The sequence below is a fragment of the Arthrospiribacter ruber genome (assembly GCF_019343195.1).
GTDB classification, from domain to species: domain Bacteria; phylum Bacteroidota; class Bacteroidia; order Cytophagales; family Cyclobacteriaceae; genus Arthrospiribacter; species Arthrospiribacter ruber.
On record NZ_RPHB01000007.1, the window covers coordinates 57,672 to 115,342 of the forward strand.

At 40.6% G+C, this 57,671-nt stretch carries 56 protein-coding genes, 2 tRNA genes and 1 pseudogene (2 of these 59 cut by a window edge); 30 read left to right on the top strand and 29 right to left on the bottom strand.

Going from position 1 to position 57,671, the window contains the following annotated elements:
- The 6 genes from EGN73_RS14905 to EGN73_RS14930 form a co-directional block, all read right to left on the bottom strand.
- Positions 1 to 331: the 5' end (the start) of a terminase large subunit gene (locus EGN73_RS14905; protein WP_219291517.1), read on the bottom strand. It extends 1,292 nt beyond the left edge of the window; the window shows 331 of its 1,623 coding nt (coding positions 1-331); it begins with the start codon at positions 329 to 331; its stop codon lies beyond the left edge, outside the window.
- A gap of 4 nt (positions 332 to 335) precedes the next feature.
- The gene (locus EGN73_RS14910) at positions 336 to 818 is read right to left on the bottom strand and encodes a phage terminase small subunit P27 family (RefSeq protein WP_219291520.1); all 483 of its coding nucleotides are present in this window, start codon (positions 816 to 818) and stop codon (positions 336 to 338) included.
- A gap of 320 nt (positions 819 to 1,138) precedes the next feature.
- On the bottom strand, positions 1,139 to 1,624 hold the full coding sequence (locus tag EGN73_RS14915; protein WP_219291522.1) for an RNA polymerase sigma factor: 486 nt from the start codon (positions 1,622 to 1,624) through the stop codon (positions 1,139 to 1,141).
- Positions 1,617 to 2,084 (bottom strand): hypothetical protein, encoded by a 468-nt coding sequence (locus tag EGN73_RS14920; RefSeq protein ID WP_219291525.1) that lies wholly within the window; start codon positions 2,082 to 2,084, stop codon positions 1,617 to 1,619. The genes EGN73_RS14915 and EGN73_RS14920 overlap by 8 nt, the downstream gene beginning before the upstream one ends.
- A gap of 53 nt (positions 2,085 to 2,137) precedes the next feature.
- On the bottom strand, positions 2,138 to 2,335 hold the full coding sequence (locus tag EGN73_RS14925) for a hypothetical protein (RefSeq protein WP_219291526.1): 198 nt from the start codon (positions 2,333 to 2,335) through the stop codon (positions 2,138 to 2,140).
- Positions 2,329 to 2,577, bottom strand: coding sequence for a hypothetical protein (locus EGN73_RS14930; RefSeq protein WP_219291529.1), 249 nt, complete (start codon positions 2,575 to 2,577; stop codon positions 2,329 to 2,331). Before EGN73_RS14930 ends, EGN73_RS14925 begins: the two co-directional genes overlap by 7 nt.
- Before the next feature lie 638 nt (positions 2,578 to 3,215).
- Here EGN73_RS14930 and EGN73_RS14935 point away from each other — a divergent pair.
- The 5 genes from EGN73_RS14935 (at position 3,216) to EGN73_RS14955 (ending at position 7,283) form a co-directional block, all read left to right on the top strand.
- Positions 3,216 to 4,175, top strand: coding sequence for a CPBP family intramembrane glutamic endopeptidase (locus EGN73_RS14935; protein ID WP_219291531.1), 960 nt, complete (start codon positions 3,216 to 3,218; stop codon positions 4,173 to 4,175).
- Entirely contained in the window at positions 4,150 to 4,356 is a 207-nt protein-coding gene (locus tag EGN73_RS14940; RefSeq protein ID WP_219291535.1) for a putative signal transducing protein, read from the top strand. The genes EGN73_RS14935 and EGN73_RS14940 overlap by 26 nt, the downstream gene beginning before the upstream one ends.
- On the top strand, positions 4,340 to 5,197 hold the full coding sequence (locus EGN73_RS14945) for a phosphatidate cytidylyltransferase (protein ID WP_246611600.1): 858 nt from the start codon (positions 4,340 to 4,342) through the stop codon (positions 5,195 to 5,197). The genes EGN73_RS14940 and EGN73_RS14945 overlap by 17 nt, the downstream gene beginning before the upstream one ends.
- Positions 5,198 to 5,270: 73 nt before the next feature.
- Complete coding sequence (locus tag EGN73_RS14950) at positions 5,271 to 6,548, top strand: Glu/Leu/Phe/Val family dehydrogenase (protein WP_219291538.1); 1,278 nt, start codon at positions 5,271 to 5,273, stop codon at positions 6,546 to 6,548.
- Between the two features lie 75 nt (positions 6,549 to 6,623).
- A complete protein-coding gene (locus EGN73_RS14955) occupies positions 6,624 to 7,283 on the top strand; it encodes a phosphatidylserine decarboxylase family protein (protein WP_219291541.1) in 660 nt (219 codons plus the stop codon).
- Between the two features lie 66 nt (positions 7,284 to 7,349).
- On the opposite strand, the gene EGN73_RS14960 is transcribed toward EGN73_RS14955, so the two are convergent.
- The 3 genes from EGN73_RS14960 to EGN73_RS14970 all read right to left on the bottom strand — a co-directional run bounded on the left by EGN73_RS14960 (position 7,350) and on the right by EGN73_RS14970 (position 10,537).
- A complete protein-coding gene (locus tag EGN73_RS14960; RefSeq protein ID WP_219291543.1) occupies positions 7,350 to 7,811 on the bottom strand; it encodes a Clp protease ClpB in 462 nt (153 codons plus the stop codon).
- Between the two features lie 57 nt (positions 7,812 to 7,868).
- Complete coding sequence (locus EGN73_RS14965) at positions 7,869 to 8,240, bottom strand: hypothetical protein (protein ID WP_219291545.1); 372 nt, start codon at positions 8,238 to 8,240, stop codon at positions 7,869 to 7,871.
- Positions 8,241 to 8,356: 116 nt separating this feature from the next.
- On the bottom strand, positions 8,357 to 10,537 hold the full coding sequence (locus tag EGN73_RS14970) for a S9 family peptidase (protein WP_219291547.1): 2,181 nt from the start codon (positions 10,535 to 10,537) through the stop codon (positions 8,357 to 8,359).
- 166 nt (positions 10,538 to 10,703) lie between these two features.
- Between EGN73_RS14970 and EGN73_RS14975 the strand changes: the two genes are divergently transcribed.
- Positions 10,704 to 11,690 carry a D-alanine--D-alanine ligase gene (locus EGN73_RS14975; RefSeq protein ID WP_219291549.1) on the top strand — a complete coding sequence of 329 codons (987 nt, stop codon included), beginning with the start codon at positions 10,704 to 10,706 and terminating at the stop codon, positions 11,688 to 11,690.
- Between the two features lie 79 nt (positions 11,691 to 11,769).
- Here EGN73_RS14975 and EGN73_RS14980 read toward each other — a convergent pair whose 3' ends face one another.
- From EGN73_RS14980 to EGN73_RS14995, 4 genes are all read right to left on the bottom strand, one after another.
- On the bottom strand, positions 11,770 to 12,243 hold the full coding sequence (locus tag EGN73_RS14980) for an META domain-containing protein (protein ID WP_219291550.1): 474 nt from the start codon (positions 12,241 to 12,243) through the stop codon (positions 11,770 to 11,772).
- Between the two features lie 180 nt (positions 12,244 to 12,423).
- Positions 12,424 to 13,677 carry a methionine adenosyltransferase gene (gene metK, locus EGN73_RS14985; RefSeq protein WP_219291553.1) on the bottom strand — a complete coding sequence of 418 codons (1,254 nt, stop codon included), beginning with the start codon at positions 13,675 to 13,677 and terminating at the stop codon, positions 12,424 to 12,426.
- 147 nt (positions 13,678 to 13,824) lie between these two features.
- The gene (locus tag EGN73_RS14990; protein WP_219291556.1) at positions 13,825 to 14,868 is read right to left on the bottom strand and encodes an oxidoreductase; all 1,044 of its coding nucleotides are present in this window, start codon (positions 14,866 to 14,868) and stop codon (positions 13,825 to 13,827) included.
- Positions 14,869 to 14,881: 13 nt separating this feature from the next.
- Positions 14,882 to 15,394 (bottom strand): FKBP-type peptidyl-prolyl cis-trans isomerase, encoded by a 513-nt coding sequence (locus EGN73_RS14995; RefSeq protein WP_219291559.1) that lies wholly within the window; start codon positions 15,392 to 15,394, stop codon positions 14,882 to 14,884.
- 833 nt (positions 15,395 to 16,227) lie between these two features.
- On the opposite strand from EGN73_RS14995, the gene uvrA reads away from it, so the two are divergent.
- From uvrA to rpiB, 5 genes are all read left to right on the top strand, one after another.
- Entirely contained in the window at positions 16,228 to 19,044 is a 2,817-nt protein-coding gene (uvrA, locus tag EGN73_RS15000; RefSeq protein WP_219291561.1) for an excinuclease ABC subunit UvrA, read from the top strand.
- A gap of 14 nt (positions 19,045 to 19,058) precedes the next feature.
- Positions 19,059 to 19,661 (top strand): trimeric intracellular cation channel family protein, encoded by a 603-nt coding sequence (locus tag EGN73_RS15005; protein ID WP_219291564.1) that lies wholly within the window; start codon positions 19,059 to 19,061, stop codon positions 19,659 to 19,661.
- Positions 19,662 to 19,950: 289 nt separating this feature from the next.
- The gene (gene glyA / locus EGN73_RS15010) at positions 19,951 to 21,219 is read left to right on the top strand and encodes a serine hydroxymethyltransferase (RefSeq protein ID WP_219291567.1); all 1,269 of its coding nucleotides are present in this window, start codon (positions 19,951 to 19,953) and stop codon (positions 21,217 to 21,219) included.
- Between the two features lie 15 nt (positions 21,220 to 21,234).
- On the top strand, positions 21,235 to 22,095 hold the full coding sequence (gene tatC / locus EGN73_RS15015) for a twin-arginine translocase subunit TatC (RefSeq protein ID WP_219291569.1): 861 nt from the start codon (positions 21,235 to 21,237) through the stop codon (positions 22,093 to 22,095).
- Entirely contained in the window at positions 22,088 to 22,525 is a 438-nt protein-coding gene (gene rpiB / locus EGN73_RS15020) for a ribose 5-phosphate isomerase B (protein WP_219291571.1), read from the top strand. Before tatC ends, rpiB begins: the two co-directional genes overlap by 8 nt.
- 119 nt (positions 22,526 to 22,644) lie before the next feature.
- On the opposite strand, the gene EGN73_RS15025 is transcribed toward rpiB, so the two are convergent.
- Together EGN73_RS15025 and EGN73_RS15030 are read right to left on the bottom strand one after the other, a co-directional pair.
- On the bottom strand, positions 22,645 to 23,646 hold the full coding sequence (locus tag EGN73_RS15025) for an SH3 domain-containing protein (protein ID WP_219291573.1): 1,002 nt from the start codon (positions 23,644 to 23,646) through the stop codon (positions 22,645 to 22,647).
- A gap of 195 nt (positions 23,647 to 23,841) precedes the next feature.
- A complete protein-coding gene (locus EGN73_RS15030) occupies positions 23,842 to 25,242 on the bottom strand; it encodes a hypothetical protein (RefSeq protein ID WP_246611601.1) in 1,401 nt (466 codons plus the stop codon).
- Positions 25,243 to 25,336: 94 nt separating this feature from the next.
- Here EGN73_RS15030 and rbfA point away from each other — a divergent pair, with 94 nt between their 5' ends.
- Positions 25,337 to 25,717, top strand: coding sequence for a 30S ribosome-binding factor RbfA (gene rbfA / locus EGN73_RS15035; protein ID WP_219291575.1), 381 nt, complete (start codon positions 25,337 to 25,339; stop codon positions 25,715 to 25,717).
- A gap of 11 nt (positions 25,718 to 25,728) precedes the next feature.
- The gene (locus EGN73_RS15040; RefSeq protein WP_219291577.1) at positions 25,729 to 26,955 is read left to right on the top strand and encodes an ABC transporter permease; all 1,227 of its coding nucleotides are present in this window, start codon (positions 25,729 to 25,731) and stop codon (positions 26,953 to 26,955) included.
- Positions 26,956 to 27,356: 401 nt separating this feature from the next.
- Here EGN73_RS15040 and EGN73_RS15045 read toward each other — a convergent pair.
- Positions 27,357 to 27,483: transfer RNA gene (locus tag EGN73_RS15045), tRNA-Asp, on the bottom strand.
- 260 nt (positions 27,484 to 27,743) lie between these two features.
- Positions 27,744 to 28,130 (bottom strand): DUF2784 domain-containing protein, encoded by a 387-nt coding sequence (locus EGN73_RS15050; protein ID WP_246611602.1) that lies wholly within the window; start codon positions 28,128 to 28,130, stop codon positions 27,744 to 27,746.
- Between the two features lie 260 nt (positions 28,131 to 28,390).
- Between EGN73_RS15050 and EGN73_RS15055 the strand changes: the two genes are divergently transcribed.
- Positions 28,391 to 28,987: a hypothetical protein gene (locus tag EGN73_RS15055; RefSeq protein WP_219291580.1), complete on the top strand. Its 597-nt coding sequence runs from the start codon at positions 28,391 to 28,393 to the stop codon at positions 28,985 to 28,987.
- A 47-nt stretch (positions 28,988 to 29,034) separates the two neighbouring features.
- Complete coding sequence (locus EGN73_RS15060; RefSeq protein WP_219291582.1) at positions 29,035 to 29,622, top strand: LOG family protein; 588 nt, start codon at positions 29,035 to 29,037, stop codon at positions 29,620 to 29,622.
- Between the two features lie 9 nt (positions 29,623 to 29,631).
- Here EGN73_RS15060 and EGN73_RS15065 read toward each other — a convergent pair whose 3' ends face one another.
- From EGN73_RS15065 to EGN73_RS15080, 4 genes are all read right to left on the bottom strand, one after another.
- Positions 29,632 to 30,132 (bottom strand): GAF domain-containing protein, encoded by a 501-nt coding sequence (locus EGN73_RS15065; RefSeq protein WP_219291588.1) that lies wholly within the window; start codon positions 30,130 to 30,132, stop codon positions 29,632 to 29,634.
- On the bottom strand, positions 30,133 to 31,167 hold the full coding sequence (gene ribD, locus EGN73_RS15070) for a bifunctional diaminohydroxyphosphoribosylaminopyrimidine deaminase/5-amino-6-(5-phosphoribosylamino)uracil reductase RibD (protein ID WP_219292298.1): 1,035 nt from the start codon (positions 31,165 to 31,167) through the stop codon (positions 30,133 to 30,135). It lies immediately after the preceding gene.
- Between the two features lie 5 nt (positions 31,168 to 31,172).
- A complete protein-coding gene (locus tag EGN73_RS15075) occupies positions 31,173 to 31,961 on the bottom strand; it encodes a DUF4382 domain-containing protein (RefSeq protein ID WP_219291591.1) in 789 nt (262 codons plus the stop codon).
- Positions 31,962 to 32,025: 64 nt separating this feature from the next.
- The gene (locus EGN73_RS15080) at positions 32,026 to 32,835 is read right to left on the bottom strand and encodes a DUF4382 domain-containing protein (RefSeq protein ID WP_246611603.1); all 810 of its coding nucleotides are present in this window, start codon (positions 32,833 to 32,835) and stop codon (positions 32,026 to 32,028) included.
- A 120-nt stretch (positions 32,836 to 32,955) separates the two neighbouring features.
- Between EGN73_RS15080 and dgt the strand changes: the two genes are divergently transcribed.
- Both dgt and EGN73_RS15090 read left to right on the top strand, forming a co-directional pair.
- Positions 32,956 to 34,308, top strand: a complete 1,353-nt coding sequence (gene dgt / locus EGN73_RS15085; protein ID WP_219291594.1) for a dGTP triphosphohydrolase — start codon at positions 32,956 to 32,958, stop codon at positions 34,306 to 34,308.
- Positions 34,309 to 34,390: 82 nt separating this feature from the next.
- Complete coding sequence (locus EGN73_RS15090; RefSeq protein WP_219291597.1) at positions 34,391 to 35,584, top strand: ATP-binding protein; 1,194 nt, start codon at positions 34,391 to 34,393, stop codon at positions 35,582 to 35,584.
- A 36-nt stretch (positions 35,585 to 35,620) separates the two neighbouring features.
- Here the strand turns inward: EGN73_RS15090 and EGN73_RS15095 are convergent, their stop codons facing one another.
- A complete protein-coding gene (locus EGN73_RS15095; protein WP_219291600.1) occupies positions 35,621 to 36,073 on the bottom strand; it encodes a DUF1569 domain-containing protein in 453 nt (150 codons plus the stop codon).
- A gap of 222 nt (positions 36,074 to 36,295) precedes the next feature.
- On the opposite strand from EGN73_RS15095, the gene ileS reads away from it, so the two are divergent.
- The 3 genes from ileS (at position 36,296) to EGN73_RS15110 (ending at position 41,107) form a co-directional block, all read left to right on the top strand.
- Positions 36,296 to 39,676 carry an isoleucine--tRNA ligase gene (gene ileS, locus EGN73_RS15100; RefSeq protein ID WP_219291602.1) on the top strand — a complete coding sequence of 1,127 codons (3,381 nt, stop codon included), beginning with the start codon at positions 36,296 to 36,298 and terminating at the stop codon, positions 39,674 to 39,676.
- A 72-nt stretch (positions 39,677 to 39,748) separates the two neighbouring features.
- Positions 39,749 to 40,417 (top strand): lipoprotein signal peptidase, encoded by a 669-nt coding sequence (locus EGN73_RS15105; protein ID WP_219291605.1) that lies wholly within the window; start codon positions 39,749 to 39,751, stop codon positions 40,415 to 40,417.
- Between the two features lie 93 nt (positions 40,418 to 40,510).
- On the top strand, positions 40,511 to 41,107 hold the full coding sequence (locus tag EGN73_RS15110) for a hypothetical protein (protein WP_219291608.1): 597 nt from the start codon (positions 40,511 to 40,513) through the stop codon (positions 41,105 to 41,107).
- Here the strand turns inward: EGN73_RS15110 and EGN73_RS15115 are convergent.
- The 5 genes and pseudogenes from EGN73_RS15115 to EGN73_RS15135 all read right to left on the bottom strand — a co-directional run.
- A pseudogene (locus tag EGN73_RS15115) lies at positions 41,104 to 41,439 on the bottom strand (potassium channel family protein); the annotation flags it as partial. The gene EGN73_RS15110 and the pseudogene EGN73_RS15115 overlap by 4 nt on opposite strands.
- A gap of 222 nt (positions 41,440 to 41,661) precedes the next feature.
- Positions 41,662 to 42,015, bottom strand: a complete 354-nt coding sequence (locus EGN73_RS15120) for a hypothetical protein (RefSeq protein ID WP_219291614.1) — start codon at positions 42,013 to 42,015, stop codon at positions 41,662 to 41,664.
- A complete protein-coding gene (locus EGN73_RS15125) occupies positions 41,993 to 42,472 on the bottom strand; it encodes a hypothetical protein (protein WP_219291617.1) in 480 nt (159 codons plus the stop codon). The genes EGN73_RS15120 and EGN73_RS15125 overlap by 23 nt, the downstream gene beginning before the upstream one ends.
- Before the next feature lie 143 nt (positions 42,473 to 42,615).
- The gene (locus tag EGN73_RS15130; RefSeq protein WP_219291622.1) at positions 42,616 to 42,807 is read right to left on the bottom strand and encodes a hypothetical protein; all 192 of its coding nucleotides are present in this window, start codon (positions 42,805 to 42,807) and stop codon (positions 42,616 to 42,618) included.
- Positions 42,808 to 42,858: 51 nt separating this feature from the next.
- Positions 42,859 to 43,509, bottom strand: coding sequence for a plasmid pRiA4b ORF-3 family protein (locus EGN73_RS15135; protein WP_219291624.1), 651 nt, complete (start codon positions 43,507 to 43,509; stop codon positions 42,859 to 42,861).
- A gap of 538 nt (positions 43,510 to 44,047) precedes the next feature.
- Between EGN73_RS15135 and EGN73_RS15140 the strand changes: the two genes are divergently transcribed.
- From EGN73_RS15140 to EGN73_RS15155, 4 genes are all read left to right on the top strand, one after another.
- Positions 44,048 to 45,601, top strand: a complete 1,554-nt coding sequence (locus tag EGN73_RS15140; RefSeq protein WP_219291626.1) for a SulP family inorganic anion transporter — start codon at positions 44,048 to 44,050, stop codon at positions 45,599 to 45,601.
- Between the two features lie 485 nt (positions 45,602 to 46,086).
- Entirely contained in the window at positions 46,087 to 46,914 is an 828-nt protein-coding gene (locus EGN73_RS15145) for an AraC family transcriptional regulator (RefSeq protein ID WP_219291628.1), read from the top strand.
- Between the two features lie 258 nt (positions 46,915 to 47,172).
- Positions 47,173 to 48,165 (top strand): transposase, encoded by a 993-nt coding sequence (locus tag EGN73_RS22545; protein WP_246611604.1) that lies wholly within the window; start codon positions 47,173 to 47,175, stop codon positions 48,163 to 48,165.
- 327 nt (positions 48,166 to 48,492) lie between these two features.
- Complete coding sequence (locus tag EGN73_RS15155) at positions 48,493 to 49,833, top strand: hypothetical protein (RefSeq protein WP_219291631.1); 1,341 nt, start codon at positions 48,493 to 48,495, stop codon at positions 49,831 to 49,833.
- Between the two features lie 69 nt (positions 49,834 to 49,902).
- Here the strand turns inward: EGN73_RS15155 and EGN73_RS15160 are convergent, their stop codons facing one another.
- Positions 49,903 to 50,673 (bottom strand): hypothetical protein, encoded by a 771-nt coding sequence (locus EGN73_RS15160; protein ID WP_219291634.1) that lies wholly within the window; start codon positions 50,671 to 50,673, stop codon positions 49,903 to 49,905.
- A gap of 78 nt (positions 50,674 to 50,751) precedes the next feature.
- On the opposite strand from EGN73_RS15160, the gene EGN73_RS15165 reads away from it, so the two are divergent.
- The 6 genes from EGN73_RS15165 to EGN73_RS15190 all read left to right on the top strand — a co-directional run bounded on the left by EGN73_RS15165 (position 50,752) and on the right by EGN73_RS15190 (position 57,568).
- A complete protein-coding gene (locus EGN73_RS15165) occupies positions 50,752 to 51,732 on the top strand; it encodes an isopenicillin N synthase family dioxygenase (RefSeq protein WP_219291636.1) in 981 nt (326 codons plus the stop codon).
- Between the two features lie 3 nt (positions 51,733 to 51,735).
- Positions 51,736 to 52,932, top strand: a complete 1,197-nt coding sequence (gene chrA, locus EGN73_RS15170; protein WP_219291638.1) for a chromate efflux transporter — start codon at positions 51,736 to 51,738, stop codon at positions 52,930 to 52,932.
- Between the two features lie 124 nt (positions 52,933 to 53,056).
- Positions 53,057 to 53,131: transfer RNA gene (locus tag EGN73_RS15175), tRNA-Val, on the top strand.
- A gap of 386 nt (positions 53,132 to 53,517) precedes the next feature.
- Positions 53,518 to 54,522, top strand: coding sequence for an AI-2E family transporter (locus EGN73_RS15180; RefSeq protein ID WP_219291640.1), 1,005 nt, complete (start codon positions 53,518 to 53,520; stop codon positions 54,520 to 54,522).
- A gap of 148 nt (positions 54,523 to 54,670) precedes the next feature.
- Positions 54,671 to 54,880: a hypothetical protein gene (locus EGN73_RS15185; RefSeq protein ID WP_219291643.1), complete on the top strand. Its 210-nt coding sequence runs from the start codon at positions 54,671 to 54,673 to the stop codon at positions 54,878 to 54,880.
- Between the two features lie 183 nt (positions 54,881 to 55,063).
- On the top strand, positions 55,064 to 57,568 hold the full coding sequence (locus tag EGN73_RS15190) for a M14 family zinc carboxypeptidase (RefSeq protein WP_425515033.1): 2,505 nt from the start codon (positions 55,064 to 55,066) through the stop codon (positions 57,566 to 57,568).
- A 97-nt stretch (positions 57,569 to 57,665) separates the two neighbouring features.
- Here the strand turns inward: EGN73_RS15190 and EGN73_RS15195 are convergent, their stop codons facing one another.
- Positions 57,666 to 57,671 carry the final stretch of a dicarboxylate/amino acid:cation symporter gene (locus EGN73_RS15195; RefSeq protein ID WP_219291650.1) on the bottom strand. 1,350 nt of this gene lie beyond the right edge of the window, so the window shows 6 of its 1,356 coding nt (coding positions 1,351-1,356); the start codon falls outside the window, past its right edge; the stop codon is at positions 57,666 to 57,668.

The following is a 57,671-nucleotide window of genomic DNA, read 5'->3' on the forward strand; positions in this document are numbered from 1 at the left end:
TTGCACCAAAATATCCTTCACCTCCTTTTTCACCATCTCCAAGAATCATATACAAGCTTATAGCACTTGACAGGGTTGTTTTACTGTTCTTTCTTGGTAGCATTAAAAAAGCTTCCCTGTACTTCCTAAGTTTATTATCCTTTCTTTTCCACCCAAAAAGATTACTTATAAATTCTTTTTCCCAATCCTGAAGTATATATGGTTTACCAGCTAATTTACCTTTTACATGAGTACAGAAAGATTCAATAAATCTAACAGCCCTATCTGCTGTATATTCATCAAAGTAATATTTGGTTTTATCTATCTTATTAAAATCAATAGTATGTTTCATTATTTTAGTTTAAAAAATCTTCAATCTTCACTTCATCCTGTTTAGGTTCTTCATCTTTTATTACACTTACTTTAGCTCTTTCAGAAGGAGACAAACCAAACTTTGCCATTAAAGAGGAGTAGTTTTTAAAAGCATTATTGGCAATATTAACCCAAGGACTTACCATAGAATAGGTACTGCCATTTTTATTGGTTCCTACTGTCATATACCCTTCAGATTTGATTTTATATTGTGCTTCTATGTATTTTCCATATTCAGAAGAAAGTACTTCCAAAGTATCCAAATCCATATCTGTTAATACTTTGTAATCAGTCAACATTTCAAAATACTTGCTATAAAAGGCTTTAGCATACTTATTTAGGTGTGCTGGAATTTTTAATGAGGATTTATTAACCTTATTAGGCTCAGGTTTATCTGTATTTACTCTATGCTTCCTTAGTGTACCTCTATTAGCTTTTATTTCATCAGGTAATGTATTCCTTCCCATAGTTTTTATTAATAATTAAAAAGTTACCAAAACCCACCACCTAGAAATTTTGGTTGTGTATAAGATTGACTCACCAAAGACGGTTAATCTTTTCTACCTCTAAATTTTTCAGACACCCCTATGGGTTGATTATCAATGGGTTATGATAAAAAATAATTTTAATCCCTTGCTATAACCTCTATTAACTACACCTCGCATGCTATAAAATCTTTCAGCTTCACCAATTGAATTAAACTCTTTAAATATATTACCTACTGCTACATAAAAAAATCCTACCACCTTTCAGCAGTAGGACTTTAAATCACTAAACCATTTTATCTCTATGCAATCCTTTCTTTAATCTCTTTCAATGCCTGATAATTATATTCAATAGCTGTTTTGTACCCAATCTTTAATCTATCAGCAATATACCTGTAATCATAACCTTTAAGTACCAAATAAAACACCCTCCATTTAGTTAGCTTCTTATTCTTGGAATAATAGTTCTCAAATACGTACCTTCTTATTTTGGAAGTAAGTTCCTTATAATCTTCTCTTTCATCAGTATAGGTAACTGTTACATTATATTGTGGAATATCTGTAGCTGTTAAAGTAAAAGTATCTTTATTGAACTGATTGTATAGAGTAGTTGAATAATTCCAGATAATTCCTTTAATGTAGTTCTTCAAACCTTCATCTAATTCATTATCTCCCATACCTTTTTCCAAAATAATATAAACTACTTCCTGTGCTACATCTTCTTTATCCTGTCTGTTTTTAAGTTTCTCAGATTCTTTGTAGATATAATTGATAATTTGATTATTCATTTTCACCTCCTTCCAATGCAGGTTGAACATCAATTATACTTTCTTTATAGGTTCTGTTATTAGCTTGCCATTCAATAATTTCCTCTACTGTTACCAAAACCCCATAGCTTCTACCACCATCACCACCACCAATAGCAATACTTGAAAGCTTACCATTCCCTTGTGTATTAACCTTGTGTTTAATCAGTTTCTTTAAATCTGAAGTCTTAATTATGATGAATATATTATTCTTCATCAAAGCATAAAATTCAGCTTGTGTAACACCTAAACCTGAAAATACATATTTAGGACTTCCATCAGGGTTATTACCCTTTCTTTTGAATACTTCTATGAAGAATCTGTTGTTTTTGTACTTGTCAAACTTTACTTCTAAGTGATTACCTTCCAGTAATTGTCCCAATAAGTTTTCAGCTTGCTTTCCTATTTCTAAATCATATTTAAAATTGTTGTTTGTTTTCATGTTTAAAAGTTTTAAAAAATTAATTATTTATTTACTCGTAAATGTGTGCTTATTTAAATCTTCTCTAATGTATCCCAAGGGTGATATATAAGAGGTGTAAATAAAGGTTTGAAATTGCTATCTACATGACAAAAAATATATTGCATATCTTCTCCACGTTTGTTAAAATCAAGTAAGTAACCAAATGAATGGACACCTTTGTAATCAGTAATTCTGATTATATCCCCTTTACAAAAATCTGAATCTACCATTCCCTTATTGTTTTGAAGTTTTTGAATAGTTTGAAAGAGTTGTTGGTAATATTCATTATATATATTCCAATGAATACATAAAGAAGGATAGCAGGTATAAATGTTATATTCTGAAGCAGAAGTAAACATAATGCTATTGAAGTGAAGTTTGAAATAACCTTTTCCTTAAGGCATGTAGTATCAAGTTTTAATAACTCATACTCTAATCTGTCAATTGTACTTTTTGCTTGTAAATTTTTCATGTGTGCTTTTGTTTTAATGTTAATCTCTTATAATAATATAATTAATATATCCAAAAATAAATAGCATAAATAAGAAAAAAAAATAAACTAATATAAAACAACTAAAAACACCTACTATATATAGCACTTATTTATTTACTGTATTTTGAATAAATTACATAAATCTGAAAAATCAATTATATAAAAGTAAATAGTCAATACTATCCTATATGTGTTACCTTAATAAGGAACACTTATATTATTCAATAAAGGTTATACATTACTGTGTTATTTTACTCTGTAGTATTTATTAAAAAATTAAATCTGCTGTCCAATACAACACATTATTTAAACCTTAAATAAGGCTCTCTAACAGCTTAAAATTCAAAAGAAGACTACTAACCCACAAAAGTAATCAGGGACTTAGATAAGGCTTTATTTAAGCTTAATTTCAAGCTTATTATACTTCTCTGATTTAAGAGGTTTTTTTCCTATTCTATTTAGGTATATTTTTGACTCTGTAAAAAAGCAATCTAAAAAAATTATGAAAATTATTCACCTAGATTATGAATAGATTATATTTAAAAATACAATTTGCAACTATCTGTATTTCAAAATGTTACTACTGAATTCTATTTTTCGTGTAAATTTACCGCAATATGCAGATTTATAAAACCCAAGCCCAGATTGCTGCCCCAAAGTATTGGCTTTTGTCCTTTTTAATCATGTTTTTGATCACTTTGGGTGTGATGGCGCTACTTCAGGGAATATCAGTATTTCTGATCCCCCCTCTTTACGACATCTCCCTGGACGAACTCACTGCCCTACTTACCAACCCTCAAGCATATGAAAAAGGCAGGCAGGCCTTCTTCCTTGTTCAGGGCATAGGTACAGGTTTTGCCTTTTTTGTAGCAGCCTTGCTGATAGCCAAGCTGGTAGATAAGGCAGATTTCGGAATGCAACATCAAATCCACCGGTATAAGTTCAATGGTTTACTGATCATGTTTTTTTTAATGTTTGGAGCCCTTCTTTTCAACAGTCTCCTGATAGAATGGAATATGGGAATCAGCCTGCCGGAATCCTTATCCGAAGTGGAACAATGGATGAGGGCCAAGGAAGATCAGATCATGGAAATGACCCGTTTTCTTACCGATTTCGAAACGACTGGGGAGTTTTTAGCGGGGATCGTCGTAATCGGGCTACTGGCAGGTCTAGGAGAGGAAGTGTTTTTCAGAGGAGTGCTTCAACCCAAAATCCAGATTTATACCGGAAATGCACATGTGGCAGTATGGCTTACAGCTTTTATTTTCTCTGCCATTCACCTTCAATTCTACGGATTTTTACCTAGACTTCTGTTGGGTGCGGTATTTGGTTACCTTTATTTATTCTCCGGCAGTTTGATTTATCCGGTTTTGGCACATATTTTAAACAATACGTTTACTGTTGTCTTGATATATTTAAACAAATTGGGAAAAATAGAATTCGACTTGGAAGAATCAGGCCAGATTCCTGTGCTATTTGCACTTGGAGGCCTTATCTTGATGATCCTGGCATTTGCTGTTTTCAAAGAATCACATAAAAACAACCTACCTGATGACGAGATGGCAAAAAGTATATGAGGACGGTTCTCCGGTGAGGGCTGAAATCGTCAAAGGCGTACTGGAAGAAAACGACATCCCGGCAGTAGTACTAAACAAAAAAGAATCGGTCTATCAGATCCATGGACAATACGAGGTCATGGTACCACAATCTGACGTTTTGATAGCCATAAACATTGTAAAGAATGAGATCACCTTTTAGAATGCGTGACCGCTTCAATATCAACAATTACAGCAACCTTGGCCAAAGGATCATCACAGCCATTATCGGAGCCACCGTGATCATAGCAGGCTCGATTTACAGTCCTTGGATTTACTTTGTGATCTTCGGTTTGATCTTGGGTTTTTCCCAAATGGAATTTTATAAGCTGTCAGGTCTTGACGGAATGTTGCCCCTGAAAAGTTTCGGCACCTTCCTTGGCCTTGTCATTTTCAGTTTGTCATTTTTCATTGAAATAGGACACCTGCCTGACAAATATTACTTCCTGATTTTCCCCCTAGCTTCTTTGATTTTCTTTATCAAGCTATACCGAAAGTCCGATAAAAAGCCTTTTACAGGTGTAGCCTTTACCTTTTTGGGGATTTTCTATGTGGCTGTGCCATTTGCCATGCTCAATGTAGCTGCTTTTGCAGTGGATGAAAGCTTTCACTACGAAATCATCATTGGCTCACTTTTCATCCTTTGGGCCTCGGATACCGGTGCCTATTTTGCAGGCACCAAATTTGGTAAAACTAAGCTGTTTGAGAGGGTTTCACCGAAAAAATCCTGGGAGGGGTTTCTCGGCGGAGCTGCATCTGCCTATTTGATTGGATATGTACTTTCGAGATATTTCAACTCTTTAGCAGAATGGCAGTGGCTTTGCATCGCGACAATAATAATTATTGCCGGCACATACGGAGACCTGATTGAGTCGTTGTTCAAGAGAAGTATTGCTATAAAAGACTCCGGAAAAATCCTTCCGGGTCATGGTGGATTTATGGACCGTTTTGACGGATTGCTATTATCAGCCCCATTTATCGCCACCTTTTTGAAAATCTTTTAAAAATGCCTTATCAGAATTAAAAATCTACTTAATATTGTATCACAATTGAACTATTCAACTAAATAAACCCAATATGGCTTACATTGAACCGGCTCCGATCAAAGACAAAGAAAATCCATTGGAGTCAATGATGGAAAGATTTAACCTGGCAGCTGAAAAACTTGGACTCTCTGACGAGGTCTACAATGTGCTGAAAAATCCCGCCAAACAAGTGATAGTATCCATTCCGGTGACCATGGACAGTGGCAAGATCCAAGTGTTTGAAGGTATCCGAGTGGTACATTCCAATATTCTGGGACCTGCTAAAGGCGGAATCCGCTTTGCCCCAGACGTACATTTGGATGAGGTAAAAGCTCTCGCGGCATGGATGACCTGGAAATGTGCTGTGGTGGACATTCCATACGGAGGAGGTAAAGGCGGTGTCCGCTGCAATCCAAGGGAAATGTCAGCAGGTGAGATCGAACGCTTAATGCGTGGATATACCAAAGCCATGTTGGATGTATTTGGACCTGACAAAGACATTCCTGCTCCGGACATGGGAACGGGACCAAGAGAAATGGCCTGGCTGATGGATGAGTATTCCAGGGCGAAAGGCACGACCATCAATGCTGTGGTGACAGGAAAGCCTCTTGTATTGGGAGGATCTCTGGGCAGAACCGAAGCTACCGGAAGGGGTGTAATGGTAACTGCATTGGCTGCCATGCAAAAGTTGAAAATTAATCCTTTCCAGGCAACCTGTGCCGTTCAGGGATTCGGAAATGTAGGATCCTGGGCAGCTCAGCTTTTGGAAGAAAGAGGACTGAAGATTGTAGCCATTTCGGATATCTCCGGTGCCTATCACAATGAAAATGGCATCAATATCCAAGAAGCTATCTCGTACAGAGATGGTAATAAAGGAACTTTGGAAGGGTTTGACGGAGCAGAGAAACTCTCTGACCCTATGGAGCTGTTGGAACTGGATGTAGATGTGCTTGTACCTGCAGCAGTAGAAGACGTGATCACAGTCAAAAATGTAGATAAAATCAAAGCAAAACTTATCGTAGAAGGTGCCAATGGGCCTACCTCTGCCAAAGCCGATGCCATTATCAATGAAAAAGGCATAATGGCCGTGCCGGATATCCTGGCCAATGCTGGTGGCGTGACCGTTTCATACTTCGAGTGGGTTCAAAACCGTCTCGGTTACAAGTGGACTGCCGAAAGGGTCAACAGAAGGTCAGACAGAATCCTAAAAGATGCTTTTGACCATGTCTATGAGGCTTCACAGAAGTACAGCGTCCCCATGAGGATCGCAGCATACATCGTTGCCATTGACAAAGTAGCCAAAACCTACACATTCAGGGGAGGCTTCTAAACCATCGATATTAATTCTTAGTATATTTGGGGTGTGGGAGCAATTGACTTTCACACCCTTTTAAATTTCTATACCATGACTATTCACAGAGAAGGAAGACAATTATTGTTCTGGCTATTGCTGATATTGACAGGCCTCAATTATGCCTTGTACCATTATTTCCCTGGCAAAGACACCATGCTCAACGTAGTGTTGCTGGCTTCAATTATCCTGTACCTGATCATTCTTCAGTTTTTCAGAAATCCCATCATCAAGCTCCCCAACCAAGAGGGTTTGGTTTTTGCACCGGCTGATGGAAAAGTGGTAGTCATAGAAGAGACAGAGGAGACGGAATACCTCAATGAAAAAAGAAAGCAGATTTCCATTTTTATGTCACCCATCAATGTCCATGTCAATAGATCACCTGTCGCAGGTATAGTGGAATACTTCAAGTATCACCCAGGAAAATACTTGGTCGCCTGGCATCCCAAATCAAGTTTTGAAAACGAAAGGACCACGATGGTGATCCAACAGCCCAATGGCACCAAAATACTGGTGAGACAAATAGCAGGTGCTTTGGCAAGAAGAATCAAGTGGTATGTAGATAAAGGTTCCCCATTGGTTCAGGGAGGTGAGTTCGGGTTTATTAAGTTTGGCTCAAGAGTAGACGTTTTTTTACCCCTGGACGCGGAGGTATTGGTCGACATTGACCAAAAGACCAAAGGTGGAAGAACCCCTATTGCTAAGCTAAGATAATACCCTTTAAAAGAATTAAACAGATCCGACCATAAATGCCATCAGGTTCTTACAGTCGGATCTTTTCTAAGCCCTTTTTTTCCAAAAGAGGTAACCTAAAGCCACCGTACTAAGAAAAAATAAAAAAGTGGTCCATTCATAGGTCCTTTTACCTGAAACTTTTTCCTGAATGTCCTGGTCTTTTTCCTGTAAGGCCCTTTTTAAAAGTCCTATTTCTCTTTCCTGCTTCTGGGAGATAAACTTATAATCGTTTTTCTCATAGGTGATTTCTGTTTTTTCGATTTCACTGAGCATCTTCAGCTCATCCATGATCTGATTGTCCTTTTGGATAATGCGCTCCATCCATTCATTGGTTTCAATCATGTCTTTTTTGGTACGGTTACCGAATATCCCGCTCTTTTTGCTTTCAGAAGCCCTCCATTCCCGGTGCATCTTTTCTCTATCTTCCAAAAGTCTCTCGAGCTTGGCTTGCGCAAAGCCGAAAACAGGAAGGGTAAGCAATAGCAATAAAATCAATCTCGCTTTCATTGTCTTGGCTGTTTTACCCTTCTTTTTATCCAAATAATATGCCGAAAAAGTAGAGGCTCACCTGAATTTCCTTTTCGTTTTTCTTTTAAAAGCTCCTTTGCGCCGTTTATTATTGGTATAAAAATTATAAAGGAAATTGATGGCAAATACTGTAATGGTGAGGGAAATGAACATTTCGGGAAGCATGAGTTTTACCCCGAGAAGAATTAGCAGTGCAGCGATCATCCCGCTTTTGAATGTGGAATGGCTTTCAGGATAAACCCCTCCTATCAGGTACAGGCTAAGACCTTCCAAAATCACCATCAGGATAATAAGGTAGGTCAACATGTCCCTGACTGTGGTGTCGTTGGACCATACGACCCAGGCAAGTCCGGCTACCACAATGATCAAGCTGGCAGACTGCACAGAAGTATTGATTTTTTCTCTCATGTTTAGGTTAGTTTGGAGCAAAATGTTGAATAAGATAGAAAAATTGAACGGAACGGCAAAAAAGGTCTCTTTTCAAAATAAAAAACCTCCGGCTCTTGAAACCGGAGGTGATTTTTTTAAAGTTTCCTCTTGATAAAATCTGTCATGAGAGAATAAAGGTGCCAGGTAGTATTTCCACCGCTGATCCCATGATCTCTGTTGGGATAGAACATGGTCTCAAACTGCTTGTCAGCCCTAATGAGGGCATCAGCCAGGTCCACAGCATTTTGGAAATGAACGTTGTCATCTCCTGTACCATGAACAAGTAAAAGCTCACCTTTCAGTTTGTTGACATGGGTGATGGGACTATTGTCATCATATCCCGCTGCATTCAGCTGCGGAGTCTGAAGGTAGCGTTCGGTATAAATGGTATCGTAATACCTCCATGTAGTAACCGGAGCCACTGATATGGCAGCTTTGAACACATCACTGCCAACCATCAGACCCAGAGAAGACATATACCCACCATAAGACCAGCCCCAGATTCCTATTCTTCCGGAATCCACATAAGGTAGGCTTGCGAGATACTTAGCTCCTGCTATCTGATCTTCAATTTCATACTTACCCAGATTGGCATAAGTCAAGTGCTTGAAATCCCTTCCCCGGGCTCCTGTGCCTCTGTTGTCAATTGAGACTACCAGATAGCCCTCCTGCACCAAGTGCTGATGCCAAAAGTCTCTCGCACCGCCCCAGGAATTGTTTACAGTCTGTGAACCGGGTCCGCCATATACATACATGAGTACCGGGTATTGCTTGCCTTCCTCAAAATCAGATGGCTTTAGCATATATCCATTTAGTACGGTGCCATCTACTGTTTCAAATTCAAAGAACTCCCTTTTGGCCAAAGCATAATTCCTCATCCTGTCCTTCAATGCCTGATTGTCCTCCAGAACTTTTATCTCTTTACCAGAAGCCTCATGCAAAGTGACTTTTAAAGGTGTTTCTGCATTGGTAAAATCCGCTATATAGTATTTCTTGTCCTTAGACATATTGATGCGGTAAGTTCCTTTGTTACCTGCCAGCAGCTTTTTGCCTTTGCCATCAAGGCCGATCACATAAAAATTTCTCTCCATGGGAGATTGCTCCGTAGAGATGAAATAGAGCCTTTTAGCTCTTTCATCCACTGCTACCAAATTGCTCACTTCCCAATTTCCCTTGGTGATCTGACGGATCAGGTTACCTTCATTGTCATGGTGATAAATGTGCTTAAACCCATCCTGCTCGGAAGTACGGATGAATCCTTTTCCATCTTCAAGAAACCTCAGGTCATCATTATAGTTGAGATCCACGTATGTTTCGGATTTTTCCTGAAGCACCAAGTTGCTTGCCCCGGTATTGGTATTGGCATAAAAAAGGTCAAGTTGATTTTGCAACCTGTTTAGTCTGATGTAAGCCAGCTTTTCTGAACTCCCTGTCCAATAAATCCTAGGGAGATAAATGTCTTTTTCATCTCCAGCATCCACGGATACTGTCTGACCGCTATCAAAATCATACACATGGATAGAGACTTCCGCATTTTTCTCTCCGGCTTTTGGGTATTTGAACTTATAATCTTCCGGATATAATTTGCCCCAAACCTGCATATTGAATTCTGGCACTTCCGTTTCATCAAAACGGATGAAAGCAATTTTCTTTCCATCAGGTGACCACTCAAAGGCCCTGGACATGCTAAATTCCTCTTCATAAACCCAATCCGCAGCTCCGTTGATGATTTTGTTGAATTCTCCATCTTCGGTAATTCTGGTCACTTGATTATCCGCCAGACTTACCGCATACAGGTCATTGTCTTTGACGAAAGCTACCTTATCATTCCCCGGTGAAAGCGTAGCATACATGATTTTTTCACCATCCATCAACTTTTGAACCTTACCGCTTTCCATATCCAGCACATGGTTTACTGCCTTGCTGGATCTCCTGTAGATTTTTTCTACTTCTGAGGATAATAGCGCCTTGCTTTCATCCTGATTGAAAGCATAGCTGCTGAAATTCAGGCCAAGCTTAGCCCCATCTATAAGCACTTCCTCTTCCTCCCCTGAGGCCACATTCACTTTCACGACCACTGGACCGGTGACACCACGTCGCAAGGAGCTGTAATATTTCCCATCACGCATCCAATTGATGCCATAGACTGCCTTTTGTGAAAAAACATCTGACTTGAAGACATCTTCCAGGGTCACATGCTTTTGTATTTGGGCGTAAGATTCCCCAAAGGTCAAAAGCAGGGCAAGCATGGCCACTGCCAATCTTAATTGTATCATACTATTGAGTTTAATTCTGTTAGGCGAAGATAAAGAAATTGATAAAAAGCCAAAGACCTAGTTTGACAGGTGGAGAAAAGGAAAAGAAAATAAAGCCGAAATTTTCGTTGAAAAAATTACTGCTGAACTCAAAAACCGCTAATTTTCGGATCAGATCCCAAAGATTATGAAGAAAAAAATAGCCCTAATCACCGGTGGTTATACTGGTGAGCACGTAGTATCTCTTAAAAGTGCTGCAGTCGTAGAAAAAACCATAGACACTAACCTATATGATGTCTTCAAAATCCTCATTTACCCCAATGACTGGCACTTCTTAAGTCCTGTAGGGGACAAAATCCCTGTTGACCTGAATGACTTTTCTATCTTGGTAAATGGTCAAAAAATCACTTTTGACGGAGTATTCAACATATTGCACGGATCCCCAGGTGAAGACGGAAAAATGGCCGGTTATTTCGATATGTTGGGGCTTCCTTACACCACCTGTGATGCTTTGACTTCTGCCATCACGATGAACAAGGGCTACACCAAATCCATAGTGAAAGATATCGATGAACTATATGTGGCACGTTCGCTACAACTCTTCAAAAACTCTGAAGAAAACAGGGAAAAAATTCTGAAAGACCTCCGCCTGCCCTTATTTATCAAACCCAACAGTGGTGGCAGTAGCATTGGGATGAGTAAGGTGAAAGATCCAAATGAACTTAAAGATGCCCTGGACAAAGCCTTCGCCGAAGACAAGCAAGTTTTGGTAGAGGAGTTTGTTTCAGGAAGGGAATTCAGCATCGGAGTCTACCATGCCAAAGGAAAGACAACAGTACTTCCTGCCACAGAGATTGTGAGCAGCAAGGAGTTTTTTGATTTTGAAGCCAAATACTCCCCCGGCGTCACTGAAGAAATCACCCCGGGCAGGATGAGCGAAGAAGAAGTGGCTCGGGTAAACCGGATCATTGAACAGGTATATATCCGTCTGAATTGCAAAGGTGCCGTGAGGATAGATTATTTTCTGGAGCATGAAACAGGCAAATTCTATTTTATAGAAATCAACACAGTCCCCGGCCAAACCGAAACAAGCTTGATTTCACAACAGGTCAGGGCCATTGGTATGGAAGTAAGGGACTTTTACAATGAGTTGATTGAGGAGATGTTTATTTAGAAAAATTCTCCTAATTGGGTACAGGGATACCCAAATTCATTCAATTAATGAGCTTTGAATAATAAAATTTTAGAAAAGGCTAATGCGGAGTGAACAACATAAAATTATCACCTTTATAATATAATTTTAACCCTATTGATGTCAGTTGATAACGGTAAACACGATTCATTCTATCAAAATAATGGGGATCAAAAGTCTCCAGGGCCTCGGTTCCGACTACAAAATTTTCAATTACAATTGCTCCTTGCTCAGAATCAGTCAGTGAATAAATTCCGAAAAAAATATTTGGACAAGTACGTCCCTCAATTTCTCCTTTTTCCAGAATCGACAACCTATAAACACAATTCTCAGTGGTGATAATTGGCAATTGCAAGCGGTTGTTCCCATCGTTACCATAACCTATTAATTCCCATTCTACTTCAGTTAATGATAAAAAGGTATAGGAAGGGTCTGTTTCCAGATCCTTGATCAATATTTCATCATCCGCAATCCCTTGACATGAAATAGCAGCCAAACAAATTAATAAAACCAGTGAAATCAGAAAAGGCTTCATAGAATTACTATAAAAGTAGAATAATTGGGAATTCGATTCAATTTAAAAAAAATCTTAGGTAAAACCAATTGTCACTTCTGAATTGACGCTCCTTCAAGAAAAATTCTACTAAAAAGTAATTCCAAAAAAAGGTCGACTTCTTCGAAATCGACCTCTTTCATCATTTTATTTCCTTGGCTCTTAAAGCCCAAAAGCTTTTTTCACCTTATCCACATAATCCAGTTTTTCCCAGGTAAATAGCTCTACATCAAATGTTAGGGATCTTCCGTCAGGTGTAGTGAAGGTTTTGGTGACTACTTCATTTTCCCTTCCCATGTGCCCATAGGCAGCTGTTTCTTCATAAATCGGATTTCTGAGTTTCAGCCTTTGTTCGATGGCAAATGGACGCATATCAAAAAGCTCTTCGATTTTTTTGGCGATCTCTCCATCATTCATGTTGACTTTGGAAGTACCATAAGTATTGACATAAATACCCATAGGCTTGGCTACGCCAATGGCGTAGGATACCTGCACCAAAACTTCATCTGCCACACCGGCTGCAACCATATTTTTGGCAATATGTCTTGTCGCATAAGCCGCAGATCGGTCTACTTTAGATGGATCTTTTCCGGAAAATGCCCCTCCACCATGTGCTCCTTTTCCTCCGTAAGTGTCCACGATGATTTTTCTGCCTGTCAATCCTGTATCCCCATGAGGTCCGCCGATGACAAACTTCCCGGTAGGATTGATGTGATAGGTAATTTGATCGGTAAACAATTTTTGAATCTCAGGCTTCAGTTGGGCTTTCACCCTAGGGATCAGGATACTGATGATGTCTTCTTTGATCTTGGCCAGCATAGTGGGCTCATCATCAAAGTCATCATGCTGCGTAGACACCACTATGGCATCAATACGCTGAGGTACGTTATCATCCGAATATTCTATGGTCACCTGAGCCTTGGAATCCGGTCTCAAGTATTTGATTTCACTATTTTCTCTCCTTAATGCTGCCAGCTCTTTCAATATCCTATGGGAAAGATCAAGTGCCAAAGGCATGAAGTTTTCCGTTTCTTTGGTAGCATACCCAAACATCATCCCCTGGTCTCCGGCACCTTGCTCCTCAGGATGACTTCTGTCCACTCCTTGGTTGATGTCGGGAGACTGCTCATGAATGGCAGACAATACTCCACAGGAATTACCGTCAAACATGTACTCCCCTTTGGTATATCCTATTCTGTTGATCACATTTCTGGCGATCTGCTGTACGTCCAGATAGGTTTCGGAATTTACTTCACCCGCCAAGATCACCTGCCCGGTAGTCACCAAGGTTTCACAAGCTACTTTGGAACGTGGATCAAATGCCAAAAAGTTATCGATCAGAGCATCTGAAATCTGATCGGCAATTTTATCAGGATGGCCTTCAGAGACAGACTCTGAAGTAAATAAGTATGGCATATATTAATTATTTAATTCGTTTTTTTAACAGGCCGTAAAATTAAGACTTCAAAGGGAAATAAAAAATCCGGCCAGCGTCATTGCCCCAGCTATTTTATGGCCGGAAAATTCCCGGATTCATTTCCTCCGCCAGCAATAATTGCCAGATTATCCTATTGATTTTTTGAATGGAATCCTTCTGCCTTCATGATGGCTTTGAAAAGCCGCCTCAATGATTTCCAAAACGGTAATGGCCTCATCTATGGTCACCCTCAGCGTATGCTTTTGGATGATGGCATCCGCCACATTTTGATAAAAAAGCCTGTAATCTCCTCTTTCGGTTTCAAAAGCCATTGAGGTGTGTTCCAAATGTAATTCTCCCCAGGCTTCGGCATTTTCCAAGCCCCAATTAGGTCCTTCTGGCATTTCCCCTGCTTTAAAAGCCTTTTCCTGAACATCCAGACCAAATTTGATATAGGACCCTTTTTCTCCCAAAAGCAAAAATCTCGGCAAAGGAGCTTTGACCAATACACTGGCTGTCAAACGGGCCTTTACATTGCCAAACATCAGGGAAATATCGAAGAAATCGTCCGCCACCGCGCCGGATCTTTGGCTTAGAATTTCGGCGTACACCCAATCCGGTTTCCCAAAAAGCATTACAGCCTGATCAATGAGGTGCGTTCCCAGGTCATAGGTTATCCCATTGCCAGGCACGTCCTTTTCCCTCCAATTGTCGGCCAAAGCTGGCCTAAACCTGTCAAAGTGGGATTCGAAATGAACTATTCTGCCCAGACTCTCTTCAGCAAGCAACCTTTGTATGGTCCTGATATCACCATCCCATCTCCTGTTTTGAAAAACTGAAAGAACAAGCCCCCTTTCCTCTGCAATTTTTTTCAATTCCCTTGCTTCCCGGGCATGTATGGTAACAGGCTTGTCTACCACTACATGCTTACCTGCTTCCAGTGCCATCTTGGCCTGAGGGAAGTGAAATTCATTGGGCGTCACTATCACAATAAGGTCCGCATCACCTGCCTCCAGCAAATCTTCCAGGCTTCGGTAAATGGTTATGTCTGGATATTTCTCCTTGGATTTCTCTTGATTTCGCTCCACTACCGCCACCAAATCAAGGTTTGGACAGACGGTGATCAATGGTGCATGCATCTTTTCTCCCACTGAGCCATAACCCACCAGGGCAGTTCTTATTTTTTGCATCTTATCAGAATTTTCAATGATGATGTCCTCCAGGACCATGAACATGGCCATGTTCTATTTCTTCGGGATCTGCATCCCGGATAGAAACAATTTCTCCCTTAAAAAGCAGGTCAAACCCGGCTAAAGGCGGATTGAAGTCCATGTGTACACCTTTATAGTCAATTTTCAATATTTCTCCACGGAATTGATTCCCCTGATCGTCCTGCATGGGAATTACATTCCCTACCTTGAGCATCTCTTTTTGTTTTTTGCCATCTTCTTTGAAATTTGACTTGGGAAGAATGACTTTTTTACTTTCATCATAATCTCCGTAGCCATTTTCAAAGTCTATGAAAACTTCAAAGGTATCTCCCACCTCCTTGTCTTCGAGGGCTTTTTCCAGTAGGGGAAAAACACTTCCCGCGCCAAAAAGGAAGAAAAACGGCTCTGACTTTTCGACTTTTTCAAAAAATTCCATTCCGGATTCCCCGTCATCCACATGCAGCTCATAGGCAAGCCCTATAACTTTATTTTTGGTAATCTTCATAGTAATGATTGTTGACTTTCTTTTTCAAAGAAAATAAAAACCTTTGGGAAAATGGATTTTTGACGGTGCAATTGATAAAAATAAAATAGGAATACCCGGATCTTTGCACGTTGAACTTTAAGAACCAAACCCTCTACTTTACTTCTAACTGTAAATTGAAACTTTGGAGGGTGGGAAGAATTTCGACCGGGCCAGCGCAGGCCTTGAGCGTGGATAGAGCCTGTCCCGATTTTTTTCGGGAATTCGAAATTCTTGATTTTTTGGCTACTTTTTCATCAAAGCCTGTCCCGAAAATCGGGAGAAAAAGTAGCTTTATAATCAACTTTTGATTAGAATTTAGCAAAAAGAACTGGTTCAAAACGATAATTGGCTACGTGCAATTAAGCAGATACTCCTAAAATATAGATATACTAAATGATACCACTAACCAATTTAAATAAGGACCTAAATTAACCCGATACTAATAGAAATTGGCTAAATATCAACAATTTACTCTGTTGTGAAGATTTTTTGGTCAGACCAAACCGGTTCCTTCAATCAAGGATGTAAATACTCCAGCACAATGCTACCTTAGCGCAAGTCTTCAGACTTGTGCTTCCTATCTTGATGTCTCTGGACTTCTTGTTCTAGTTTCCTACCAATATTCAATCCGTTTTTTTGAAATGTTAATTAGGTCCAAGTCTGAAGACTTTGAACCAGGGACACAGTAAACTCGAACTAGGGATATTGATAAACTTGTACCATGTCTACGACAGACCTGAACCAAGGAGGTATACGCTAAAACTTCCCAACAAATTATCAAATGAAATGTTGATTGGGTAACTTTGCCATTTATGAGTGAACGCGCAGCCACAATTTCCGAATCCATAGATCAGCTTGATCCCAAGGAATATATCATTATCAAAAATGCCCGGGTCAATAACCTCAAAAACCTCAGTGTAGCCATACCCAGAAACAAACTGGTGGTCATCACAGGGCTATCAGGTTCGGGAAAATCGTCCCTTGCATTCGACACCTTGTTTGCCGAAGGACAACGCATGTACGTGGAAAGCCTCAGTTCCTACGCCAGACAGTTTTTGGGCCGAATGGAAAAGCCGGAAGTGGAATATATCAAAGGAGTCTCCCCTGCTATCGCCATTCAGCAAAAGGTATCCACCAAAAATCCCCGGTCGACGGTAGGAACCACCACAGAAATATATGATTACCTCAAGCTTCTTTTTTCAAGAATAGGAAAAACCATCTCCCCCATCAGTGGAGAGGAAGTGAAGCACCATACCGTCACCGATGTGGTGGACTACATCCATTCTTTTGAGGAGGGAGACAGGGTGATGATTTCCTGTCCGCTTCATTTACAAAATGACCGAAACAGAAAACAAGAGCTTGACCTTTTACTTCAAAAAGGTTTTACGAGGGTGCTGGTAAATGCTGAGGTGTACTTTGTGGAAGATCTGGTAAATGAAAAAACCCTGCCCAAAGGCGAATATGAAATTCTCATTGACCGTGCCACGGTCCAAAAGGAAGATGAAGACAATCAGTTCAGGATATCGGATTCGGTACAGACTGCCTTTTTTGAGGGGCATGGAGAATGTACCGTGCTCATTCCTGACAAAACCAAGAGAACCTTTTCGGACCGTTTTGAGCTTGATGGAATGAGTTTCGAACTTCCATCAGTCAACTTTTTCAGCTTCAACAATCCCTATGGCGCATGTAAAACCTGTGAAGGATTCGGATCGGTTTTGGGCATTGATCCCGACCTCGTAATCCCTGATAAAAGCCTTTCTGTCTACGAAGGCGCCATTGCTCCGTGGAGAGGAGAAACTACCGGAAAATGGCTGGAACCTTTAGTCAAGAAAGGAATTTATTTTGACTTCCCTATTCACAGAGCTTATGAGGACCTATCAGAAAAAGAAAAAGCATTGCTATGGACTGGAAATGAATACTTCAAAGGACTGAATGATTTCTTTGCGGATATAGAATCCAAAACGCACAAGATCCAATACAGGGTCATGCTGTCCAGATTCAGGGGAAGGACAACCTGCCCTGACTGTAAAGGTACTCGGCTTCGAAAAGACGCTTCTTATGTAAAAATAGCAGAGAAATCAATTACCGATATCGTCCTGATGCCCATAGGGAAAGCCTTGGACTTTTTTCAGCAGATCAAACTTTCCGAGGGAGAGCTTAAGGTGGCCAACCGTCTTTTGAAAGAAATCCTTAACCGGCTGGAATACATTGACAAGGTGGGCCTGGGATACCTGACACTCAACAGACTCACCTCCACATTATCAGGCGGGGAGTTTCAAAGGATCAAATTGGCCACATCATTGGGTTCTGCCCTGGTGGGTTCCATGTATATTTTGGACGAACCCAGTATCGGACTTCACCCCCGTGACTCTGAAAGACTGATAGAGGTATTGAAAACCCTAAGAGATCTCGGCAACACCGTAATTGTGGTAGAGCATGAAGAAAAAATCATGAAGGCAGCCGATCAGATCATCGATATTGGACCTGATGCGGGTGTTTTGGGCGGAGAGCTGGTATTTCAGGGAGACTTGAATGAATTGATTATTCATGGAAAAAGCCATACTGCACGGTACCTCAAAGGAGAAGAAAAAATCCAGGTAAAAGAGAGGAACAGAAAATGGAAAGACTACATAATGGTCAAGGGTGCCAGAGAAAACAACCTGAAAAACCTATCTGTGAAATTTCCTCTTCATACGCTTACCGTGGTGACAGGAGTCAGCGGCTCCGGTAAATCCACCTTGATCAAAAAAGTACTTTATCCTGCTTTGGGAAAGACTTTGGGCACGGTGATAGACGAGAGCGGCAAATTTGATAAAATTGAGGGGGACTATAAATCGGTAAGTCAGGTGGAGTTTGTGGACCAAAATCCCATCGGTAAATCTTCCAGGTCCAATCCTGTCACCTATGTCAAAGCTTATGACGCCATAAGGTCGCTGTATTCGGATCAAGGGCTTGCAAAACAAAGGGGGTACAAACCGGCATTTTTCAGCTTCAACGTAGATGGAGGAAGGTGTGAATCCTGTCAGGGAGAGGGCACAGTAACGGTAGAGATGCAGTTTATGGCCGATATTCACCTGACCTGCGAATCCTGTAAAGGGAAGCGCTTCAAAAATGAGATCCTGGATGTAAAGTATAAGGACAAGGACATTTCCGACATTTTGGACATGACCATCGATGAAGCCATGGACTTTTTCGAAGGCAAGACCCAGATCATCAATAAGCTTCAGCCCCTTCAGGAGGTAGGGCTCGGTTACATTGGCATGGGCCAATCTTCCAATACCCTTTCTGGCGGAGAAGCCCAAAGGGTCAAATTGGCTTCCTTTTTAGGAAAAGGAGGAACCAAAGCAAGCGACCATATCCTATTTATATTTGATGAACCTACCACAGGACTTCATTTTCATGATATCCGTAAACTTCTGCACAGCATCAATGCACTTATCGAGCAGGGACATTCTGTGATCATCATAGAGCACAATACAGAAGTCATCAAAGCAGCCGACTGGGTAATTGACCTTGGCCCTGAGGGAGGAGAAAGCGGAGGAAATATTACCTTTGAGGGAACACCGGAAGCATTGATGGAGGTGCAGGACAATCATACTGCCAAATACCTCAAAGAAAGCTTCCAATAAACCTTTATGCTATAATGGATATCCAATACCCACTCGAACTGGTCGGTACTTTTGTTTTCGCAATTTCCGGAGCCTTGGCGGTGAGGGATAGAGAACATGACCTATTTGGAGCTGGGTTTACCGGGTTTATCACAGCAATAGGAGGAGGTAGCTTGAGGGATATTTTACTGGGAGCCTATCCACTGGTATGGATCGGTGATGTCAATTTCCTCTATGCCATATTTGCTGGCATCCTTCTGGCTTTCATTTTCCCTTCCGCTTTATTGAAACTCCGAAAGACCATGTTTCTTTTCGACACTTTGGGAATTGGTTTTTTTACTGTTTTGGGGGTAGAAAAAGCCATGAGTCTCGGAGTAAGGCCTGAGATCGCTGCCATTATGGGAATGTTTTCGGCAGTCATGGGAGGGGTGATCAGGGACACTCTGACCAATGAAATCCCCATTCTTTTCCGTAAGGAAATTTATGCTTCAGCCTGCTTGGCAGGTGCCATTCTATACCTGGTTCTGAACTATTTTGGATTGGCCAGAGACTACAACATGTTGATTTCTATATCCACTGTGATCAGCATACGTCTGATTGCAGTCCGGTACAAGCTCAGTCTGCCCCGCTTGGATTAAGCCAGTTTTTGAATTCTTTGGAATATTTGGATGGAAAATGAGATAAGCATTTTATTCAGTCTTCTTGGTTCAAATTGGTTTTTATAGCTTGTAAATTGAGCCCAACATGATTGAATTTAAAGAGTACCTCCTTTTGCCAATTAATCAATTGGATAATCCATTGTTTAAAACTAATTTTGAGCACCTAATAAAATCCGAAATGAAATCGCGCAAATGGCCAATCTCACTAGCCGTGATAATGATCTGAGATGCGAGATTCCATGTGGCCACTGAAGAACAATAAAAACACATGAAAAGAGACCAAGTCATTTTTGACCTTATAGCCAAAGAAGAAAACCGTCAAAAAACAGGAATTGAGCTGATCGCTTCAGAGAATTTCACCAGCAAGCAGGTAATGGAAGCAGCAGGATCGGTACTGACCAACAAGTATGCTGAAGGATTACCTAATAAGAGGTATTACGGAGGTTGTGAAGTAGTAGATGAAATCGAGCAATTGGCGATAGATAGGGCAAAAGAGCTTTTCGGTGCAAACTGGGCCAATGTGCAGCCACATTCAGGTGCCCAGGCCAATGCAGCAGTATTCCTTGCCTGCCTCAATGCAGGAGACCCTATTCTAGGTTTTGACCTTTCTCATGGAGGACACCTTACACATGGTAGCCCGGTGAATTTTTCCGGAAAACTTTACCAACCGCATTTTTACGGTGTGGAAGAAGAAACAGGTCTCATCGATTATGATAAAGTAGAAGCAAAAGCACTTGAAGTAAAACCTAAGCTATTGATTTGTGGTGCATCGGCATACAGCAGAGATTGGGATTATGAAAGGCTTAGAGATATTGCAGATCAGGTTGGTGCCATTTTATTGGCCGATATCTCCCACCCTTCCGGTCTAATTGCAAAAGGTCTTTTGAACGACCCATTGGAATATTGTCATGTTGTGACCACTACTACTCACAAAACTTTGAGAGGACCTAGAGGTGGCTTGATTTTGATGAGAGAAGATTTTGACAATCCTTTCGGTCTGAAAACTCCAAAAGGAGAACTGAGAAAGATGTCCTCGCTATTGGATTCAGGAGTATTCCCAGGAACTCAGGGAGGTCCTTTGGAACATATCATCGCAGCAAAAGCTGTAGCCTTTCAAGAAGCACTATCCGATGAATACATGGAATATGTGCTCCAAGTGAAAAAGAACGCTTCTGTCATGGCAGAAGAGTTTGTGAGCCTGGGCTATAAACTGATTTCCGGCGGGACAGACAATCACCTCATGCTGATTGACCTTAGAAACAAAGACATTACCGGTAAACTCGCAGAGGAAACACTCGGTAAAGTTGACATTACCATCAACAAAAACATGGTTCCTTTCGACACAAGATCTCCTTTTGTCACCTCAGGTATGAGGGTAGGTACAGCCGCAGTCACCACAAGAGGATTGAATGAAGTAGACATGAAAAAAATTGTCGGCTTTATAGACAAAGCCCTGAGCAACCATGACAATGAATCCACACTTGCCGAAATCAAAAAAGAGGTAAATGACTGGATGGTTCAATTTCCATTGTATTAAAAATATCCCTAAAGCGTGGCCTTAGATCAGTATAGAGAAGAAGAGGAAGAAGAGGGCATGTCCTTTTTGGACCATTTGGAGCAATTGCGTTGGCATCTTCTGCGCTCCGTGGCAGCCGTATTGATATTTACAGTAGCGGCATTCCTAGCCAAAAGCATCGTGTTTGGAAAGGTAATCTTAGGTCCTTCCCGGGTAGACTTTGTCACTTATAGGTTGTTGTGTCAGATTGCTGATGCACTTTCCACACCTGTATTGTGCATAGATACTTTGCCCTTTACCATTCAAAGTAGACAGATGACCGGGCAATTTTCCATGCACCTGACATCCTCTATGGTGGTGGGATTGATTGCTGCTTTCCCCTACCTCTTTTATGAAGTTTGGAAATTCATCAGCCCTGGACTTTATTCCAAAGAACGGCAGGCGGCACGTGGTGCTGTTTTCTTTGTCAGTCTACTGTTTTTCATGGGTGCATCCTTTGGCTATTTTATATTGGCACCCCTTTCTATCAACTTCCTTTCCAATTACCAGCTGGACCCAAGCATTCTGAATGAATTTGATATTACTTCTTATGTGACTACCTTGTCCATGTTGGTTTTGGCATCTGCCATTATGTTCCAGCTTCCTGTGGTCATTTATTTCCTGTCTATGTCAGGTCTGGTGACCGCAGCGATGCTGAAAGCTTACAGGAGGCATGCCATTGTTTCGATCCTTATCCTGGCTGCTGTCATTACCCCGCCGGATGTCATTTCGCAGGTTCTAATTGCTATGCCAATATTGGTACTGTATGAGGCCGGAATACAGATCGCAAAAAGACTGGAACGAAAAAAAGAAAAACAAGAATTGGAGGACAGACTTAAATACCAAGACGATGAGTAAGAAAATTGCTGTAGGTGGCGACCATGCCGGATTTGATTACAAAGTTAAATTGATCCAAAAACTGGAATCCGAAGGTTACGAAGTCACTGACTTTGGACCTTTCACTGATGATTCTGTAGACTATCCCGATCATGTGCATCCACTTTGTGAAGCCATAGAAAAAGGAGAGCAAGAAAAAGGAATTTTGATCTGTGGTTCGGGAAATGGTGTAGCCATCACAGCCAATAAACATCAGGGTATACGTGCAGCACTTTGCTGGAATGAAGAGCTTGCTGCTTTATCCAGACAACACAATGATGCCAATGTGCTTGCACTTCCGGCAAGATTTGTCCCATATCATTTGGCAGAAGATATGTCAATGATCTTCCTCGAAACAGATTTTGAAGGAGGACGCCACATGAACCGGGTAGAAAAAATCGCTTGTAAATAATAAAATCCGGGAGGTACCTCTCCCGGATTTTTTATAGCCACTTTTTAACAAGATGAACTGATCGGGGATAATAAAACCTCAAATACTTCCCATTTCCCAAAGTACTCATATCCCCAACCTTATAAATCTACTTTCTGAAAATCCAGATAATCTTTGCTGAGCCATTTTTCTTCAAAGCCGATCTTGCACCAACCTCCATTTTCTTCCAAAATAAACACCTCTTCCCCTCTAGGCAGATTTCCTTCTACCGCAAACTCGGTTCCTGGACCTGACCTTACTCTTAAAACATTGGCATTGACTGTTGCTCTTTTAACTTCCCGTGTATACCTCTCAGAAACCCAGTGCTCCTGGGAATTGGATATTTTCAACCAGCCATCCGTCTTACCATATACCCTTAGAATGGACCCAAGTTCAGCAGCATCCCTTCCAATCACCAAAGGTGCTCTACCATGGGGCTGTGACCTGATGTTGAGTCTATTGGCGGTGACAATGACATATTTGATAAAAGGGTTTTTGGTTTTCACCACATCAAAATCCCCTAACTGTTGTCTGATTAAAGGCAAGAAATGCTCTTCACAATCTTCCACCTTATTCCCTCCAAAAAAATCCGTCCCAGGACAGGATTTGTTATTCCTGCTTCCGTTATTTCTATGTCCCGTACCCAATTCAAACCAATGGTGATAAATGATTGCATTGTGGTTCACCGGGAGATTAAACCTCCTGCACAGGGCCGCTGTCATCCTGATGATCGCTTCCTTCTGCTCCTCCATCATGGTATCGCCGCCTTTATCAAAATTACCTACATGCTCTAAGCAAACCGAGTTGGCATTGTGTCCAGTGATGCAGGCAGGAACCCGCTCGAGTGGTCTTCCAGAGACAATCATTCCATCGGGAAATACAGAAAAATGTTGCCCAATGTCCGCCCAGCCATTGACCCCAACATGGTGGTTTTTCATGGCCAGTTGCCTTTCGAAATGATTCGATCCATTGAAATGGGAATAATTCGGTATCCAGGTGTGATGCTGCTGCACATTGAGAATAGTCCTGGCTACCCGCTGCTGCCCAAGCCATTGCTCAAATTCATCAATTTTCATTTTGACAAAGCCAAATCTGGTTTCCATGTGATGTTTGTTTTTGAGTTAAAAATCTGACCAAATGTGTTGGCAAGGACAGTTTTTATCTGCTTTTGAAAACATTCATAGTACCGCTGTAAAACCGGAAATAAAAAGGCAGTCCATAACCGGACTTAAATTAAACATATGCACCTCAATTTCAAAGTGATATGCAATTTTCATCATACCCCAAGTCAACAAAAATCAATCTTCCAGAAAATAAAATTTACCCGATTTCCGGTATTTTTCCTGAAGCAGGGGGATTCTCTGTACCAGATTCCTGAAAACCCCATCCTCATCAATCACCACTTCAGGTTTTTCCTCCAGAAAATTTTTGTAGGCATCTGCCATGTCTTTGAAATCTTCAAAATCAGAAAGTACTTCTCTGGATATATAATAATTCAGGTATGGGGTTACCTGAGTCGCATTTTTATAAAACCCTAAATCATTCCCCAATACCAACACCCTTTTATTCTTACTGATTTCATGTTCCTGCTTGTAAATTACTGCATACTCTTGCAGTTCATTTCTTTCACTTTTGACGTACCACCAAGCGTATCCTATCAGCGGAATTCCCAAAACAAACACATAAGCCAAAATCCTGTTCACAAAGCCTCTTTTGGCCACAATAAAAAACATGGAAATAAAATAAGCCATGGAAGGAATAAGGATCAGAAGCTGATAGGGAGTCCTTCTGTTGATCAGAAATACTGAAGAAGCGGCAAATACCAAGTAAATCATCATCAATTGCAGTTGCTTCTGCTGATTGACCGTCAAAGACTTAAAAAGTGAACTGAGAAAAATTCCGATAACCGTAAAAAACAATGGTGTCACATACAGCAGTAGCATATCCCTGAAACCTACATGGACATACACTTCACCCAATCTGCCTGTCAATATGTATTCGATAACGAATTCCGGCAATGCATCTATCCAGAAATAATACAAAGCACAAATCCCAATGGGTATGGTATAGCCTATCAGCGAAAGTAAAAGCTGTCTAAAACTAAACCCGCTCACTACAATACCTGCCAATATGAGATAAGGGAAAAAGATCACCAACGGAAAATGGAAACATAATGCAATTCCAGCGTAAAGACCCACCAATAGAACCGAATCTGAGCCTTCCTTTTGGAGCACTGTCTGGGCAAACAACTGTCCCAATGCAAACACAATGAAAGTACTCCCCAGCAAAGCAGGGGACAGGGTAACCAGGTCAAAAGAACAATAAAACAAGATCATGACCACAAATGCCGGAATGTAGGTATTCTCGTCGTAAGACTTATACCGCATGAAAAGGCCATTTAGATAGGCCATCTGGACAAACACAACCAATCCTGCCAGAATCTTGTACACAATTACAGACCTGCCAAAAACAAGATGAAGCAACCAATAAACCCCTCCTGCCAATGGGCCGGTGTCGTCCAGAATGTCTTTATACATATGCTTACCCTCGGCCATCCTTTCCCCTAGAAGCATCCAGACCATCTCAGGTTGTAACAGAGGCATGTCCAGCAACCAGATATAAATACCACTCATCAAAACCATCAAAGCCAATAGGGCCAAAAGGCGAAAAGGATCGTTTATTCTAAAAAAGCTTATCAAAATCTATTTGTGGATGAGTGGTGGTACAATCAGAACTCCCGAAATTAAAGGTTAGTCATTTAATTCACTAAATTTGTTCCAATTTTAATCTGATATGGAAAGTAAAAGACAACAGAAATACAGCAAGCTGATCCAAAAGGAACTTGGAGAGATTTTTCAGAAAGAAGCCAAGCACCTGATAGGCAGTGCCTTTATCACGGTAGCAAGGGTTTTGGTAAGCCCTGATCTCGGTCTGGCAAAAGTATACCTCAGTTTTCTGATGGAAAAAGACAAACCTGTATTTGAAAAGCTGAACGACAAGAAAAGCGAGCTGCGCAAACATTTGGGAAACAGAATCGGAAAAAGTGTCCGTATAGTTCCGGAAATCGCATTATTTATGGATGACTCTGCCTCCTATGCCCAGCACATGGATGCCGTTATCTCCAAATTAGACATCCCTGAGTCTTCTGAAGAAGACGAAGAGGAAGAAGATTAACCTGCCATCTTTTGAACGTATCCTATTTTATAGCCTCTAGGTATTTCCGTAGCAAAAAGAAACGGAATTTCATCACCATCCTTTCCAGAATTTCTATGATTGGAGTGGCAGTGGGTACTATGGCCCTGGTCGTAGTGCTTTCTGTATTCAATGGTCTGGAAGATCTGGTAAGAGGCCTATATGCCTCCTTTGATGCTGAGCTGAAGGTAGAACCTGCACTGGGCAAGTCATTTGAAGCTGATCCGAAATGGATTGAAGGGATACGAAAGGTAGAAGGTGTGGCATTGTTGACCGAAGTGATAGAAGACAATGCATTGTTCAGGTATCGGGACAACCAACACCTTGCTAAAATAAAAGGCGTATCAGAAGCCTATCTGGAAGATCCTGACAGGTTTGCCGAAGGCTATGTATGGGGCAATCTTGATCTTGGAACAGATGTACAGCCTAAAGCTATCATTGGAAGGGGGGTTGGCTTTTTCCTGTCTGTGGATTTGGACAATGATTTTGAACTGCTTCAGGTATATTATCCCAAAGCCCCAAGGAGTGCCGGGTCTATTGACCCAAACCAACTCTACAACAGGGATATCATCAAACCTGCGGCATTTTTCAGCATTGAAAAGGACTTTGACGACAACTACATCATTGCCCCCATTGCTTTTGTCAGCAAGCTACTCAATTACGGACAGAAAAGAACCTCACTGGAAATCAAAGTGGCGGATGGGTACCGGATTCAAGGAGTGAAAAATAAACTTAGGGAGCATTTAGGTGAGGATTTTTTGGTCAAAGACACCGACGAACAACACGCAGGTATACTCAGGACCATCAAGATTGAAAAACTTTTTGTCTTCATTACCTTAAGTTTTATACTGGCTATTGCTTCATTTAACATTTTCTTTTCATTGAGTATGATGGCGATAGAAAAGAAAAAAGATACTGCCATTCTGTTTGCCATGGGTGCAAGAGAAAAGCTTGTCAAACAGATCTATATCAAACAAGGTGCGATCATCGCCCTGTCCGGGGCATTAATAGGACTGATGGCAGGCTTTGCCATAGTTTGGGTTCAGGACAATTTCGGCCTGGTTTCGCTGGGAATCAGTTCCTCCGTCATTGACAGCTATCCTGTGAAAATTGTCTGGACAGATTTTTTATGGACAAGCTTGGCAGTGATCACCATTACATTTTTGGCATCTTATAGACCTGCGCTTATCGCTTCCAAAGTAAAATCTACGGACCTTTGATGGACTTAAGTTTAAATTCAATCTTAGCAGTATGAATAATTTATAATTGAAATTTTTCTTAAAAAAACCGGTCCGCTGATCACAGTCAATAGACTACAGAAGAAGTGAAAATATTGCTGGCATTACCTTAAGTTCTTGATCATTGAAAACTGGATAATCATAAAAGTAAAAAAGCCGTGAATACACTTCACAGCTTTAGTCAATTAACAATAAACCCAAAATAACCAGCTGTAGGAGAAGGATTCGAACCTCCACGGAGAAGTTAGGCAAAAATACGAGCTCGCTATTCGCTTTATCCTTTGGTCTCCACCCCCGAGACAGGAGGGCTTGTCTGCCAATTTCAACATCCTACAGTATAAATTTTTCAAACTTTGCCAACAGTCGTTTACTGTTAGTAATTTTGGCTGTAGGAGAAGGATTCGAACCTCCAAAGGGCAGTTAGGTAAAATACGAGCTCGCTATTTACTTTATTCCGAAATCCCCACCCCCGAGACAGGAGGGCATGTTTGCCAATTTCATCATCCTACAATTCTGTGTTTCAATAAGACCTTTTGTCTTTGTTGATGATTCAAAGTTAATAAAACATCTTACTATTTAAAATTATTTCAATGAATTAGCCGTTTTTTTACATTATATTTAATTTTCAAATTATTTCATTATCAAATCGTTAAAAGTTAAGCTAAAATCAAAGTGGGTTTTAAGGATTTAAAAATTATTAGGCAGGAATCGGTTTAAGACATGGTATTTTCTACTAAAAAAAGTCGACAGGACAGTTATAAATGATAGATTTAGCCTCTTTTCTTTCTGAAAAAATTCAAATAAACAGATAATACCAAAGCCAGTAGGGAAAATACCAACGTCAATGTATCTACTACATTCTCGGGAAGATGAATTCCAAAAACCCTTTGGAGCAAAAAACTGATGTAAGAATTGGGAAGGTCAGACTCACCCAGCTGTCGCAAAATCTCAAAGTGCCAATCTGTCAATGGACAATACCCCAAACCATACCATATTCCCAGAATACCCCATGAGGCAAATGTAATCCCAATGGTAAACAGGTGCCATCTTAGTAATGGTTTGTATATCCATGCAAATAGGTTGAACAGAATCAACGCAGTATGAAAAGTAAGGAAGAAGTAATCTCCGACTTTCAATAACAATTCATTTCCCTCCATCATCCATTTTTTTTGTCTCACCTGATAATAACAAGATATCCCCGATTTTGCAAAAATTGAAATGAATAGAAACTAAAGACTTATTGGAAAAGTAATATTTTTACCTCATATACCTGAGTCTTTGAACAAAAAATATATTTTTCTCCGGTTATTTTTTGATAATTTACTAATAAACAGGCATATTTATTGCTAACCCTACAAAATCAGGATAAAAACTGAAAAAAAACTTCATTAAATAGTACAAAATACACCAATCTCTAATGAAAAAAGCCACAATTATCGGACTACTCACTTTTTTTGCATTTACTACTTATGTAGTTGGCCAACAGGAAGAGCCCGCTCCCTCTTTGAATTCAGGAACCATCTCAAGCCAGTTTGACTATATCAACTCTGTTTCAAATAATTTTCAGGAATATAAAGTGGTCAAGCGCACCAATTTGGATAAGATCAGAAAAAACGTAACCGATTCCCTTAATGTCTTCAAGGATCAACTGGTCACTGTGAAAAAAGACCTAAAAGAAAGACAGGAACAAATTGCCGGTCTGGAAGCACAAATGTCCGAATTGCAAGATCAACTTACTTTAGCTGTTTCTGAAAGGGACAGCTTTGAATTTTTGGGTATGCCCATCCATAAATCTGCCTATAGCAGCATCATGTGGACAATAGTCCTGATATTGACCGGTGCACTTCTATTTTTCCTGTTCCAGTACAGTCAGAGTCACAAAGTAATCTCCAAAGCAAGGAAAGACCTTGAAGATACAATGGAAGAGTTTGAGCAGCACAGGAAAAACACCTTGGAAAGAGAAAGAAAACTAAAACGAGAATTGGTAGACGCCATGAACAAAAGACCTGTTTAAGACAGGTTTTTTTATGTCTTTCCTGAATCAGTTTTTTATATTTCGGGATGAAAAAACTAACTGTTTACTGCGGATCCAATAAAGGGAAAGATAAAAAATATGCTTCAGCCGCACTCAAGCTGGCTGAAGAGATGGCAAAAAGAGAACTTGACCTGGTATATGGTGCAGGTAATGTTGGACTTATGGGAGTGATAGCAGACCAAATGCTGCAATCAGGAAGGAAGGTTTTTGGCATCATTCCCCAGAAATTAGTAGACATAGAAGTAGCACATACGGGCTGCACAGAACTTACTGTGGTGGAAACCATGAGGGATAGGAAGTGGCTGATGGCAGAAAGGGGAGATGGTTTTATCGCCATGCCCGGAGGGATTGGTACTTTTGAGGAGCTTTTTGAAATCATGACCCTCAATCAGCTAGCCTATATCAGCAAGCCTTTGGCCCTCTACAATGTCAATGGCTATTATGACAAACTGATAGATTTTTTAAATCATTCTGTAAATGAAGGTTTTCTCCATCAGTCCCAGTTGCAGGTATTGATCATTTCTGATGACCCAGTACAGCTTTTGGACAAAATGGAGGCATTTCAGCCCAAAAAGATGGACAAAAAGGAAATTGACAAATGGGAAGTGAAATAGTCCTGATGATCAGGGTGTAAAATCAGGTGCACAGTGCCGGTCAAGCATGTTCATCATTTTTTCAAGGTAAACCTGATCTTCTTGGTCAAAATCGTCAAGCTGATCGCTGTCGACATCCAACACTATCCATACTTCATCCTTAAAAAAACCGGGAACAACAATCTCTGATTTAGAAGCCGAACTACAGGCAATATGACCTGGGAAAGCTTCTACATCGGGGACAAGTTGGGTAAACCCCTTCTCCCAAGCGGTTCCGCATACGCCCTTTCCTTTACGGATTCTTGTACAGGCTAGAGGACCTTGAAAAGGTCCCAATACCAACTCGCTGCCCTTCACCAAGTAAAATCCTACCCAAAAAAAACCAAACCCTTCCTTCAAGACTGCGGCAACATTAGCAAGGTTGGCATAAGTATCTTTCTCACTCGATATCAAAGCTTCAATCTGAGGCAAGATGGCTTCGTACTTTTCTGATTTTGTAGCTGCTTCGGGGATATATATGGATTCTGCCATTTACTTTTCTGTATGATTTTTAAAGATTTTCAAATGGTCTCCCTGCATGCTGATTTGATCAAAAGACCTTCCTTTCATTTGAGGAGCATGGATTCCTGTACCAAAACAAACATTTGAAGTAAAAACCCTCGCTTCGTCCCAAAGGTTCTTTGAAATGAGCTTATTTAATATTTTGGCACCCCCTTCTATGATGATGCTCTGGATTTTTTTTGAATAAAGATCCTGAAGTACATCCTCCAGGTCAAAACCATCTTTCAATTTTATAAATGAAAGGTTTTCTTGATCCGACCGGTCAGATTGATGGTAGCAAAGCGTAGGTATTTTTTGGTCAAATAAATGCAAATCATTGGGCAAACTGAGGTTTCTGTCTATCAGCACTCGGATAGGGTTTTTTCCGGTCCACTCTCTTACATCCAACCTGGGATTGTCATATTTTGCCGTAAGGGTACCCACCATGATGGCATCTTCCTCGCTTCTCCATTTGTGCACCAATTGTCTGCTGTAAGGATTGCTGATCCACTTACTGTCATAATTCTCTCTTGCCACAAAACCATCTTGGGTTTCTGCCCATTTCAGGATGATAAATGGTCGCTTTTTTTGAATGAAAGTAAAAAAGCGCTTATTGAGCTCAATTGCTTCTTTTTCCATAATCCCCTGCACCACCTCCACGCCAGCATCACGGAGTTTCTGAATTCCCCTTCCGCCAACCAATGGATTGGAATCTACAGCAGCTATGATTACCTTTTTTACTTTTCTTTCTATCAAAAGGTCTGCACAAGGAGGTGTCTTCCCCCAGTGTGAACAGGGCTCCAAGGTTACATATACAGTAGATTTGGAAAGAAGCTCTTTGTTTTTGACAGAGGCAATGGCATTGGGTTCTGCATGCGGGCCTCCATACTTCATGTGGTATCCCTCCCCAATTATTCTGTCCTGATGTACCACTACACAGCCTACCATAGGATTAGGACTAACAGAACCTCTGCCCAGTTCAGCCAGGTCCAAAGCCCTCCTCATGTATTGTACATCTTTGTCCATCATGCTTATTCTCCTCTAGGTCTCAAAGTAACATTACCCACCTGAGTGGTCTGCCTGGGCCCTACGTTAACATTATTCAAAGTATCTGAAAAAAAATCCGGATTCAATGGTTGAATGATAAGTCTATAGTTTCCACTTAACCCTCTAAGACGAAAGTCGCCGGAATTGGCAACTACACCGGTGGAAGCGACAGTATCCCTACCTTGAACTGCATAAAGCACAGCTCTTTGATTTTGCGGTCTGATAGACCCTGAAATACTCCCTGTATTAAGAGATGAAAAGGCCCTTAGTCTAGGGACTAATTCAAGATTGTCACCATCCCCTTCAAAAATAGAGCGGTACACTTCAAAATCAATGAACACATCCAAGGACAATCCCGGCTCCATGGAAAGGCTGAAACTGACAGATGGGGAATTGTCAGCAAGATTAAGGTTTGTCCTTTCTTCACCCCTTTTAATAAAATTATCAGCGCCGAGCTTCAAAGTAAGTCCTGTGATATTGCCTGCAGGCAGTTCTCCCCTACCGACCAAATATTGACTCTCACCTACAAGTGCTGCAACATTTACTTTTTTGTCAACCACTTCATTAGGGAAAAATTTTGGATCTGCATTATCCTGCCCCCTTGTCCCTGTTGCCTGTACTTCTACACCCAACACTTCTACCCAGACTTCATCAAAATCTCCTGGAGCATCTATCAAAAATACATTTACCAAAGCTGTGGTTCTTTCTGTCTGATCCGTACAGGAGATAATAAGACAGCAAATCAAAATCAGAGAAATTCCTAGTTTATTCACATGACAAATTTAAAAAAGAATATGAAAAACAAAGCCACCCAAAGTGGATGGCTTTAAAATTTCATTATTCAGTCTCTAAAGTAACCGTGTCCAATGTCAGGGATTCGCCATCCCCTAAATTCACTCCTTCTATAGTCACAGGTAGATAAGGCTCTTTTGGCTCAATTACAATATTGTAAGTTCCGGCAGGAATTCCCCTCAACCTGTAAAATCCATTTTCATCTGTAAAAGTTGAGAAGCTGTCTCCATTTCTCACAGCCGTGACCCTTGGCTCAGCTTCTACAGGAAGAATGGTACCTTGAATGGAGGAAGCTGTTTCTGCCACAACTCTCAGAACCGGCTTCAAAATATAATTACCACTGTTACCAGCCCTAACGATAGACCTGCCGGCATCGAAATCTATGACCAAGTCATATTCCCTACCAGCTTCAAATTCTTTATTTACCTGCAGCTTCAAACCACTTTGCTGTGCGCTCGGCGTCTTGAGGTCTATTCTGTTGCCATCTTTGACCAGATAATTGTCATCTCCCAAGATCAATCTGATTTGAGAAACCCTTCCTGCAGGAACTTCTACACTTCCTAAATGAGCATCATTATTACCCACAAGTGAAAGAAGATTGATTTTTCTGTCATTGGACTCATGGGGAATCGAAATCCAGGCAGACCCTGAATTTTCGTCTCTGTCGCTTGGCAATATCCTCACTTCCAAAACTTCGACCCAGACCTCATCATATTCTGCCGGAGCATCTACCAGCAGTACATTAACTTTAGCGTTTCCTTCTGAAATGGTATTGTAATTTTCCTGCTGATCACAGGAACTAAGCCCTGAAAATGCCAGACATGCCAGCATCATGATAAATAATGTGTTTTTCATCTTTTTAATAATTTGGTGTTTGACAGCTAAAATCTTTTCAAGTAAAGTGCCAAAAATTATTCTCGGTATATTTTCCCCCTATTTCTGGACCTATGACCATTAGCTTTAGTATTTTTGGGCATGATGAATTGGCAAAAACTTTTGACCGGAGGAAGATTTGAGCACAAAGACGGTTCGATCGCAACGGAAACCCAAAATAGGAGTGAGTTTGAAAGGGACTATGATCGGGTAATTTTCTCAGCCCCATTCCGTAACCTTCAGGATAAGACACAGGTTTTTCCCCTACCAGAGCATGATTTTGTACATACCCGACTGACCCACAGTCTAGAAGTATCCAGTGTGGGCAGGTCATTGGGAAAAGCCGCAGGTGATTTTTTATTGTCAAAATACCCTGAACTACACCAATCCGGGATTTCGGCATCTGACTTGGGAGCTATAGTGGCTGCGGCGGCGCTTTCCCATGACATAGGCAATCCACCTTTTGGGCATGCAGGAGAAGAGGCCATTTCGGATTTTTTCAAACACCATCCTTACGGTTACATCTGGCAACCTTTTGTAAGCCATCAGGAATGGGAGGACCTTTGCCAATTCGAAGGAAATGCCCAAGGGTTCAGAATGCTGGTATCCCAACACAATGGACTTAAGCTTACATTTGCTACCCTTGCAGCTTTTACGAAGTATCCAAGGCCCTCATACATTTTTGAGAAAGATTCCAATAGAAGAAGCCACAAAAAATTCGGATTTTTCATTGACCAAAAGAAAGATTTCGAGATGCTGGCTAGCACCTTGGGCTTAGAAAAATCAAGTCCTGAATGCTACTTCAGGCATCCTTTGGCATTTTTGGTAGAAGCAGCTGATGATATTTGCTACAGTATAATTGACTTGGAAGATGGGGCAACACTCGGACTGGTCAGCTTTGAGGAAAGTGTGGATCTGTTGGGGGAAATCCTTGGTCAGAGATACCAGCCGGATAAACTGAAAAAATATGCTACTCCTACGCAAAAACTCGCTGTACTAAGGGCCATGGCTATAGGCCAACTCATAGAAGAAACTGTGGAAGCTTTTTGCCAAAGTGAGGAACAGATGTTGAGCGGAGAATTTGACCAGGCTTTGACAGAGATAATTCCATCAGCCAAAGCCCTAGGAAAAATATCCAGGCTATCGGTACAAAAAATCTATAGGTCCAAGCCCGTTTTGGAAAAAGAAGCCGCAGGATATCAGGTTTTGGAGGGACTCTTGGAGGTATTTTCCAAAGCGCTCAACCATAAGTTTTATCAGACCGAGATGTATGCCGGAAAAGACAAAAGCATTCTCCGTCTACTTCCTGAGGGATTTCCAATGGAGGGTTGGGGCAATTCTCAGAATGCATACCCCATGCTGCGGGCTTTGGTTGATTTCATATCTGGAATGACGGACAAGCATGCACTTTCTCTTTACAGGAAAGTAAAAGGAATAGCTCTTCCGGGAGTTTGACAATTACTAAGGTAATTAAAAAGCTGATTTTTGCTATTTTACTTAGCATTTTTTCTTATTTTTGCTAAATAAAATAGCAGAAATGGAAGCCTTGAATCAAAAATCTAAGTTGATAATTGGCTCTACCAACTTAAAAACAATCAGAAATAAATATGAAGAAATCGATTGGGAAAGTAGGTTGGTCGGGATTTTAGGGGCTAGAGGTACGGGAAAATCAACCTTAGTATTGCAATATCTCCGAAAAACCTATGGTTTGAGTGATCAAGCTGCATATTGGTCTTTGGATGATATTTATTTTGGCAATCATACTTTAATAGAAACAATAGAAAGTTTTTATTTTTCTGGAGGTAGATTTTTGGTGTTGGATGAAGTACACAAATATCCCACTTGGGCCAGAGAGCTGAAAAATGCCTACGACTTTTATAAAAAATTGAAAATAGTCTTTACTGGTTCATCCGTAATTGACATGCTAAGACTGGACGTTGATCTAAGCAGAAGAGCCATCCTTTATAATTTAAGTGGTCTTTCCTTTAGGGAATATTTGAACTTTACAAATAACCTAGAGCTACCTCTGTTTTCCCTTGGGGAAATCCTTTCCGGGCATATAGATTTGGCCAACATGGTCTTGTCTAAGATCAATCCACTGACCGAATTTAATAATTATCTCAAGTTCGGGTATTATCCATTTTTTCTGGAAGGGACAAAAACTTATCACTTGAGAATTGAGCAAATCATCCGTTTGATAATAGAAACAGAGCTTCAATTTATCGAGGGAATGGATATTCATAAGACAAAAAAAATACATCAATTATTGGGCTTAATTGCCCAAAGTGTTCCTTTCAAACCCAATGTGGCTAAGTTGAGTGAAAAGATTGGGATTCACAGAAATACGCTAACTACATACCTTCACTATTTAGAAAAAGCGAAAATCATCAACAGTCTTTTTGCAAAGGGTAAAAGCACGAGTATCCTTCAAAAACCTGATAAGATTTTTTTAGAAAACACCAATATCAGTTATGCCTTGGCAGGTGCGAATCTAGATGTTGGTAATCTTCGAGAGACATTCTTTTATTCTCAAGTAGCCGAAAAACATCAATTAAGTCTTCCGGATAAAGGAGATTTCTTAGTTGATGACAAGTATATTTTCGAAGTGGGAGGGAAAAACAAATCAAATTTTCAAATTAAGGATGAACAAGGCTCTTATTTAGCAATCGCCGATTTACAATTCGGTACTTCCAATAGAATCCCGCTTTGGCTGTTTGGATTTGTAAGGTGATTTGCTGCATCACAATAAAAAACCCATTCATCCCCCCTAAAGCCCAAACTGTCTAAGGTGATGATCGGCATGCCTCCAGACAAATATTCCCCATTCCTTATGATTGAGCGGGCCAAAACGAGGATGAAAACCAGCCAACTTTTGATCCAATTTGGCATATTTCCCTATAATATGTATGTATTTGGATTTTTCTTCTTCAAACAAACTTATGTCCACTTTGTCTTTCATGTCAAATCGCCCGGGGCCTTTTGCTCCTTTTGGAAATTCCTTCATCCAATATATGAAGTACAATTTTGTCAACCATTTTTTAAAACCTCCCCCCTTTTCGGCTTTTGGGGCTTTGAGAATTGACTGATGAGCAAGGTTACAATGCGCCAACATTTCAGTAGCAGTCATCCTTCCCCAGTTGGCCTGATCGCTTGCACTGAGCTTTTCCACTCTGGAAATGACTTCATCTACAGCATTTTGATCAAATATGGATTTGTTCATAGGTATTGATTTACTTAAACTTAATCAATAAAATGCATGCAGTAATGCTTTGGTATCAATTTTCTGTTTCTCTACCTCTATTCCTCCAAAATATCTTAACTTTGCGCCTGCTTACTTTTTAGGCATGGCCAGAAATTCTGAAAATTGAATGACATGGCTTCCTTAGGGTAAGTCAAATATCCAGACAGATCACTACAGGTAAAAAAAACACCAAGGAATACTGTGAAAAAATATCAGGAGTACAAGCAGGTTAATTATCCCCAAATAGGAGAAGATATCCTGCAATTTTGGAAAGAAAAAGACATTTTCAGCAAATCAGTAGATAACAGAACAGGAGCCGAAACCTTCACCTTTTTTGAAGGCCCTCCCTCTGCCAATGGCACACCGGGAATCCACCATGTGATGGCCCGTACGCTCAAGGATATTTTCTGTAGGTACAAAACCCTTAAGGGATTCCAGGTCAAAAGAAAAGGTGGATGGGATACCCATGGCCTTCCGGTAGAGCTTCAGGTTGAAAAAGAGCTTAACATCACCAAAGAGGACATAGGCAAAACCATCTCAGTAGAAGAGTACAATAAAAAATGTAGGGAAACAGTCATGCGTTTCAAAAACGAGTGGGATGACCTTACGGAAAAAATAGGCTACTGGGTGGATTTGGATGATCCTTACATCACTTTTGACGCCAAATACATAGAATCTCTTTGGCACCTTTTGAAAAGGCTTTACGAAAAAGACCTATTGTACAAAGGATACACCATACAGCCATACTCTCCTGCTGCCGGCACGGGCTTGAGTTCTCATGAACTCAATCAGCCTGGTTGTTACAGAGATGTAAAAGACACCTCAATCACGGCGCAGTTTAAGCTGAAAGATCATGAGAATACTTATATCCTTGCATGGACAACCACTCCCTGGACACTTCCGTCCAACTCTGCCTTGGCCATAGGAGAAAATCTGGACTATGTCAAAGTCCGGACCTTTAATCCCTACACATTTGATCCGATGATAGCCATTTTGGCAAAAGCCAGAATGGGCTCTTATTTCAACCCCAAAGCCAAGGATATTTCGCTGGAAGACTTTAAACCAGGAGATAAGTTGATTCCTTTCGAAATCATCGAAGAATTCAAGGGAAAAGACATGTTGGGCTGGGAATACGAGCAGCTTTTTCCGATAGCTGGCATAGCATTGCCACATCCGGCATTTACAGTGGTGTCAGGAGACTATGTGACTACAGAAGACGGTACCGGTATAGTCCACCTTGCCAAAGCATTTGGTGCGGATGACTTTAGGACACTTGTCCAAAACAATGTTCCCGGTGTTTTTGTACAGGATGAGCAAGGCAATGACATCCCAGTAGTAGACAGGCAAGGCAAGTTTTTGCCCGTAGTGGGAGAATATCTTGCTTCAAAAATGGAAGAACATGGCATTCAGGCGCACAAAACCTTTGGTGCGGATGACTTCTATGTAAAAAACTATACCAATGATGATGAAAATGCCGCTGACTACAAGAACACGGATATCATCATTTCCATTATCCTGAAAAATGAAAATAAGGCTTTCAAGGTTGAAAAATACGAGCACAGCTATCCACACTGCTGGAGAACGGACAAGCCTATTCTTTACTATCCCCTTGAAAGCTGGTTTATCAAAACTACCGCCTACAAGGACAGGTTGGTAGAACTGAACAAGACCATCAACTGGAAGCCGGAGGCGACAGGCACCGGCCGCTTTGGCAACTGGCTTGAAAACCTGGTGGACTGGAACCTAAGCCGCTCAAGATTCTGGGGAACCCCACTTCCTATCTGGAGGACTGAGGATGGTACAGAAGAGAAATGTATTGGTTCGGTAGCAGAACTTCAGGAAGAAATCCAAAAATCCATTGCGCATGGTTTCATGGAAAAATCACCTTGGGAAGGCAAGGAAATGGACTTGCACCGACCTTATGTGGATGATGTGGTCTTGGTCTCTTCCAAAGGAGAAAAAATGAAAAGAGAGTCCGACCTGATAGACGTATGGTTTGATTCAGGAGCTATGCCTTATGCGCAATGGCACTATCCATTTGAAAACGAAGACATTTTTAAAGCCAATTATCCTGCAGACTACATCGCAGAAGGAGTAGATCAGACCCGTGGCTGGTTCTTTACCTTGCATGCTATAGCAGGAATGCTGTTTGATTCAGTAGCATTCAAAAATGTGATTGCCAATGGGCTTGTTCTGGACAAAAACGGCAACAAAATGTCCAAACGACTGGGCAATGCCATTGATCCATTCAAGACCTTGAAAGAATACGGTCCTGATGCATTGAGGTGGTACATGCTGAGCAATGCCAACCCTTGGGACAACCTGAAATTCAACCTTGAGGGTGTAGCCGACGTGCAAAGAAGGTTTTTTGGTACATTGCAAAACACCTATAATTTCTTTGCACTTTATGCCAACTTGGATCAATTTGCATACGACAAATCCAATGTGATTCCTGTAGGCCAAAGGGCTGAACTTGATCAGTGGATCATATCCAAGCTACAGTCACTTATTGCAGAAGTAGAATCCTCTATGGACAATTACGATGCCACCAAAGCCACACGTGCCATCATGAACTTTACCGTGGATCAGTTGTCCAATTGGTACGTGAGATTGGCAAGGAAAAGGTTTTGGAGAGGAGATATCAATGCGGATAAGCAGGCTGCTTATGAGACTTTGTACGAATGTCTTTTCAGTCTTACCCAGCTGATGTCCTCATTTGCTCCATTCTATGCAGAGTGGTTATATAAAAACCTGACAGCTTCCAATGCTGATGCGCTTGATTCCATTCACCTTACCGACTGGCAGTCTGCGGACAGCAATCTGATCAATAAGGATTTGGAAGAAAGTATGGATCTGGCACAGAGAACATCTTCTTTGGTGCACTCCTTGAGAAAGAACCCCAAAATCGGCATCAAAGTAAGACAGCCCTTGCAAAGAATCATGATCCCGGTACTTTCGGAGAAGACCAAGTCCCAAATTCAGCATGTAGAGGAATTGATAAAGTCTGAAGTAAATATCAAGGAAGTCGAATACATCGATGATACTTCTGGCATTTTGGTGAAAAGCGTCAAGCCAAATTTGCCTGTGCTTGGCAAAAAACTGGGACCCAAAATGAGATTTGTAGTTGCCTCCATCAAAAACTGGGGACAATCAGAAATAGCCGAAATAGAAAAAGAAGGCAAAATAGCTGTAGAGGCGGATGGGGAATCTATAGAACTTCTATTGGAAGAAGTACTGATCAGCTCAGAAGACATCCCCGGATGGTCAGTAGCGACAGAGGGTGGACTTACGGTCGCTTTGGACATTACACTTACCGAGGAGCTGAAGCAGGAAGGGATTGCGAGGGATTTGGTCAATAGAGTCCAAAACCAAAGGAAAGACATGGGCTTGGAGGTTCAGGACAAAATCAAAATTGAAGTAGCCAAACACTCAGATCTGACCGATGCAGCCATGAAAAACTTTGCGTCCTATATCCAAACCGAAACCCAAGCACTTTCGTTGGAGCTTAAAGATTCTGTTCAGGATGGAACGGTTTTGGACATGGATGAATTTGAATTAACAGTAAGGATCACAAAGGCCTGATGTAAAATAATACAGCCACAGATTGGGGATTAGCTAAAAATTCCTTAAATCTGTGGCTTTGAATTGATATAAATGAAGTATTTCAAATATTTTGGGATTGCTCTTTTGGTTATTCTGATCGATCAGGCAGTCAAGCTAATGGTTCATTATCAGATGGACTTCGGAACTCCCGGTCAGATCAAGGTGATCGGAGACTGGTTTAAGCTACACTATACGACCAACCCTGGCATGGCATTCGGCATGCAGCTTGGTTCTGAATATGGCAAACTCATTCTGACTTCATTCAGATTGGTGGCAATGTTCGGTATTGGTTATTACCTGTACTACATCATCAAAAAGAAGATGCATCCCGCCTACATTGTCTGTATTTCTATGATATTGGGTGGTGCTATAGGTAATCTGATTGACAGTATTTTTTACGGTGTTTGGCTCAACAATGCGCCTTATAACGCCCCTAGCCCTTGGTTTCATGGTCAGGTAATCGACATGTTTTATATTGATATCTGGGAAGGGTATCTTCCGGAATGGATGCCTTTCTTCGGTGGTAGTTATACAGCACTTTGGCCTATTTTCAATATTGCCGATGCCTCTATCTTTGTCGGAGTGGCCATTATCCTGATTTTCCAGAATAAATTTTTTAAGGAAAACGAAGAAAAGAAAACTATAGAGGAAGAAGAAGTAGATGAAATCCAAAAGCAATTTATAGAGGGTGAAGAAAAAACCTCTACCAGTAACCAATGATTTAAAGGCTCTAGTAGCCTTTTTTTATGCTTGTTAGGGCGATTGATAAACCGCTTTAATATTGTTAACTTTAGTCCAAATAGGGACTTGGCTATGAAATCAATTGCTGTTTTTGGGATTTTGCTATTTTTATCCGCTTGCGGGGCGATCGATGAACCTCCCTACAATGAGGAAATAACAGAAGATATTTCTCCAAGAAAAAACAGGGATATCTGTCAATTTGATCTTTCTGATAAAGATGGGGATTTTGATTTGTTTGGAAAATGGGAATTTGTTGCTTTTCAGAATATCCAGGATAAAAAGCTAGATCAACTTACCTGCATGGCAAGATGGGCTGAATTTGCTTTAGCTGGAGAAGATTATGAGAATGTTTATAAGATCACCCTTGACATTTTGGAACCTCATGTAAATACTGAAGATAAATCTAAGTTTGATTTTAATATCAGAACATTTTCTTTTGAATACTCAGGTCAAATTGAGCTTTCAGATGAGACGCTCTTATTTTTGATCGATTCGGCTTCAACAAAATATAGCCCAAGCTCGGCTTCAACTACATTACCTGCTCACGAGTTTGAAGCAAAGTTTTTAAAAAGTTTAAAAGCAGCCAAAGTTTATCATTTGGAGAATAACAAATTATACTTTTATGGGAGTGGTAAGGAAAGGATGACATTCCTTGCTTTGGAAGATTAAAGGCTTTCCCCACAAAATTTGCAAAATGCAGCATCCAGGTCAAGCCCTTTACTCTTACAGTTTCGGCAGGTTTTTCCCTGCTTCTTTTTACTCTTGGAATTCGCTAAAGTAAGTTCCGAAGTGACTATCCCAGTTGGTACAGCGATAATGGCATAACCCAAAAGCATGATGACAGAAGCCAAAAATTTCCCATAAGGAGTAATAGGTGAAATGTCTCCGTATCCCACAGTAGTCAAGGTCACGATGGCCCAGTACATGGACATACCTATGCTGGTAAAGCCATTTTCAGGCCCCTCAACAAGAAACATTAAAGTACCTGCAATCAAGATTAGAATCGCCAAATCAAAATATTTGGAAGCCTTGTCATCATGTTCGAAAACGATATGGGCAAGTCGGGACTTGGAGGGGAAAATAGGCATCGTGGTTAAAAGAAATAGGTAAAGTGTCAATATAACAAAAATGGTTGACCAAACGACTGTAGAAGACTAAGACACCTGTCAGGTTTTCAAAACCTGACAGGTCTGACACTAGATCAATGGGCCAAAAAATTCTAATCAGGCAGCTTTACTAAGATTCCTAGCTTGGCCGTTAGTTAGCTCAATTTCTGATTCACTTCTGTGAATTTCTGCATGTTCAGGTTGGTTAGGTAATGATTTACCAATTGGATATGTATTAAACTCCCTGCATTCAGCTACTGAAATGGAAACTACCGCTCTTACAGAAAACCGATTTCTTAATTCCTTAACAACCACATCGCTTGTTCTCCTTGCATCCCGATCAACTGACACACCTCTTGAATCTTTAAATGCAGCTGAGGAAGGGCGCTTTATCTCCGATTTCCACCAATTGGGAAACGGTTTGATTGCCCTATATAAAATTTCATCATCAAACAGGTATGGTGAAAGCATGAAAATCTTCAATTAGTTTAAAAATTTCTTCCTCCAAAACCTCTCTTTCTTCATCCTTACCATCATACTGAATCAGGGCTACAATCTTTTCTTCAAAAATCTCAAATTCAAGATATTCATTTCCGATTTCATACTCCAGCTGAATGCTATTTCTCCCTGTTGGAAAGATATCAGGCTGATAAGTAAGCTCACGTACAATTATAAAAACTTTTTGAATCAATGATTCAGAAAACGGCATAGACCCTTTACCATTCCAATCTACTGGCAGCTTTCTCAAAGTCCGTAACGTTTGAAGGTTTTTTAACAAAGGGTCTTCATATCTCTTTACCAAATCTTTAGTAAAATGATTTTCAGGAGTGACTGGTCTGCTATCGTCTAAGGCCCAGCCAATGGAACTTGTACCTAGATCAAGACTAAGTGTCCTAGTGCTCGTATTTTCAAATATTTGATTATTCATTCTTCAAAAAGTTTTGTTCGAAAGTTTTAAGATGCTCTCCCAACCATCTATGAATTTTCTTTGGCATGTTGGTAATCCATGATAATACCATTTTCTACGACCCTAACCAGACTTTGTTCATGATCAGAGGGCTTTCTTTCCTCCTAAATCTCCCGTATTCGCTTCCCTTCTTGGATCTCAAAAGTCTGTGAGTTTGGCAAAGCTACTCTTTCCAAATAAAAATTGACCATAAACTCACCTTGTGGCCCAATCCCTCCAAAGGCACCATTAACGTATTTTGGGTTATAGTCTTCTTTGAATATGTATTTGGAAATTATCTTTTTATTTTTTTCCATTTTAAACAAAATTGAATTTCAATTTATGCAAGAAAATTGAATTTTAAAACACTACTCATCCCCCTCTTCATCAATCCAGCCATTCCAAAGTACATCCAGATTGTCATTGATTTCATCTAAATCTACTTTTTCGAAATCAATTTTTTTCTTTCCTTTGATTCCCAGCCACTCTCTGTATTCTTTATATTCGGGATGCTTGGGTTCATTAATTGCTTCTTCCAGATTCGCAAAGCCCCAAGGTCCTCCACAATCCTCCGGAGGACAAAGTCCTTTTGCCTCAGTACAAAAAGGTGTGTCACCAAAAGTATCAGCCAAGTCTTTTTTAGTGACTTTCTGAATAGAAATCTTATGCCACCAGTCATCTCCAAAGTCATACCAGTACCAGAAGGTTTTTCCATCTGTATACGCTAAAAATTCCATAAGTGAGATTTCATCAGCATTAAATTCATCGCCATGAAGACCGCCCCAAAATTCATCTTTTTCTACCTCCCTCTGAACCATAATTTTCGACCTTCCCTTCTTATCACTGAATTGATATAAGTGAGCATTTTCCCAACCCATGGCTACCTGTATCACCAAGTGAAGTTCATCCATCTGTATGTCCGAAGGTACCAGCACTTTCCTGTAGATTGGAAAGGGCATATTTTCCAAGTTGATCTTCAGCTTGAGGGGAATTTGGTGAAGAGGGATTATTTTTGTCATGATTAAACACATTTATTTATGCATATGCGAAATGATGCTAGCAGGTTAATTAATAACTACTTTTTGATTCACTTCGATACTAATTGATATTTAGATATTAGTAGATATTGATCAAATACAAGCATTAATTTGAAATTACTGGCAAACAAGCGTATAATCACATATTTATTTCAATATTCCATAAATATCAAAAAGGATCTTCAGAATACCTTGTCGGGCTGAGCTTTTCTTCCTTTACCCTAAAGCCATAAAATCAACATTCTATCAAAGCAAACTGACACTCTAAATTCATAATTAAATTACAAGACAATCGAATTTTAGGTTTTTAACCTGTTTTTCAAAATGAAAATATAAAAAAGAATGAATAAAATTCTGTTTCATGAGTTAAACAGGTAAACTTGCGACTTGTAAAAAAAATCCCTATCCACACCTGTCCCCTCTATCTGAATCGATTTTTTTGAATCCCTTAATAATCAAAATACAGCCAAAAAAGCTACTTCTTCTATAGTGGACTAATTTAAATACTTATTCTAAAATTATGACTCAGCTATTTTACAGCCTATTTAAACCAACACAGGCAAATTTGAAAGACGAAGTTTTGTCCGGTTTGACTGTTGCTTTGGCCTTGGTACCGGAAGCAGTTGCCTTTTCTTTGATCGCGGGTGTGAGTCCTCTAATAGGCCTTTATACAGCATTTATCATTGGATTGATCACCTCTATCCTAGGAGGTAGGCCTGGAATGATATCTGGCGCAACAGGTGCGATTGCAGTGGTGGTGGTAGCTTTGGTGGTTTCCCATGGAGTGGAATACCTTTTTGCAGCTGTAGTATTGATGGGTTTGATACAAATTGCTGTGGGCCTGCTCAAATTGGGAAAACTGATCCGTTTGGTACCACATCCCGTCATGTTTGGTTTTGTCAATGGATTGGCAATCGTGATAGGAATGGCACAATTTGAGCAGTTTAAGTTCACAACACCAGAAGGCACAAGCCAATGGATGAGCGGTAGTCCGCTATACCTGATGATAGGACTAGTAGCGTTGACTATGGCAATCATCAAGTTTTTCCCAAAACTGACTACAGCTGTCCCCTCCGCATTGGTTGCTATTTTGACCCTATCTGCAATAGTGATATTGGGAGGAATCGACACCAGGACAGTGGGTGATCTGGCATCCATTAGTGGTGGACTTCCCGAATTTCATATTCCGATGGTACCGTTAAACTGGGAAACCTTTATGGTCATTCTTCCTTATTCCGCCATCATGGCAGGGGTAGGATTGATTGAGAGTTTGCTGACATTGACTTTGATTGACGAAATCACCGAAACCAGAGGACATGGCAATAAGGAATGTGTGGCTCAGGGAGTGGCCAACTTGACTACCGGTTTCTTTGGTGGTATGGGAGGCTGTGCTATGATCGGGCAGTCCTTAATTAATGTCAATGCAGGCGGCCGAAACAGGATTTCAGGCATAGTGGCATCGGTAGGTCTGCTGATTTTTATCCTTTTTCTTTCCAGCTATATTGAAATGATTCCAATGGCAGCATTGGTAGGACTTATGTTTATGGTGGCCATCGGCACTTTTGAATGGGCTTCTTTGAAAGTATTTAGAAAAGTACCTTTCCACGATGTTTTGGTGATGGTGACGGTTACTTTAGTGACGGTGTTTCTGCATAATTTGGCTTTGGCCGTATTGATCGGTGTCATTATTTCGGCCCTAGTATTTGCATGGCAAAATGCAAAGATGATCAGAACCAGAAAGCATGTGGATGAAAACGGAGTGAAACATTACGAAGTCTTTGGTCCCTTATTTTTTGCATCAGCAATGACTTTTGGACAAAAATTTGACCCGATCAACGATCCTGACGAAATCATCATTGACTTTGCAGAAAGTAGGATTGTGGACCATTCCGGAATTGATGCCATCCATAAAGTCACTGAACGATACCACAAATTAGGCAAAACGGTATATATCCGTCACTTAAACAGCTCTAGCCGTGTATTATTAAACAAAGCAGAAAAAATCATTAATGTGAATTATACAGATGATGATCCAAGTTTTAAGATTGTTTTGGATGAAAAACTCACAAATTAATTTAATTGTCAGCAATGCTAGCAGCTTTAATTTTTGGTTTTATTCTCTAATAATCCGACACCAATCCTTGTTGGAAATTGACTTTGGAGAACAATATTTTTTTTGAAATAATGGATAAACTGGATTTCAGATTTACAATAAAAATTAAAGACACAAAAAGCCCTAAGAAAATCTGGCCAAATACAAAAACCCAAACAGCCACAAAGGAATTGACTTCCCTATAGGGTATTCTATATCATCTTTGACAATCCAGCCTTGGGTTGAATCAGAGATTTGATTACGAGACTTGCTTTTCCCTCCAATTTCAAATAGGTGTTTTCCAATTTATGCACATTTACTTGTGCAAAAGCACTGTGTTTTTGTACTTCTACAAGTGCATATTTTTTAAATTAGAATTTGTTAGATACAGACTCATCACGCCCACTAACCATTACTCAAGTTGCTGGTTTTGAATTCGCTTAAAATTGTCCAATTTGTGATCCAACATGATACCTGCATCCTCCATATCCACCAAAAGCAAGCTTGAATCCCAAGAGCTATTAAAAATCTCCCGCTTCAAGCCTTTGATCAAAAAGACCATACCCCATAAACATGAGGGATATTTTGAGCTTATTTATATCGCCGAAGGAGAAGGGTTTCATTGGATAGAGACTGAAAATTTTCAAATACAAACGCCTGATTTTTACTTTTTGAAACCTGGGCAGTTACACTTCTGGCAGTTTACGGCCATTCCCAAAGGCTATGTGATGATGTTCAAGGAGGAGTTTATCGATGCAGTCAAGGAGGTCAAAATCCTTCAGCAAATGCAGCAAATGGGAGAGCTGACCAGGATCTCCAATTGGCAAGATCCTATGGTAAGGCATATATTTGAAGACATCCTTCAGGTCTACAAATCAGACACAAAAAACACAGAAGATGTGATCAAAGGTTATCTCAGGGTTCTTTTTGCCAAAATTTCGGAACACACTGCTGATAAAACAACCAGCATTGAAAATCCACTTTGTGATCGGTTTTTGAGTTTGCTTTCACAGCAGAGTCCAATCCTCCATAAAGTAGTTGATTATGCAACCATACTACAGACAACTCCCCAAAACCTAAATCAAGCCTGTAAGAAAAAAACAGGGAAAACAGCCTCCGATCACATCAATTCCCAACTGATTCTGGAAGCCAAAAGGAATATCCTCCATACCGACCAAAACATCAACCAAATCGCTGATCTGCTCCAATTCAACGATGCCTCCTACTTCGTCAAGTTTTTTAAAAAGCATACCGGCGAAACCCCTCATCAGTTTAGGGGAAGGTATTTTGGGTAAAAAAGATAGTTTCTCGCAACGACCGCAACGGTAACGCAACGATCGCAGCGATCGCAGCGAAGAAAAACATAAAAGTAAAACCCACGTTGCGATCGCTGCGAATATCTTTGCGCTCGCTGCGTGAAAAATTAAAAACCGAGGTGCTAAATGACCTCAAAGGTTAGCGATCACCCGACCTTTGGGGTTTCCAAAAACCCCGAAGGTCTTTTAGTTTTGAGAAGATTTGAATAAATTACTGTCCATTAAACTTTTATCAATATGACAGATATTTTTGAACCTGAAGGAATTTACCACATCTACAATAGGGCTATTGGAGATGAAAAACTATTCAAATCAGATGATAACTATTTTTATTTCTTGGAGAAATTCAACACCTATTTGGGAAATAAAGTAGTAACTTTAGGTTATTGTTTGATCCCAAACCACTACCATTTCTTAGTAAAAGTCAATTCTGACATCTCTGATGAACAACTTGTAAAAGCATTTTCCGACTTTCAGAATTCTTACTCCAAGAGCTATAATAAAGTCTTTTCAAGAAACGGATCACTCTTTCAAAGAAAGTTCAAGCGAAAAAAAATCAAGTCCGAAGAATACCTTACTCGAATAATCATTTATATCCATCAAAACCCTGTAAAGCACCAGTTGACCAAAAGCCCTTTTGATTGGAGATTTTCATCTTTTGCACAAGTTAAAAAAGGCGATCAATTACTAGGTGTCCAATCAGTTTTTGTCAAAAGCTTCCCTAAGGACAGTTACACCTACGATACCAGGATATATAATATTGATTTTTCTGTCTTTCATATATTCATGGTCAATGATGGTCTCGGTCTAGGGTATTTTAACAATATAAATATATCAGGATCAAACGCAACTAGTAAAGACTCAGGTGTCCGTAGTCAAGTGCACAGCAACATAAACATAATGGGACATCTTGGTCCAATGGTTCGATATGCTATACCTATAAGTCCTACGAGCTACGTTTTTCCTCAGTTTTTAACAGGTTTGGGTCGGAATTGGTCAAATTATAGAGGATCGGGATATTATAATGGCACCAGAAAGTCTGTAAATGGATCTTCTATAACAGAGCTTCAATTTGGAATGGCAAATTTTGTAAATCAAAAGGTGGCATTTGAGACAAAAGTTGGATATGGTTGGGCCAAAACAAAAGAAAACGGTGAAAAAAATTCCCTTAAAGCTCTAGGAGCAAGCTTTGGTGCAGTATTGTACTTCGAAAGAAAATCAAAAATTTAGCTTTTAGCCCAAACAGAACCCAATATTTGAAGTGGTAATTAAAGAATATGTGTATCCGCCTCAAAGCCATATTTTAAATAAATTCTATTTTGGGAAGATATTCAGTCAATACCAGGCCGATACCTGCCGGCCTGACTGGTAGTTTTGCATATTTTTCTTCTTGATTCCAATCTGGTGCGAAGGACAATTTGTTTACTCATTAATTTTCCCCATAAAAAAACAATTATCAAGTTTAAAAAGATTTAATTAGTTTAAAGAATTATTTTTCTGTACCTTCCCAAGGTTAATTTCTTGAAATTTGTAGTTTCAATTCAAACCATTAGGAAAGTGAAAAGTAAATTTACAAAATCATTCATTTTAGGGATACTTGTTTGTATCGTTGCATGCCAGGTCGAGGAAAGTCCTTCAATAGAAGAAACAGACGATCCTGAAATTGTCGTTCAGACTGATCCACTTTATTTTTCAACCAATCCCCAGTCATCCACTGTTGTCAATTTTCTATTCCCCCAGTTACCTGAAAATAATCAGGACCAAAGCCGGATGTATTTACTCAATCAGGCAGGTGATACCCTTGCAACATGTGCTTTGGTAGATTGGCCTCCCCGAGCAAGAGATGAATTTGCTACGATAGAATATTCCTTTGATCCAGAAGAAAATTATCAACTATGGTTAGACCTAGCTGTTGAAGGAAATAAAATACACCGGTACCAAATTCCAGACTACAGTCATACTTTTGAAAATCAATTAAAATCTGAATCTATTGCTAAGTTTGACATTATCCAGAATTTTGACTTTACGCCTGATAGAAACTATTTGTTTTTAAACAACTATAAATCAAACTCCCAAAATCTTGTAAGGATAGACCTCAATACTGGGGAAACTAAAGCAATAGGAGGTATTAATTCAAGTATATTTCGGGCAATTGATGAGGAAAACCTGCTCTATATAGAAAGTGGCTATCCTACATCCGAAATATTCAGATTTGATGTAAGCACGCAAAGTTCAACTTCATTTGGATACACAAGACAAAATGGAGGTGACCTATCTGCAGTGATTAAAAATCACGTAGTGTACTCCAACCCCATCGAAGACGATTTGAGAACTTTAACTATAGTTAATCTGGAAACAGAACAAAAGTCTATTATAGAAGATTTTAGTTTTGGGAACAGGTTGAGACCCTATATTCTAGGTCAAATGGTCTTTGGAAATTCCGTTCTAGAGCCTGAATCAGCCACTTTGAGTGAGGAACTGACTCCTTTTGTAGGCACTTCACTGTTACAATACTTAGCCGATGAAGATTTGGTCTTTTTCAACAAAGGAGAGTTAGTTGAAGGGGATAATGAGGAAGGACTTAGAAGCTTTGGGGTTCAAAAATCCAATGGCCTGCTTGTATATGAGTCTGAACCAAAGAAATTAGGTGAGGTTAACCATATCCTTCCTTCTGAAACCCAACTTTCAAACAATAATTTGCTGATTTACCTCCAACACAGCCATAATCAATTTGAGCACCGAATAAGTGGTTTTTATGAATTAAACCTTACTGATGGTACGATGAGACTAGTTGCCTCAGAACCCAAGTTCTCACCGGCGATAAGTGGAATTATCCAATTGTCAAGCAATAGCTGGTTGACAATTTATGGGGATGAAATTGTCCTAATGAGCTTATAGGGGTATTTATGGCTATTTGGAGGCTACTAAAAAATCAAGGAATTTTGACTCCACAGCCAACAAACGATTTCACTCAACAAAAACGGTCTTTTTCACACTCGAAAAAGGACCATCTAACTCTTTGCCATCCCTTCTCAGCAGATTTAAAGTCAGGAGATATTCCCCTTTCGGCAAATTGGCTACCCTCACAGGAGTCACTTCCTGTATTTCATATTGGTATTCATTAAGACTGATCTGTATTTTCAGCCTATCAAGATCAATGTCTCCACCCATCAATAAAAAGTCAATCGTCAACTCCTCTCCTTCTTTAAATTTATCATTGTTGTGCGGTACATTCAAAGCCAGGTAAGGTTCTGCCTGATATGGAAATGCGCGTGTTTCCCCTACCATGAAATCCCTGTCCACGGAATTCCCAAACTCTTTTAATGCCAAGCCTTCCTCATCTACCAAGTATGCCACTACCCTGTAGGTGCCTTCATTGAGCTCCCGCTGAAAAATCGGAGAATTATAACCCACCGGATCTCCTGAGTTCAGAATCATCTTCAACTGAAAGCCTCCCATACCTGACTCAAAGGGGTAGTTTTTGATATTGAATTCAAATGGAACCCGACCAGGCCTGAATTTTTGATTACCCAGAGGAGAATACATTTCTATCACGGCATCAGGGTAGTCGTTTTTTTCTTCATAGAAATAAAAACTGATTTCCGGTTTTTCGATAGCAAGACTATCTTCTGAAGGTTCGTTTAGGATCACCATTTCTTCCTTTTTCTCACGAGGTGATTCACAGGAGAATGCCAACATGCAGGCAGCTATCAGACCGAGAAGGGTTTGTTTTTTCATGGATTCTAAGGCTAGGGGGCTAAATTATTTAATTTTAGGCGAAAATGGCGTACCTTTCGGGGTAAAATAAACCAAAGTATGACAGAGATTTTATACGATGAGGTCCCTTCACTGGATTTGGCGGACTTCACCTCAGGAGACGCAGCCAAAAAAGCAGCTTTTGTCAAAAAGCTGGGAGATGCTTATCAAAACATTGGCTTTGTAGCTATCAAAAACCACGGCCTTAGTAAGGATTTGCAGGACAGGCTATATGCCGTGATCAAAAAATTCTTTGGTCTCGAAGATGACATCAAGACCAAGTATGAAAAGCCCGAGATCGGCTTTCAGAGAGGCTACACAGGTAAAGGAAAAGAACACGCAAAAGGTAGAAATACCGGAGACCTAAAAGAATTTTACCATGTAGGTCAGGAACTTTCAAATATTCCGGACAATGATCCGATCAAATCTGAGTACCCGGCCAATGTGTGGCCTGAGGAAATACCGGAATTTAAAGAAATCGCCCTCGATATTTACAGGACTTTGGAAAATGCGGGCAAAAACATGCTCAAGGCCATTGCTTTGCACCTGGAACTGGAGGAGGACTATTTTGAAGATAAAGTAGCACATGGGAACTCCATTTTGAGACAAATCCATTATTTCCCAATTGAAAACCCTGATGAAGTACCTGCCGATGCAGTACGCGCAGCAGAACATGGAGATATCAACCTGATCACTTTGCTGATGGGCGCTTCTGCGGATGGTCTTCAAGTATTGAGAAGAGATGGAAAATGGATTCCTATTACCGCACTTCCTGATCAACTGGTTGTCAATGTTGGGGACATGCTTGAAAGGTTGACCAATAAAAAACTGAAGTCAACCATTCACCGGGTAGTCAATCCTCCCCGTGAATTGATGAATACCAGCAGGTATTCAATTCCGTTTTTTATGCATCCTAGATCCGAAATGGACCTTACTTGCCTCGAGAGCTGCGTAGATGCTGACAATCCTAAGCAATTTGAAGATGCTACCGCCGGGGAATTTCTGGAAGAAAGGCTTCGCGAACTTGGGTTGAAAAAGTAAGCCGTGTCGGTAAAAAGCGTACGATATTATATCTATCTCAAAGACGTACTGCTTCTTTCAGTAACTGCATTTGGAGGCCCACAGGCTTTTCTCGCCATGGTATTGGATATCATGGTGAGAAAGCGGGCCTACATCTCCGAAGAAGAACTCTGGGAACTTAATGCCCTTTGTCAGGTATTGCCCGGGCCGACCTCTACGCAGACCATTTCTGCTATAGGATACAGAATCGGAGGCCCCAACCTTGCCTATCTTTCACTTTTTGTATGGATTTTGCCTGCGACTCTATTGATGATATCTGCGGCATTTTTGATAGATTTTTTACAGGAAAACACTCCCGGAGCACTTAATTTCGCAAAGTTTATCCAGCCCATGGCGATAGGTTTTATCATTTATGCCGCACAGAAGACTATTTTCAAAATGGTGAGGACTCCGGAAGCCACCATGCTGATGATGTTTTCTGCCTTTATCTCCTTTTTTTACAATTCCCCCTACGTTTTCCCCTTGCTGTTGGTAGTAGGGGGTGTAACGACCTCCTTGAAATTCCGTTCCCAACCTGTGGAAGAGGGCGATAAAAAACTTGTGATATCCTGGTCCAACTTCTTTCTTTGGGCGGGAGTCTTGGTATTTGCAGCCCTTTTGGGAGCCCTGACCAAAAACCAATCTGTCTTACTTTTCGAGAACTTCTACCGAAACGGATCCTTGATTTTTGGCGGTGGGCAGGTGTTGGTACCATACTTATACACAGAATTTGTAGAGTTCAAAAAATTCCTCAGTTCACAGGAATTCCTGACAGGCTATGGTATCTCCCAAGGTATCCCAGGTCCCACATTCAGCATCAGTTCTTATGTGGGTGCATTATCCATGAGAGAATACGGGATCCCAGGTTTACTTACAGGCGGATTTATTGCCGCGGCAGGAATATTCCTTCCCGGTACATTTTTGATATTCTTTGTGATCAGATTTTGGGATCAGCTCAAAAAATATAGACCTGTTCGGGCTGCCTTGGAAGGAATCAATGCAGTGAGTTGCGGGATGCTGATTGCGGCTGCTTACCTGCTTTTTGAACCTTTGGACAATAACCTTTTCAATGTCATGGCCATTTTTGGCACTTATTTGTTACTTCAATTCAGCAAACTGAGTTCACCTGTCATTATCATTATCGGGGTTCTTGCCGGAATTGGGTATAATTGGGTATTTTGAAAGTATTCCCACTGAGAATATACAAAAATCATTTTATCAAAAAAAAGTCCTTTTAAAATCCGAAAGCATTTGTCATTTTAGCAGCCTGAAAGGGACGTTTTCGAAGCGTTGCAGTATTTCTATTGGAACTTTAGCTCAGTTGGTTTAGAGCGCTGCCTTGACAGGGCAGAGGTCGTGGGTTCGAATCCCTCAAGTTCCACTTTTTTAGTTTCCCCTCTCATAAGTCCATCCCTCCATTGGATTTGATATAAGAGAAAGCGATAGGTACAGGTCATACAAAATATACTAAAAAACCTTAAAGTTTGAATCCTCGAAATTCTATTCAGAGCTGCTTAACTTAAACCACTCCATGGCATAAAATTATGCTTCCAGTATGATTATTGCACAAATGTGAGTAAACTGTTGCCAAGAGGCGAGTAATCTTTCTCAATTTAAGATATTTGGGAGCCCAAAATTGGGCATTATAAATATCCTTATTGGTTGACCAGTATAATACGTCAAATCCGTCTTTTGCTTTACAAAGCACATACGGCGGCATTTTTAAAACCTTTTGAAAAACAATTCATGACCGACATCAAAACCCTCATGCAAAAAACCCTCGCCATTACTTTTGTTGTGGCCCTTTTTGTTTCAGTACTTTATATTCTTACCGCCTCATTCACTATTTTATTACTCGGGTTTGGTGGTATTCTTTTCTCCTTATTTTTTGAATCCATAGCAGGTAAAATCAATCAATGGACCGGTTGGAACAGAGCCATTTCCTTAAGTTTATCAATAATTTTTATCATTTTGTTCTATTCCGGAATATCTTTTCTGATAGGCAATCAGGTAGCCCAGCAATATGATGAACTGGAAGAAAAGCTGCCTGAGATGGTGGAAACCTTCAAATCACAGATTGAGGATACGGCTATAGGAGAAAGGTTAGTGAAAAAACTGGATGACATGGAGTCCTCAGATTTTGACCTTTTTGACAATGCAGAAATGCTGTTCAAATCCACCTTCGGGTTTTTGGGTGATATATATGCCCTCTTATTTTTTGGAATATTCATTTTGGTCAATCCAGCAATGTATGTGAAAGGTTTTGCAGCTTTGACTCCCAAATCTGAAAGAAAGCACACGGTTGAATTTTTGAATGAGACGGGTGAAAACCTTAAGATTTGGCTGAGGGCCATTGTCTTGGAAATGATCTTTGTCTTTATCCTTACGGCCATTGGACTATTGATCTTGGGAATAGACCTATGGTTAATTTTGGCCATCATAGCGGGCTTTCTGACTTTTATTCCAAACATCGGTCCTGCTCTGGCTATTATACCGGCATTTTTGGTAGGACTATTGAGTGGTTTGCAGACAGCATTGATAGTAGTGGCCCTGTATTTGGTAGTGCAAGCAGTGGAAACGGGGATTTTTGGCCCCTTTATCAGGCAAAAATTACTCTCTCTACCACCTGCTTTGGTTTTGCTGTTCCAGTTGATTATGGGAGTTTTTACCGGAGGCTGGGGTGTTTTGCTGGCCACTCCATTGCTGGTCGTAGTGATCAATGTGGTGCAGGAATATTACATCAAAGGGGCTTTGGAAGAAGGGGCTCAATAGCAATCCTATGAAAACCAGGCATAGAATGGCAGGGATTTTGGGACGAGTTAACCATCATTGGTATCATTAATCAGGCTATAACGTAACCCTGACGATCGATATCAGTTCAATAGTATAGCATTGTAGAACTTTTAAACAGAAAATCATCATGGATTTAACTAGAAAAGCTAAAGAAGAAATAGATGCGAGACTCGACAAGATCGAAAATTTTATCGCTAAAAACGGAATTGGGTCGAAGTATCTTCAAAAAGCAAAAAAAACGCATAGAGATGTAAATCTTGCCCTGGCAGCTAGCGGGCTGGTGGCGATTGTAGGGATAGCCCTCTGGTACAAGTTTAAAGGAAAAAAAGAAGAGTAGATTTAGGCTTTTTCTTTAGACATTAACAAATTTTGCCCGGCACTTTGCTGGGCATTTTTTTTACACGCAAGCCAATTTTGTCCCTTCCCTTTACCTTCTGCTGATATTCTCTTGCCACCTTCTTCATTTACTTCTATCTTGGAAGATTATTAAAGAACGTATATGAGAAAAATTTACCTCTTCATGATAGCTGTACTATGCGCAAGTACGGCTATTGCGCAAAAAAGCCCGGAAGAATTCCTTGGCTATAAGCTGGGCGATCGGTTTACACCCCATCACAAAGTGGTGGCATATTTTGAGCATCTTGCAGCAAGCCTTCCCAATGTAAAGTTGGAGCACTATGGTGAGACCTATGAACACAGACCTCTTTTCGTGGCCATCATTTCTTCTGAGGAGAACATGCAAAACCTGGAAAATATACGCATGGACAATCTCAGACGAACCGGGATGGAGCAAGGCAATCCTACTTCCAAGGTCGCCATCAACTGGATGCAATACAATGTGCATGGAAATGAGGCTGTAGCTACTGAAGCAGCAATTATGACATTTTGGGAAATGGCAGACCCTTCCAATGCCCAAGCAAAGGAGTGGTTGAAAAACCAGGTGCTGATCATAGACCCATGCGCCAATCCTGATGGAAAGGACCGCTACACCATATGGTACAACCAAAAGCAAAACAACAGGCTACAGCCTGATCCGCAATCAGCTGAACACATCGAACCTTGGCCCGGGGGAAGACCTAACCATTACATGCTTGACCTCAATAGGGACTGGGCCTGGCAGACCCAAAAGGAATCTGAGCAAAGGATCGACCTGTACCACCAATGGATGCCCCATTTGTTTGTGGACTATCATGAGCAGGGGATCAACGAGCCCTTTTATTTTGCTCCTGCAGCCAAGCCTCTACACGAATTGATTTCTCCTTTCCAGTATGAATTTCAGGAAATTTACGGTAGAAATACCGCGGAAAAATTCGACGAACAGGGTTGGTTTTACTTCACCAAAGAAAGGTTTGACCTACTTTACCCTGCTTATGGAGACACTTGGCCAACTTACAATGGTGCCATAGGAATGACCATAGAAAAAGGCGGTTCAGGAAGAGCAGGGCTCGGTATGTTGGACGCCATGGGTGATACTGTGACACTCAGAGAAAGAATCGAGCATCAGCATGTAGCAGGTATTTCTGCCATCGAAGTCACTTCCCAAAATGCGGAAAAACTCGCAGATGAATTTGCAAAATACTTCAAAAATAACAGCTCCAACCCCACTGCAAAATACAAAAGCTTTGTCATCAAAGGAGACCAACATCCTGAACGGGTAAAAGCATTGCTCAGCTTGCTTGACAAGAATAAAATCCAATATGGTATGGCCGGAAACAGAAGCGGGCTAAGAGGTATGGACTACGAAACAGGAAAGTCTGCCAACTTCAGCACTTCTGACAAGGACATCATTGTCAATGCCTACCAACCCAAAGCTGTATTGACTGAAATTCTTTTTGAGCCGGAAGCCAAGCTACAGGATAGCTTGACTTATGACATTACAAGCTGGGCACTTCCCTATGCCTACGGTGTAAAAGCTTATGCTATGGAGAGTAGACTGGACGCAGCTAAGCCTTTTGAAGCTGCGGTTTTTGAAGAAAACAAAGCACCTGGTAAAGCACTGGCTTACATCGCACCTTGGAATGCAACAGTACATGCCAAGTTTTTGGCTGCACTGCTCAATGAAGGCATAAGACCGAGATTTGCCGAGTTTCCATTCGAAATAGGAGGTAACAAATTTGAAGCAGGTACATTGATCATACACAGAAATGGCAACCAGTATGTGGCAGACTTTGACCAGAAGGTAGCCGATCTTGCCAACAGATTTGAAATCAAGCTCACTGCCTCCAATTCAGCTTATGTGGATGCCGGAAAAGATTTTGGGTCCCCTGATGTAAGGCCTATCAAAGCACCAAAAGTAGCATTGATCGGTGGCTCAGGTGTTTCATCCCTTAATTTTGGGGAAATCTGGTACTTTTTTGAGCAAGAGCTGGACTACCCGGTGTCTATATTGGAAGCCGAATACTTGGGCAGGTTTGACCTGAGCCAGTATGATGTCATGCTGTTGCCATCCAGCTGGGGTTCTTCTTTGAACGGATCTGCCAAAAGCAAAGTAATGGACTGGATCAAAGCCGGAGGTAAGTTGATTGCCTTTGAAAACGCCCTGAATGCATTTGCAGATCAGGAAGGTTTTGATCTACGCAGGTATGATACTGAGGAAGAGAAAAAAGCAGCCGAAAAAGTTAGCCAAGAGATTCAAAGTTCAGAAAGGTTAGAGCCTTATCAGGAAAGAGAGCGTCTTTACATTTCCAACACCGCAGCAGGAGCCATTTATGAAGTAAAAATAGACGGCACCCATCCTCTTGGCTTTGGATTGGGAGGGAAATTCTACACCCTCAAAAACAACGGATCAAGATATGCCTACCTCAATAATGGGGTCAATGTAGGAACCATACCTTCTACAGATGCATATAGATTTGGCTATATTGGTAAAAATATCAAGCCTAAAATGGCCGACACCATGGTGTATGGTATAGAAAACCAAGGACGTGGACAGGTAATTTACATGGTGGATAACCCAATGTTCAGGGCATTCTGGGAAAGTGGAAAACTTCTCGTTGCCAATGCAGTATTTTTGGTAGGCCAATGATCTAAAAAGTAATATAGTTTCTAAAGAGCAAAGAAGCCCGATGAACCTGAGTTCACCGGGCTTTTCTATTTTTATCCGCCGATCAATTCTAATGGTATCAGTC

Excerpts from the sequence above, each read along its gene's own strand:
- EGN73_RS15135 (WP_219291624.1), bottom strand. The coding sequence starts at position 43,509 with ATGACAAAAATAATCCCTCTTCACCAAATTCCCCTCAAGCTGAAGATC.
- EGN73_RS15185 (WP_219291643.1), top strand. The coding sequence starts at position 54,671 with ATGGATTTAACTAGAAAAGCTAAAGAAGAAATAGATGCGAGACTCGAC.
- EGN73_RS14990 (WP_219291556.1), bottom strand. The coding sequence starts at position 14,868 with ATGCAAAAAATAAGAACTGCCCTGGTGGGTTATGGCTCAGTGGGAGAA.
- EGN73_RS15060 (WP_219291582.1), top strand. The coding sequence starts at position 29,035 with ATGAAAAAACTAACTGTTTACTGCGGATCCAATAAAGGGAAAGATAAA.
- EGN73_RS22545 (WP_246611604.1), top strand. The coding sequence starts at position 47,173 with ATGACAGATATTTTTGAACCTGAAGGAATTTACCACATCTACAATAGG.
- EGN73_RS14970 (WP_219291547.1), bottom strand. The coding sequence starts at position 10,537 with ATGATACAATTAAGATTGGCAGTGGCCATGCTTGCCCTGCTTTTGACC.
- EGN73_RS15055 (WP_219291580.1), top strand. The coding sequence starts at position 28,391 with ATGAAAAAAGCCACAATTATCGGACTACTCACTTTTTTTGCATTTACT.
- EGN73_RS15080 (WP_246611603.1), bottom strand. The coding sequence starts at position 32,835 with ATGAAAAACACATTATTTATCATGATGCTGGCATGTCTGGCATTTTCA.
- EGN73_RS15190 (WP_425515033.1), top strand. The coding sequence starts at position 55,064 with ATGATAGCTGTACTATGCGCAAGTACGGCTATTGCGCAAAAAAGCCCG.
- EGN73_RS15140 (WP_219291626.1), top strand. The coding sequence starts at position 44,048 with ATGACTCAGCTATTTTACAGCCTATTTAAACCAACACAGGCAAATTTG.
- EGN73_RS15145 (WP_219291628.1), top strand. The coding sequence starts at position 46,087 with ATGATACCTGCATCCTCCATATCCACCAAAAGCAAGCTTGAATCCCAA.
- EGN73_RS14935 (WP_219291531.1), top strand. The coding sequence starts at position 3,216 with ATGCAGATTTATAAAACCCAAGCCCAGATTGCTGCCCCAAAGTATTGG.
- EGN73_RS15130 (WP_219291622.1), bottom strand. The coding sequence starts at position 42,807 with ATGGAAAAAAATAAAAAGATAATTTCCAAATACATATTCAAAGAAGAC.
- EGN73_RS14940 (WP_219291535.1), top strand. The coding sequence starts at position 4,150 with ATGACGAGATGGCAAAAAGTATATGAGGACGGTTCTCCGGTGAGGGCT.
- EGN73_RS15110 (WP_219291608.1), top strand. The coding sequence starts at position 40,511 with ATGAAATCAATTGCTGTTTTTGGGATTTTGCTATTTTTATCCGCTTGC.
- EGN73_RS15050 (WP_246611602.1), bottom strand. The coding sequence starts at position 28,130 with ATGGAGGGAAATGAATTGTTATTGAAAGTCGGAGATTACTTCTTCCTT.
- EGN73_RS15165 (WP_219291636.1), top strand. The coding sequence starts at position 50,752 with ATGACAGAGATTTTATACGATGAGGTCCCTTCACTGGATTTGGCGGAC.
- EGN73_RS14925 (WP_219291526.1), bottom strand. The coding sequence starts at position 2,335 with ATGGTAGATTCAGATTTTTGTAAAGGGGATATAATCAGAATTACTGAT.
- EGN73_RS14960 (WP_219291543.1), bottom strand. The coding sequence starts at position 7,811 with ATGAAAGCGAGATTGATTTTATTGCTATTGCTTACCCTTCCTGTTTTC.
- EGN73_RS15005 (WP_219291564.1), top strand. The coding sequence starts at position 19,059 with ATGGATATCCAATACCCACTCGAACTGGTCGGTACTTTTGTTTTCGCA.
- EGN73_RS15025 (WP_219291573.1), bottom strand. The coding sequence starts at position 23,646 with ATGGAAACCAGATTTGGCTTTGTCAAAATGAAAATTGATGAATTTGAG.
- EGN73_RS14955 (WP_219291541.1), top strand. The coding sequence starts at position 6,624 with ATGACTATTCACAGAGAAGGAAGACAATTATTGTTCTGGCTATTGCTG.
- EGN73_RS14980 (WP_219291550.1), bottom strand. The coding sequence starts at position 12,243 with ATGAAGCCTTTTCTGATTTCACTGGTTTTATTAATTTGTTTGGCTGCT.
- ribD (WP_219292298.1), bottom strand. The coding sequence starts at position 31,167 with ATGGACAAAGATGTACAATACATGAGGAGGGCTTTGGACCTGGCTGAA.
- EGN73_RS14975 (WP_219291549.1), top strand. The coding sequence starts at position 10,704 with ATGAAGAAAAAAATAGCCCTAATCACCGGTGGTTATACTGGTGAGCAC.
- EGN73_RS14995 (WP_219291559.1), bottom strand. The coding sequence starts at position 15,394 with ATGAAGATTACCAAAAATAAAGTTATAGGGCTTGCCTATGAGCTGCAT.
- EGN73_RS15125 (WP_219291617.1), bottom strand. The coding sequence starts at position 42,472 with ATGAATAATCAAATATTTGAAAATACGAGCACTAGGACACTTAGTCTT.
- EGN73_RS14910 (WP_219291520.1), bottom strand. The coding sequence starts at position 818 with ATGGGAAGGAATACATTACCTGATGAAATAAAAGCTAATAGAGGTACA.
- rbfA (WP_219291575.1), top strand. The coding sequence starts at position 25,337 with ATGGAAAGTAAAAGACAACAGAAATACAGCAAGCTGATCCAAAAGGAA.
- dgt (WP_219291594.1), top strand. The coding sequence starts at position 32,956 with ATGATGAATTGGCAAAAACTTTTGACCGGAGGAAGATTTGAGCACAAA.
- uvrA (WP_219291561.1), top strand. The coding sequence starts at position 16,228 with ATGAGTGAACGCGCAGCCACAATTTCCGAATCCATAGATCAGCTTGAT.
- EGN73_RS15120 (WP_219291614.1), bottom strand. The coding sequence starts at position 42,015 with ATGCTTTCACCATACCTGTTTGATGATGAAATTTTATATAGGGCAATC.
- EGN73_RS14920 (WP_219291525.1), bottom strand. The coding sequence starts at position 2,084 with ATGAAAACAAACAACAATTTTAAATATGATTTAGAAATAGGAAAGCAA.
- EGN73_RS14930 (WP_219291529.1), bottom strand. The coding sequence starts at position 2,577 with ATGAAAAATTTACAAGCAAAAAGTACAATTGACAGATTAGAGTATGAG.
- EGN73_RS15180 (WP_219291640.1), top strand. The coding sequence starts at position 53,518 with ATGCAAAAAACCCTCGCCATTACTTTTGTTGTGGCCCTTTTTGTTTCA.
- EGN73_RS14945 (WP_246611600.1), top strand. The coding sequence starts at position 4,340 with ATGAGATCACCTTTTAGAATGCGTGACCGCTTCAATATCAACAATTAC.
- metK (WP_219291553.1), bottom strand. The coding sequence starts at position 13,677 with ATGCCATACTTATTTACTTCAGAGTCTGTCTCTGAAGGCCATCCTGAT.
- glyA (WP_219291567.1), top strand. The coding sequence starts at position 19,951 with ATGAAAAGAGACCAAGTCATTTTTGACCTTATAGCCAAAGAAGAAAAC.
- EGN73_RS15090 (WP_219291597.1), top strand. The coding sequence starts at position 34,391 with ATGGAAGCCTTGAATCAAAAATCTAAGTTGATAATTGGCTCTACCAAC.
- EGN73_RS14915 (WP_219291522.1), bottom strand. The coding sequence starts at position 1,624 with ATGAATAATCAAATTATCAATTATATCTACAAAGAATCTGAGAAACTT.
- rpiB (WP_219291571.1), top strand. The coding sequence starts at position 22,088 with ATGAGTAAGAAAATTGCTGTAGGTGGCGACCATGCCGGATTTGATTAC.
- EGN73_RS15065 (WP_219291588.1), bottom strand. The coding sequence starts at position 30,132 with ATGGCAGAATCCATATATATCCCCGAAGCAGCTACAAAATCAGAAAAG.
- EGN73_RS14965 (WP_219291545.1), bottom strand. The coding sequence starts at position 8,240 with ATGAGAGAAAAAATCAATACTTCTGTGCAGTCTGCCAGCTTGATCATT.
- EGN73_RS15105 (WP_219291605.1), top strand. The coding sequence starts at position 39,749 with ATGAAGTATTTCAAATATTTTGGGATTGCTCTTTTGGTTATTCTGATC.
- EGN73_RS15160 (WP_219291634.1), bottom strand. The coding sequence starts at position 50,673 with ATGAAAAAACAAACCCTTCTCGGTCTGATAGCTGCCTGCATGTTGGCA.
- EGN73_RS15095 (WP_219291600.1), bottom strand. The coding sequence starts at position 36,073 with ATGAACAAATCCATATTTGATCAAAATGCTGTAGATGAAGTCATTTCC.
- EGN73_RS14950 (WP_219291538.1), top strand. The coding sequence starts at position 5,271 with ATGGCTTACATTGAACCGGCTCCGATCAAAGACAAAGAAAATCCATTG.